36 protein-coding genes and 4 pseudogenes are annotated in these 40,580 nt (G+C 66.9%); 19 read left to right on the plus strand and 21 right to left on the minus strand.

Annotation, left to right across the window (positions count from 1 at the left end; genetic code table 11):
* Positions 1-533: 533 nt before the first annotated feature.
* Positions 534-1,412 (minus strand): LysR family transcriptional regulator, encoded by an 879-nt coding sequence (locus NGR01S_RS28960; RefSeq protein ID WP_063042469.1) that lies wholly within the window; start codon positions 1,410-1,412, stop codon positions 534-536.
* A gap of 131 nt (positions 1,413-1,543) precedes the next feature.
* Between NGR01S_RS28960 and NGR01S_RS28965 the strand changes: the two genes are divergently transcribed.
* The 3 genes and pseudogenes from NGR01S_RS28965 to NGR01S_RS33045 form a co-directional block, all read left to right on the plus strand.
* Positions 1,544-2,818, plus strand: coding sequence for an MFS transporter (locus NGR01S_RS28965; RefSeq protein ID WP_063042471.1), 1,275 nt, complete (start codon positions 1,544-1,546; stop codon positions 2,816-2,818).
* The gene (locus NGR01S_RS32060; RefSeq protein WP_218020845.1) at positions 2,815-3,387 is read left to right on the plus strand and encodes a hypothetical protein; all 573 of its coding nucleotides are present in this window, start codon (positions 2,815-2,817) and stop codon (positions 3,385-3,387) included. Before NGR01S_RS28965 ends, NGR01S_RS32060 begins: the two co-directional genes overlap by 4 nt.
* A 421-nt stretch (positions 3,388-3,808) precedes the next feature.
* Positions 3,809-5,038 (plus strand): annotated as a pseudogene (locus NGR01S_RS33045) (DUF4158 domain-containing protein); the annotation flags it as partial.
* A gap of 78 nt (positions 5,039-5,116) precedes the next feature.
* Here NGR01S_RS33045 and NGR01S_RS30650 read toward each other — a convergent pair.
* From NGR01S_RS30650 to NGR01S_RS29000, 6 genes and pseudogenes are all read right to left on the minus strand, one after another.
* Positions 5,117-6,118, minus strand: a pseudogene (locus NGR01S_RS30650) (tyrosine-type recombinase/integrase); the annotation flags it as partial.
* 209 nt (positions 6,119-6,327) lie between these two features.
* Positions 6,328-7,230, minus strand: a complete 903-nt coding sequence (locus NGR01S_RS28980; RefSeq protein WP_063042475.1) for a nucleotidyl transferase AbiEii/AbiGii toxin family protein — start codon at positions 7,228-7,230, stop codon at positions 6,328-6,330.
* Positions 7,227-8,291: a type IV toxin-antitoxin system AbiEi family antitoxin domain-containing protein gene (locus tag NGR01S_RS30655; protein ID WP_084481795.1), complete on the minus strand. Its 1,065-nt coding sequence runs from the start codon at positions 8,289-8,291 to the stop codon at positions 7,227-7,229. Before NGR01S_RS30655 ends, NGR01S_RS28980 begins: the two co-directional genes overlap by 4 nt.
* A gap of 336 nt (positions 8,292-8,627) precedes the next feature.
* Positions 8,628-9,122: a hypothetical protein gene (locus NGR01S_RS28990; RefSeq protein ID WP_157107492.1), complete on the minus strand. Its 495-nt coding sequence runs from the start codon at positions 9,120-9,122 to the stop codon at positions 8,628-8,630.
* Positions 9,123-9,160: 38 nt separating this feature from the next.
* A complete protein-coding gene (locus tag NGR01S_RS28995) occupies positions 9,161-10,033 on the minus strand; it encodes a hypothetical protein (RefSeq protein WP_063042484.1) in 873 nt (290 codons plus the stop codon).
* 281 nt (positions 10,034-10,314) lie between these two features.
* Positions 10,315-10,872, minus strand: a complete 558-nt coding sequence (locus NGR01S_RS29000) for a DUF7691 family protein (RefSeq protein ID WP_063042486.1) — start codon at positions 10,870-10,872, stop codon at positions 10,315-10,317.
* A 209-nt stretch (positions 10,873-11,081) separates the two neighbouring features.
* On the opposite strand from NGR01S_RS29000, the gene NGR01S_RS29005 reads away from it, so the two are divergent.
* Positions 11,082-11,519, plus strand: a complete 438-nt coding sequence (locus NGR01S_RS29005) for a hypothetical protein (protein ID WP_063042488.1) — start codon at positions 11,082-11,084, stop codon at positions 11,517-11,519.
* A 95-nt stretch (positions 11,520-11,614) separates the two neighbouring features.
* On the opposite strand, the gene NGR01S_RS29010 is transcribed toward NGR01S_RS29005, so the two are convergent.
* Entirely contained in the window at positions 11,615-12,841 is a 1,227-nt protein-coding gene (locus tag NGR01S_RS29010) for a nuclease-related domain-containing protein (protein ID WP_063042490.1), read from the minus strand.
* A 460-nt stretch (positions 12,842-13,301) separates the two neighbouring features.
* On the opposite strand from NGR01S_RS29010, the gene NGR01S_RS32745 reads away from it, so the two are divergent.
* Complete coding sequence (locus NGR01S_RS32745; protein ID WP_245664819.1) at positions 13,302-13,982, plus strand: hypothetical protein; 681 nt, start codon at positions 13,302-13,304, stop codon at positions 13,980-13,982.
* 266 nt (positions 13,983-14,248) lie between these two features.
* Here the strand turns inward: NGR01S_RS32745 and NGR01S_RS33300 are convergent.
* The 4 genes and pseudogenes from NGR01S_RS33300 to NGR01S_RS29030 form a co-directional block, all read right to left on the minus strand.
* Positions 14,249-14,425: pseudogene (locus tag NGR01S_RS33300) on the minus strand (recombinase family protein); the annotation flags it as partial.
* Positions 14,422-14,634, minus strand: coding sequence for a hypothetical protein (locus tag NGR01S_RS29020; protein WP_157107494.1), 213 nt, complete (start codon positions 14,632-14,634; stop codon positions 14,422-14,424). The gene NGR01S_RS29020 and the pseudogene NGR01S_RS33300, both read right to left, overlap by 4 nt.
* A 50-nt stretch (positions 14,635-14,684) precedes the next feature.
* On the minus strand, positions 14,685-15,374 hold the full coding sequence (locus tag NGR01S_RS29025; protein WP_157107495.1) for a hypothetical protein: 690 nt from the start codon (positions 15,372-15,374) through the stop codon (positions 14,685-14,687).
* Between the two features lie 145 nt (positions 15,375-15,519).
* Positions 15,520-16,353, minus strand: coding sequence for a site-specific integrase (locus NGR01S_RS29030; RefSeq protein WP_063042498.1), 834 nt, complete (start codon positions 16,351-16,353; stop codon positions 15,520-15,522).
* 275 nt (positions 16,354-16,628) lie between these two features.
* Between NGR01S_RS29030 and NGR01S_RS29035 the strand changes: the two genes are divergently transcribed.
* Both NGR01S_RS29035 and NGR01S_RS29040 read left to right on the plus strand, forming a co-directional pair.
* The gene (locus NGR01S_RS29035) at positions 16,629-17,042 is read left to right on the plus strand and encodes a hypothetical protein (protein WP_063042500.1); all 414 of its coding nucleotides are present in this window, start codon (positions 16,629-16,631) and stop codon (positions 17,040-17,042) included.
* Positions 17,043-17,079: 37 nt separating this feature from the next.
* Complete coding sequence (locus NGR01S_RS29040) at positions 17,080-17,820, plus strand: FadR/GntR family transcriptional regulator (RefSeq protein ID WP_063042502.1); 741 nt, start codon at positions 17,080-17,082, stop codon at positions 17,818-17,820.
* A 72-nt stretch (positions 17,821-17,892) separates the two neighbouring features.
* Here the strand turns inward: NGR01S_RS29040 and NGR01S_RS29045 are convergent, their stop codons facing one another.
* The 8 genes from NGR01S_RS29045 to NGR01S_RS29080 form a co-directional block, all read right to left on the minus strand.
* Complete coding sequence (locus tag NGR01S_RS29045) at positions 17,893-19,014, minus strand: CaiB/BaiF CoA transferase family protein (protein ID WP_063042504.1); 1,122 nt, start codon at positions 19,012-19,014, stop codon at positions 17,893-17,895.
* A gap of 40 nt (positions 19,015-19,054) precedes the next feature.
* Positions 19,055-19,756: a nitroreductase gene (locus NGR01S_RS29050; protein WP_063042506.1), complete on the minus strand. Its 702-nt coding sequence runs from the start codon at positions 19,754-19,756 to the stop codon at positions 19,055-19,057.
* A gap of 37 nt (positions 19,757-19,793) precedes the next feature.
* Positions 19,794-21,299 (minus strand): TRAP transporter large permease, encoded by a 1,506-nt coding sequence (locus tag NGR01S_RS29055; RefSeq protein ID WP_245664820.1) that lies wholly within the window; start codon positions 21,297-21,299, stop codon positions 19,794-19,796.
* Positions 21,292-21,789: a TRAP transporter small permease subunit gene (locus tag NGR01S_RS29060; RefSeq protein WP_245664821.1), complete on the minus strand. Its 498-nt coding sequence runs from the start codon at positions 21,787-21,789 to the stop codon at positions 21,292-21,294. The genes NGR01S_RS29055 and NGR01S_RS29060 overlap by 8 nt, the downstream gene beginning before the upstream one ends.
* A gap of 128 nt (positions 21,790-21,917) precedes the next feature.
* Positions 21,918-23,057 (minus strand): C4-dicarboxylate TRAP transporter substrate-binding protein, encoded by a 1,140-nt coding sequence (locus tag NGR01S_RS29065; RefSeq protein WP_063042510.1) that lies wholly within the window; start codon positions 23,055-23,057, stop codon positions 21,918-21,920.
* Positions 23,058-23,135: 78 nt separating this feature from the next.
* The gene (locus tag NGR01S_RS29070) at positions 23,136-24,317 is read right to left on the minus strand and encodes an acyl-CoA dehydrogenase family protein (RefSeq protein ID WP_063042512.1); all 1,182 of its coding nucleotides are present in this window, start codon (positions 24,315-24,317) and stop codon (positions 23,136-23,138) included.
* A gap of 4 nt (positions 24,318-24,321) precedes the next feature.
* The gene (locus tag NGR01S_RS29075; RefSeq protein ID WP_063042514.1) at positions 24,322-24,822 is read right to left on the minus strand and encodes a MaoC/PaaZ C-terminal domain-containing protein; all 501 of its coding nucleotides are present in this window, start codon (positions 24,820-24,822) and stop codon (positions 24,322-24,324) included.
* Between the two features lie 14 nt (positions 24,823-24,836).
* Positions 24,837-27,017, minus strand: coding sequence for an acetate--CoA ligase family protein (locus NGR01S_RS29080; RefSeq protein ID WP_169811989.1), 2,181 nt, complete (start codon positions 27,015-27,017; stop codon positions 24,837-24,839).
* Positions 27,018-27,158: 141 nt separating this feature from the next.
* Here NGR01S_RS29080 and NGR01S_RS29085 point away from each other — a divergent pair, with 141 nt between their 5' ends.
* The 8 genes from NGR01S_RS29085 (at position 27,159) to NGR01S_RS32955 (ending at position 35,626) form a co-directional block, all read left to right on the plus strand.
* The gene (locus NGR01S_RS29085; RefSeq protein WP_084481803.1) at positions 27,159-28,340 is read left to right on the plus strand and encodes a thiolase family protein; all 1,182 of its coding nucleotides are present in this window, start codon (positions 27,159-27,161) and stop codon (positions 28,338-28,340) included.
* A complete protein-coding gene (locus tag NGR01S_RS29090) occupies positions 28,340-28,783 on the plus strand; it encodes a Zn-ribbon domain-containing OB-fold protein (protein ID WP_063042520.1) in 444 nt (147 codons plus the stop codon). Before NGR01S_RS29085 ends, NGR01S_RS29090 begins: the two co-directional genes overlap by 1 nt.
* A gap of 114 nt (positions 28,784-28,897) precedes the next feature.
* Entirely contained in the window at positions 28,898-30,631 is a 1,734-nt protein-coding gene (gene chcC2, locus NGR01S_RS29095) for a 4-oxocyclohex-2-ene-1-carboxylate 5-dehydrogenase (RefSeq protein ID WP_063042522.1), read from the plus strand.
* Positions 30,624-30,941 (plus strand): YciI family protein, encoded by a 318-nt coding sequence (locus NGR01S_RS29100; RefSeq protein ID WP_245664822.1) that lies wholly within the window; start codon positions 30,624-30,626, stop codon positions 30,939-30,941. The genes chcC2 and NGR01S_RS29100 overlap by 8 nt, the downstream gene beginning before the upstream one ends.
* 135 nt (positions 30,942-31,076) lie before the next feature.
* Positions 31,077-32,378, plus strand: a complete 1,302-nt coding sequence (locus NGR01S_RS29105; RefSeq protein ID WP_063042526.1) for an MFS transporter — start codon at positions 31,077-31,079, stop codon at positions 32,376-32,378.
* A 1,094-nt stretch (positions 32,379-33,472) separates the two neighbouring features.
* Positions 33,473-33,970, plus strand: coding sequence for a hypothetical protein (locus NGR01S_RS31375; RefSeq protein ID WP_157107496.1), 498 nt, complete (start codon positions 33,473-33,475; stop codon positions 33,968-33,970).
* A gap of 1,068 nt (positions 33,971-35,038) precedes the next feature.
* Complete coding sequence (locus NGR01S_RS29115; protein ID WP_157107497.1) at positions 35,039-35,311, plus strand: hypothetical protein; 273 nt, start codon at positions 35,039-35,041, stop codon at positions 35,309-35,311.
* Between the two features lie 30 nt (positions 35,312-35,341).
* Positions 35,342-35,626 carry a tyrosine-type recombinase/integrase gene (locus tag NGR01S_RS32955; RefSeq protein ID WP_281179822.1) on the plus strand — a complete coding sequence of 95 codons (285 nt, stop codon included), beginning with the start codon at positions 35,342-35,344 and terminating at the stop codon, positions 35,624-35,626.
* A 177-nt stretch (positions 35,627-35,803) separates the two neighbouring features.
* Here NGR01S_RS32955 and NGR01S_RS31385 read toward each other — a convergent pair whose 3' ends face one another.
* The gene (locus NGR01S_RS31385) at positions 35,804-36,109 is read right to left on the minus strand and encodes a hypothetical protein (RefSeq protein ID WP_157107498.1); all 306 of its coding nucleotides are present in this window, start codon (positions 36,107-36,109) and stop codon (positions 35,804-35,806) included.
* 162 nt (positions 36,110-36,271) lie between these two features.
* On the opposite strand from NGR01S_RS31385, the gene NGR01S_RS29125 reads away from it, so the two are divergent.
* The 4 genes and pseudogenes from NGR01S_RS29125 to NGR01S_RS31705 form a co-directional block, all read left to right on the plus strand.
* Positions 36,272-36,601: an ArsR/SmtB family transcription factor gene (locus NGR01S_RS29125; protein WP_030519358.1), complete on the plus strand. Its 330-nt coding sequence runs from the start codon at positions 36,272-36,274 to the stop codon at positions 36,599-36,601.
* Between the two features lie 127 nt (positions 36,602-36,728).
* Positions 36,729-38,588 (plus strand): phosphoenolpyruvate carboxykinase (GTP), encoded by a 1,860-nt coding sequence (locus NGR01S_RS29130; RefSeq protein ID WP_063042534.1) that lies wholly within the window; start codon positions 36,729-36,731, stop codon positions 38,586-38,588.
* Between the two features lie 2 nt (positions 38,589-38,590).
* Positions 38,591-40,231 (plus strand): SulP family inorganic anion transporter, encoded by a 1,641-nt coding sequence (locus NGR01S_RS29135; protein WP_063042538.1) that lies wholly within the window; start codon positions 38,591-38,593, stop codon positions 40,229-40,231.
* Between the two features lie 46 nt (positions 40,232-40,277).
* Positions 40,278-40,500: pseudogene (locus NGR01S_RS31705) on the plus strand (DUF5313 family protein); the annotation flags it as partial.
* Between the last annotated feature and the right edge of the window lie 80 nt (positions 40,501-40,580).

Below are 40,580 nucleotides of genomic sequence, written 5' to 3' on the forward strand. Positions count from 1 at the left end.
GTGGCTTGCCGTCGGGGTTGCTGCAGGTCTCCCAGTAGATCTGGTTGCCGTCCCCGACATTCAGCATTCCGCTCGCGTATGGCTCGGTCATCTCGGCTGTCCTCTTCGGCGCGGTGGGCTGGTGGGACGGGTCTGCGCAGGTTCGCGCTGGATGCTTCGGCTAGGAGGCTTCCACAGGGCCGTGCTGGACGGCCTTTATGTGCCTTCCGTCCGCCGAGCAGATACCCACCGCAACACCGTGCGCCCGGCGTCCCCCACGGTCTCCGCCGTCAGCCGCACATGGTCACTGGACAGCACGCCCGCAGAATCGAGCCGGGCCAACCGATCTGCAGCAGCTTGCCCAGCACACGACTGCTCTCATTGACCACGCCTGCGGCCTCCCGACATCGTCGGCCCGCAGCGCAACCAGCAGGTCCCCGACCACTCACAGGAAGAGGAGACCACGTACCCAGCGGTAGGAAGACCGGAATCGCCGACATTCTGGTGTCGCCTACCCACTGATATTGCCTACCCACTGATATTCTCGTATCGCCTCACAACTGCCATGCTCTCCGAAGTTCGTCTGCGACGACGTCGAGAGCGGGGCTGTGATGGCGGCGGGGATGGGTCACCAGATGAATATCGCATTCGGGCAGGCCGGGACCGTCGAGAGTGCCCAGTTCACCGGACGCGATCTCGGATGCCGCGGTGATCGCCGGGAGGACCGTCCATCCGAGACCGACCGCGACGCACCGCTTGACGGCTTCGACGCTGCCGAAGCGGGTGCGCCGCCCGGGGCCGGCGCCGGTCGCCGCGAGCCGGGCGGTGACCTCGTCGGTATAGCCACAGCCCTCTTCGATCAGCAGTGCGTCACGTACAGCCAGTCCCGCCCAGCTCACCGCCGTTCCGGCCTGCTTTCCGTGGTCCAGTAGGGACAGCGGTTCGGTGCCGACCTTCTCCAGGGTGAGTTCGGTGGTCGGGGGCCGGGGTTCCATTGTGAGCGCTAGGTCGGCGCTCCCGCGGCGTACCGCGGCAAGACATGCGGCCAGTCCGCCCGGGCCGATCCATATCTGGATACCGGGCTCCCGCAGTCGCAGTGCCCGGATGACTGCGGGAAGCCGATAGGTGCACAGCGATTCCGGGGCGAGCAGGCGCACGGTCCCGGCGGGCCGGGTCGTCCGGTCGCGCGACGCTGCCTGTAGTCGTTCCTCGGCAGCGAGGAGTTCCTCGGCGTGGGGTATGAGCCGGGCGCCGATCTCGGTCACCACCACGCGCGAGGTCAGGCGGTCCAGGAGCCGGTTGCCGAGCCGGCGTTCGAGTTTCTGGATGTGCCCGGTGACCGTCGGCTGGGTGTAGCCGAGTTCGTGGGCCGCTTCGGTGAAACTCTCCAGTCGCGCCACGGTCAGAAAACTGCGGAGGAGCCTGGTGTCCATGCCGGCTTCCCTATCGCGAATCGTAATGCTCTGGATAAAAGGTCATTGTTGGACAGAATAGCGGCGCCGGCGTGATCGTGTAGTGGTCGACCAACAGGTACAGGCGCTACGGACCGGCGCCGGAGAGTGAGGTGACCGTGACGCCGCGGACCGGCACGACCGATCAGCCGAATGTTCCGTCCGGTTCGGCGTCGCGCCCGGCCGGTCGGGCCGCACCGGCGGGGGCCTTCTTCGTGTTGCTGGCGGTGACCTTTCTTGCCTTCGTCGACTACGCCGCGTTGTTGCCTGTCGTGCCGCTGTGGTCGGCCACTGCCGGTGCGAGCGGTATCGCGGTGGGGGCGACGACCGGCGCCATGATGGCGGCCACGGTGGCCACTCAGGCGGCGGCACCATGGCTTTTCCGGGTGCTGACGCTGCGGACCATGATCGTGACCGGCGCGGTACTGCTCGGCGCACCGACACCGATCTACCTGATATCCGCCGATATCACGCCGGTCCTGGCGACCACCGTCGTCCGCGGAATCGGCTTTGCCCTGGTGGTGACCGCGGGTGCTACCTTCGTCGCGGACCTTTCCGGCGCGCGGGGCCTGGCCTCCCGGGCTTCCCTGTTCGGTGTCGCAGCCGCGTTGCCGAACCTGGGTGCGCTCGCGGGCGGGGTGTGGGCTGCCCGAACCTGGGGGTTCCCGATCGTTTTCTGGGGGTCGGCAGTGGCATGCCTGGCCGGTGCGGTGCTGGCGTTGCTGCTACCGCGCGGGCACCGTGCGGTCTTCCGTCTCGTCTCGGCCGCGGACGCGGGCGGTATCGCGATACCGATCGCGTTCTTTGCCCTCACCGCCGGCGCCTTCGGCGCGGTCACCACCTTTCTCCCGGTCGCGTTGCCGGGTGCCGGCACCGCGTCGTGGGCGTTGCTCGCCGCGTCGATCGCGCTGATCACCGCTCGGCTGGGCGCCGGTGCGGCCGGTGCTCGGCTCGGCGCGGGCCGGCTGCTCCTGGCCTCGGTACTGTGCTGCGCGGCGGGCCTGGCACTGACCGCCTTCGCCCTCGCGACCGAGCATCCTTCTCTGTTGTGCTGTGGAACCGCCCTGCTGGGGGCGGGATTCGGAGCCTGCCAGAACGATTCGTTCGTGCTGACCGTGCAGCGGCTCGGGCCCGCGCGCAGTGGCACCGCGAGCACGATCTGGAATATCGCCTACGACGGCGGGCTGGGGCTGGGCGCCGTGGCCCTCGGCTGGTTCGTCGGCACGGCCGGGTACATCGGCGCCTTCCTGGGCATGGCAACGACGATCGGGGCCGTGTCGGTGCTCATCGGGTCGATCGGCCGTCTCCGGCGTCGCTGCTTCGCGCCGGTGCCCGACGATCAGGAGCGGAGCTCCACGGCCGAATCCGTGCCAACCTCATGCCCATGATTGCTACAGCACTCCGCCGGCGCCTGTCCCCACCTCTCGCGGTGACCGCCCTCGCACTGTTCTGTCTCGGACTGCTACTGGGATTGTTCACATATCTGGCTCGCTCACCCGAGCAGGAACCCCATGATGCGAATGCCAATGCCTGGCCCGTCCATTCGGTCCTGGCCATGCTCGCCGCAGCGTGGCTCGGCGTCGCCCATCGTCGGCGGGCCCGGTCTGCCGATCCCCAACGGCTGCTTCTCCTCGCCCCTATCGGCACCCGAGCCGAATCGAGAATCAGGACCACCGCAGACCGGGCCCGCCGCGATCCGGCCACCGCACTACGGCTGATGCTGGGAATCCCCTTCACAGCGATGATCGCCTACGGGAGCGTCCGCGCCGGCCAACAGGTACTTGCCGGGTTGGACCCAAATTTCGTCGTCAACGCCTGGGGCGGCCCGAGCTACGTGGGTGCGATGGCATGCCATTATCTCGATGGTGCGCTCATCATCGCCGTATGCGCCAACGTGGTCGACGCGTTGCTGTTGCCCGCCGGTGCAGCCGCACGGAGAGAAACTCCCCGACAATGATCCGGCCACTGCGATCGACCGCACCCCACCGCCAGACCGAGATCACCATCCGCGACAAGGGAGAAGCAACCGAGACCTGACTGCCGCGGTTGAGGTTCTCGACGCCGGCGGAGCTGCCGTTTTCTCGATGCGGGCCCCGGCAGAGCGCCTCGGCGTCCGGACGATGGCGGCGTACAGCTTCGGCAAGAAGGAAGACCTCTTGGCCCTGGCGGTCGACCGGACATACCGCGCGACACGGCCGACACGGTGGTCGTCATGGACGTGTCCTCGGCTACTGGGGGTTCCGGTAGTAATCGCGCGGAGAACAACGAGTATGGCCTAACGGCTTGTTAGTCACCGGTTTTCAGGTTCAGCATGCGGATCGAGCGCGATAGTGCTTGGCTGCCGATGATGTTGATCGGTGTGCTGGAGGGTGGAGTTCGTGGCGACGCGGGTGTTCGCGGATGAAGAGCTCGAACGTCTGCGGGGATTCCCGGAGATCAGCCGTGAGGAGCTGTTCCGGTACTTCACGCTCACCCCGGCGGATCGGTCGTTCGTCGATCCGGGCCGCGGACGCGGACCCGCGGAGCGGCTGGGACTGGCGATCACGCTGTGCACGCTGCCGTGGCTGGGGTTCGTGCCCGATCGCCTGGTCACCGCGCCGCCGGTCGCGGTGGCGCGGCTGGCCGAGCAACTGAACGTCGACGCCACCGCGATCGGTTCCTACGGCCGCCGCGCGCAGACTCGCACCGAGCATTTGCGGCTGGTCGCGCAGCACCTGGGCTGGCGGGCGGCTGGATCACTCGAGTACAAGGAACTCGACGAGTTCCTGCTCGCGCGGGCGCTGGAACACGATTCCCCGACCCTGCTGTTCGGTATGGGGTGTGAGTACCTGATCTCGGCGCGGGTGATCCGGCCCAGCCCTGACACCGTGGTGCGCCGGGTCGCCCATGCCCGCGAGCAGGCCCAGCGCGAGACCTACGACCGCCTGGCCCACGAGTTCACCCCAGCTCGCTGCGCTGAGTTGGACGCGCTGCTGGTCACCGATGCGTCGTTGGGGGTTTCGCGGTTGCGGTGGCTGTCGACGGGGCCGGTGGAAGCGTCGGCGGTGGCGGTGCGCGGCGAGGTCGACAAGCTGGCGTTCCTGCGTGGGCTGGGTGCGGATCGCCTGGATTTGTCGGTGCTGCCCGCCGAGCGGCGCCGGTTCCTGGCCTCGATGGGCCGCCGGTTGACCCCGCAGGCTCTCGAGCGGCGGGATCCGCAGCGCCGGTATCCGATCCTGCTCACCGTGCTCGCCCAGTCCGGCGCCGATGTGCTCGATGAAGTGGTCGCGTTGTTCGATCAGGCGATCTCGGCGAAATTCGGTGCCGCCGAACGCCGGATGCAGCAGGAGCTGGCCGAACGCGGCAAGTCCGGGGAGGACCGCCAGGCGCTGCTCGATGATCTCCTGGCGATCGTCACCGACCCGGCGGTGGCCGATGAGGAGATCGGCGCGCTGATCCGCGGGAACAAGATCGGGTGGGAGCGGCTACGCGCCGCCCTCGCCCAGGCCAAACCTCGGCTTCCCCGCGATCACGGGCACCTGGCGGCGCTGGATTCCTCCTACAACTACCTGCGTCAGTTCACCCCCGCGGTGCTTGAGACGGTCGGCTTCGCCGGCGGCACCGCCGCACATCGCGAACGTGGGCAGATGACCCAAGATCCACTGGACATCGGTCATCGGCATGTTCGGGTCATCGGCCATGCGGTACGCGGCAGTGTGCCGCAAGGCGTGAAGAGTCCAATGGGCACCGAGCCGGGCGTTCACGCGTTCGAACATCCTGTGCGCGCCGTGGTAGGTCAGACGCGAGTAGGGGGCGCGGCGTATTCGCCAAAGCGGCTGCCGTCGCCCTCGGGTGACAAACCCGTGCAGTTCGTCCTGGTAGAGCCGTAACCAGACGAATGCGTCCGGCGATGCAGGGATCTGCTGGCGGGCCTCAGTGCCCTTGCGAACGACCGAGATCAGCTGCTGACCGGCATCGATATCCTCCTCGTCTATGTTGATCAGTTCCGATGCCCGTGCGCCGGAGGAAACGTAGAAGGCCACCATCGCGCGGTCGCGGTTACTCGGCAGCCCGGCGAACAACTCGTTGAAGACTCCGTCCGGAATCGAACGTGGAACCCGTCTGGGCACGCGCGGCCGGTAGCGTCCTGCCCGCTCATGTCGAAACGGCTCCATCGGATTGTGGTGGGCGTTCGCCCGGCCGAAGCGACGCGGATGCGTCGGGAACGGATTCATGATCGGCCCGGTGCATGCTTCGCGGTGGAACTCGTAGAACAGCCGCAGGACCGTCTCGCTGTGAACGACGGTGCTCGCCGCGTATCGTCCAACCGCCGCGATGCCCGGCTCCCCCCGGCGGTAGGCGCTCCGACCTGGATCCTTGCTCTTGCTGCGTCCGAATGGCTTAAGGGTCATCTGAATCCAGACGCTGAAGTCCCGTGCCTCGACGCGAGTCGCGCGATTCCAGTCGACCTCTACCGCGTACAGGAAACGAAACCACCGCAGCAGATCCATGCCGTAGGAACGCACAGTGGTGCCGGCTCGGCCAGCAGCGACCAGGTCACGCAGGTACTCGTCAACCGGCGCGACCGGTTCGCCGCGGGCGTCCTCGATCCGCCACGGCAGAAACCCTTCACCGGTTTTCACCAGCTGGCCGACACTCGGTACAACGAGCGCCGCCAAATCTCTGTCGGTCACATCCACATCAGGCATTCGGGCAAGCTAACAACCCGGTCGCCACCACCCACTCGTAGCTGCCCAGACACCCCATTTTGTTCAGTCAACGAGATACATCTGGGGCTACCGCAAAACCATGAGGCCCCGGATGCGTGACCTGCTGGACGAGCACGGCTCGGCCACCCTCATCACGCTGGCCAGCCGCCGCGCCGCCACGCGCTTCCTGCGGAACGTGCAGACGGGGGTCATTGTGGATCCCAGGTGTGGGTGTGGGGGTTCCAGCGACCGTGGGTGCAGGTGCCGTCGAGCAGGGGGTTGAGAGCGGCGCCGATGAAGCCGAGGGCGGTGTCGAGGTCGTGGAGTTCTGGGGGCAGGCTGGTTTCTTTGGCCATGGCGGGGTAGGCGCGTTCCCATTCGGGGCCGGGCGCGCGCAGTGTGGTGGGTAGGTCCAGGGCGCGGCGGTGTTGCTGGATTTCGAGGGCGGTGCGGGTTTCGGTGGCGTCGAAGGCGAAGCTCGCGACGATGAAACAGAGGTCGGCGAGGTCGCGCCATCGGCTGGAGGGTTGGCGGGTGGCGCCGTAGCGGGCGACCATGGCACAGATTTTGTCGGCGACCTGGCTGGGTAGGGGGATCAGGCGCACCGGTGGCAGTGCGGCGAATCCGTCGAGGTCGAGGATAGGGGTAGGGGCCAGAGATTCGATAGTGCCGATGATGGTCTTATCGGTGGCCAGATCGATGCGAAAGTCCTCGATCATGGTGGCGCCGAGGTAGATCGAAACGGTCAGCTCGGCGCCGGCGGCGGCGTCGCCGGTGAGTTGTTTGGCCAGCTCGATCCGGAAGACGAAGGGGTCGGTGTCGGGGTGTGCGCCGCCGAGGCGGCGGAGTTCGTTGATGGCGTCGGTGATCTCGGTATCGGGCCGGATCAGGTCAAGATCCTGGCTCGAGCGAGCTCCCGGTAGGCGTACGAGTAGTCCACCGCCGCCGGTGACGACCCAGGGCGCGGCGGGGTCGGCGAACACGCGGGCGAGGAAGCGCTGCATGAAGAATTCGCGGCGTAATGCGCTGGCCGGACGGCGGGTCCGGCGGGCCTGGACCTGGATCCGGGACCGCAGCGACGCCTTGAACGAGGCGGGGCTGGGGATGGTCACTTCTCGGCCTCCGAGGACGATCCGGTGGGTGCTGCCGTGGTGTCGAGCAGTGCGTCGCTGATGCTGGTGCGCAGAAGCATATTCGTCGCTTCCTCGATGGCCGCGGGGCTGGTGAAGTGCTGCGGGTCCAGTGAGTGCGCGATACGGGTGCGCAGGCGTGCCATCATATCCCGCCATTCGCCGGACTCGACCAGTGGCGCGAGGGCTTGGCGGACCAGCAGGGTTATCTGCTCGCTCGGGACGGAGTGGGTGAGCTGGTTGCGGATCGCTGCCACCGCGGCGTCGGTGGGCATAGAGGTCAGAGAGGCGGTGAGGTGGGTGCTGCTGTGGCCGTGGAGTAGTTGTTCGAGTGCTTTGTTCGTGGCGAGGCTGGCAGCCACGACCGGTTCGAGCGCCGGCGCGGACAGCGCGAGGGAGGACTCCGGGACCCCTGCGAGGGTGATGAAGTGGTTGACCAGGGCGGAGCCGTTGTCGACGGGGGCACCGTAGCGGTGGGCATACGGGCGCAGCGCGGCGGCGATATCGTCGCCGGACGTGCCCTGGAGCAGGGCGTCGCGGACGACCGAGGCCAGGTGGCCGCCGTCGGTGCGGGTGGCGGCGAGGTCGGCGATGGTGCGTGCGGGGGTGGTGACCGGTAGTCCGTCGACCAGGGTCCAGTCGCCCGGGGTGAGGGCGGCGCGGTGGAAGCGGACGTCGGGGCTGCGGGTGCCGCGGCGGGCCGTGACGGTGAATTCGAGGTAGTCGGCGTCGAGGTCGCCGAGGCGGTGCAGGTCGGCGGCACTACGGTGAGAAACGATGCCGATGGGGACGTCGTCACCGATGCGGTCACCGACGGTGCGGGCGGGTTCGAGCGCGAGCCATTCCGCGCGCAGGGGCTCGACCGGCGAATCGGGCACCCCCGCCAGCCGGTAGACACCGTATCGGAGCCGGGCCAGCACACCGTGCTCGACGAGACGCTGGAGCTGTTTAGTGTTCGCGCCGACGGTGGCAGCTTGGGCGGTGGTGAGCAGCCCCCATTGCGACTCCGCCAAGGCGGCGAGCCGCGCACGAAGAACCACCATGCTCAACACACATCAAAACTACCACTGAATCCATCAAAAAAGTCATACTAGGTGACCTTCTTGACGCGATATTCGCCTTTTCTGACGCGTTATGCACGAGTAGCTGCGTGGTCCGGGGACCCCATCGGAATCACGGACACAACCCCGCGACGCGTCGACGATGCCGCCTGACCGGCGGGTGCAAATATCGACGTCGTGTGCCGCCCCGAGGAGTGCGGGGATCGGCCCGGGGGCCGGCACATCGATGTTGGGGACAGCAGTGGCCCGTCACGCTGGAAGGCGCCATCCCCGGATGATGGCCGTACCCGGAGGCAGCATGCGGGCGTATGCAGCGATTCAGCCGGGGAGGAGCGGGTCGAGTTCTGGGTAGTACTGCGCCGGAACAGGGTCGAGCCGAAGTTCACGGCGTACCGCGATGATGAAGTTCGCGAACGCCTTGTCGGTGGGTTTTCTGGTCTCGCGCCACTGTTCGCTCGTGAACTGCCGTTGCTGAACGGTGTCGAAGAGCTCGGTCATCGCGCCGTCCAACAGTGCTGCGGCCACCACAACCCGACGTGAGCCGACGAGCCGCACGGCGGCGTAGGCGTTGTCCCACCCCGCGGTCTCGATCCGCACACGCGTGACCAGCTCGCCGAACTCCGGGGTTGAACGGTCAGCGAGTGCCACCATGCGTACTCCTTCACACGTGGCCCGGAACTCCTCGGCGACGCGCTGGTAGCAGGCCGTCTTCTGATCCCGGCGCCAGCGCGTCGACTCCGATCGATGGTCCCAGGCACGCCCGAGAACAACACCGAGCACCCCGGCCACCGCCGCAATCAGCGCCACCGTCACTTCGCTCACCTCCGGCGCACGCTCCAGCTGTCCGGCGGTCAGGCGGCGGGCAGGAGCTCGTCGATGCGTGTCCTGACCCCTGGCGTGGTCTCGAATGTTCGGTTTCCGTCCGCGTCGACGTGGACGGGAGCCTGTCCTACGGCGTCGAGCAGGGCATGCAGGCGTGGGTACGGTGCCGTGCGGGCGCGTTCGACGATGCCGGGGCGGCGCCACCATTCCAGGGCGTTGGAGATGAGGTTGATCCCGGAGGACCGGAACAACGCGGCCCTCTCGGCGTCCGCGGTGAGGGGATCGGTGACGACGTTGGAGTCTTCGGTGAGGACCGTGTAGTCCAAGATGAGTTCTTCGCGGGGCACGGTCATGTGAGTGCCGGCCGCGAGCCGCCCTTCGGCCAGGGGCGCGCGGGAGGCCGGACTACCGCAGATCGAGCCGGCCATACGGCCGATGACCGGGAGCGGCATGGAGGCCCGGACCTCGGGGTACTGCATCACGGTCGCGTCGACCCAGCGGCCGGAGCCCGGGAGCCACAGCACGCAGTGCGCGTTGAACTGCTCGCCGTCCCACGAGGCTCCGCCGCTGCCGTAGCGGGTCAGCGTGCCGCGGGTCTGGTGCGCGATGACGAGTTCGACGGCGGTGGGCCGGGCCGTGATCCCGATCAGGTCGTAGGCGTGGTGCAGCGATATCGCTGCCGAGACGCACAGATCGGCCCGCAGGCCCGTGGAGTGGTGTAGCCACAGGAACGGCGGCAGCATCTCCACCAGCTGGTCGGGTGGAGCGGCGGCGACCATGTTCGCGATCAGCCGCGCGGGGATGCCCAGCTGGCCCGGATCGTATCCGTTCTGCCCTCGCGCACCGCGCCCCTGTGACCGGGTGGTGGCTCGTTTTAGCTTGCGCCCCTTGGATTTCGGCATTTGCAAATCGCCTCCTTCGGATCAATCGACCTCGTCTGCCAGTATGACCACGATTGCCGTCGAGCCGCTCCGATTCGAGACAATTCCGGCGCTCCGCGTCCCCACCACACCTATCGCTCGAGGCGTTACTGTGCAGGTCGTTGTTTCCCGGGCACGCGCCAGGCCATGCAATGTCTGTCCTGCCGTTCGTCCCCGACACCCGGTGTACACCGCGGTCAACGACGGCCTGGCCCGAAGCACATGAGCCGGGTGAACGCTGATCGGCGTCCCCGATGGTGTGCTCAGTGGAGGAAGCACACGAGGTCGGAGTTGATTCTCGTGCAGGTTTGAACCCAATCGCGCATTTCTGCAATGGATTCCGTGACCTGGGAGTCGGCGACGGCGGAGAGGTCAGCGGCCTCCAGCGCCTGTGCGATCGGCTTCACCTCGCTGCTGGTGAGGTGACCGATACCGGGGAAGTCGATGATCTCCGGCAGCGCCACAGGCGAGCCCGAGGAGATGAGGTCATGCGGATGGAACTGCACATCGATCTCGTCTAGGGCCTGGTGCACGGTGTCGAACCAGGACAAACCGACCGGGTACCAGTGCGCATTTGGCAGGGAATAGCCGAGCTGTTCGCACAGCCATTCCAGTGCGTAGCCGTACACCGATCCGTCGGTATCGGTGAAGGGCCGGGAGAAGAACAGCTCTTCCAGGGCCTGGTCGAAGCCGTCTGGGGTATCGGTGGGCCGACGCAGATTCATCAGCCGGGCGAAGTAGTCCCGCGGGTCGGGCAAGTATTTGGCTGGGGCCCGCACCAGTTCGATCTCCACCGCGTACGCCATTACCCCGTATCCCATTCCTGCTCCCCGTGCTCGTCGCGCCCTGGTCGACCGGCACCGGTGGTGCGCGGTCTGTCGATACGGTAACCGGGTGCGGTGACCGAAAACCCCGTCCGCTGTGGCCGATACGGTCTGCGGCCGCACCTCACGCGCCGCGGGTCGCCTCCCCGCAGCCGCGGTTCCCAATTTCGGCTGTCCGGCTGAAACCCGGGTTTCATACTGGAGGGATGTCGCCGCGTGCCCGGCCGAACCGCTACACCTCGAATCAGCTCGATGCGGACCTGCGGCGGATCATAAAGCGCCTGCGCGCCGATTCCGAAGAACGCGGCGAATACCTGCGGTACCCCGACGATGACGACCTGGCCGCACTTCACGCGCTGGACAGAATCATCAACGCCGCTGGCCACCTGATCGATCGGCACATCGTCGCCGCCCGCCGACGCGGACAACACCAGCGCGACGGCATCACCGCCCCCGGCACACCGGTGTCGTGGGCGAGGATCGGTGACGCGCTGAACATCAGCGGCCAAGCCGCCGGGAAGCGCGCCCGCGCCCACCGGCTCGCCGTAGAGCCGCCACCACCGATGACCCCCGAGCGGCTCGAGGAACTGGTGCCCGAGGGCCGGCGGCTTGTCGCTGAGCGTGACCGCCGGCCGAAACGCTAAGCGCGACTTTTCTCGTCACTGGACCCCTATGCCTTACCGCACCGGCGGCACCGCGCAAGATGTTTGAGGCTGCGGCGGACCGGACCTCGCCTGCGTCAGCAGCCAGCCTGGAACGGCATGCAGGCGTTGGGTGTAGACGGTGGCGGCCGTGGCGGTGCTGGTGAGGGTTGGACCTGGCCTGCCGGGGGTGTCATCGGGTCGCCGGTGCGGGTCGCTGAGCGTGCGTCGCCGCAGCAGGCCACCAGAATGAGCAGAGCTGCTGCCAGGATGATGATTGCCAGAATCGAGATCGCGGTATCCATTCCTGGCCATTGCGACCACCGGCGGGCGGTGGGTTCGGCAAATGCGGGCGGTGTTGCCGCCGGATAGAGCGGATAGCGCTCACTCAGCGGAACACGCGGCCTTCTTGACTGGTCGATGGTGGACGCGGAGATGAGCTGGCGACGGGGCGTGGGCTCGGGATCGTCGGCGTCCTGCCAGCGTGTGCCTCGGTCGCTGGCTGGCGGTCCCACAGGTCTGGACGGGCCCGGGTTCGCGCGTGTGCTGGGCAGGACCAGCGGGCGCCGCCGGCTCCGCGGAGCCGGCGGCAGCGAAGTGAGAGCTGGTTGCGGAGGCATCGGGGCCGGGCGGTAAGCGAACGGATCATCCTGGCCATCGGGGTGGGCCGAGGTCTCGGCCGGCAGTCGCGCGAACGAGAACCCCTCTTGCGCGAGTCGTTGCCGGCCAGGCAGGTACTGGGCGAGGCCGAGTACGCCGAAGGCGCGTTCGAGGTCTTCGCCGCTCCAGCGGCGTTTCGCCCCGGGGTCTGGTGTGAAGTAGTCGCGCAGGTCACGGTCGTTGTCCGATGAGGCGGCGACCACGAACATGCCATCATTGATCTCGGAGGATGTGATGGTCAGGCAAGCATCGTCCAGGGACGCCAGGACTACCAGCAGATGCACCCAGTCCGGCAGGCCCGCGGGTGTCAAGTTTTTCTTGACCGCGTACATGTAGCGTTCGGCCTGGGCGACCGGGTTGGCGGCCGAGCCCAGCGAGTACAGGTCGGCGACCGCACCGCCGACCCGCCAGGCGCCGTTGTCGCACGGGTCGAGCGTGCCGTGTTGAACGCTCCGGAAACCTTTGATCTCCATTACTGTGCACGTGTACGGGGTCCACACCAGCGCATCGAGGCTGTGGACGCGGCGCTTGTGGCGCACTTTGCACCCGAGCACAGCGACCCCACCGACCTGGCTGCTACCGGTCCGCCAGGACTCCAGCAACCGGCGGACCATTTCCTCGGCGTCTTCTACTTCCACCCCGTTGCTGACGATCACGATCACCACAGACCCCCGAACCTCGACACCGCGCAGCCTTCAAGCCTACTGCGACTGGACAATTCGCGTAGCTGAAACTCACTTGGGCACAACGGAATAAGCCGTTCCTGGATCGGCGTGCACCTTATCGACGACACGTCGGTCCGAGACCGGCCAGCGCCGGAAGCGCCTGCAGCACTGTGGCGTTAGCCGATCAGCTGGAACGGCGCGGAGGGGTGGGCTCCAGGTGTCGGGAGGGTGGGGTAGCCTGCTGTGCAGGCCGTAGCTGTGACGGCTCAGCTCCGCCGGTCGATGCCCCACGCGCGCCTGGCACGAGGGCCAAGATCCTGCGGGTCACCCAGCTGAAACCAGACAGACTTTGCCGTGATCGATTCTCACCACGGCAGGGGCGTGGGCCTTGCCGAGGAAGAGACCGTCATGGGATCCAATCATGGACCGAGCCGGCACACCGCGCGGAAGAATGATGCCCGTGCGCTCGCCGCGCGTACCGGGATGCCTTACCAGGCGGCGCTGCGCCAGGTCACTCAGAACAAGGAGCTGCGCGAGCCCCGGCACCGGCGGCATCAACTTCGACGGGATCTTCGGCCCCGAGCACGCCGAGCTGCGCGAACAGTTCGACCGATCGTTGAAGTTCGGGGCGTCGGGCCTGGTGGTTCTACCTCCGGAAGTCGTGGGCAAGGTGACCATCGCCGGGCCGGAATTCGTGGCCGGCGAGCACACCGGCATGGAGATTCACTTCGAGGCGTTGAGCAAGAATCCGAAGCTGGGCACACCGGCCGAGTCGCGGTTCTATGACGAGCACGGCGTCCAGGTCACCTCCCATGAGGGTCGAATCTCCCACCTCAACCAAGGACCGGGTGGCTTCGCGATCCGCATCGATTTCTACGACCATCTCCAGATCGAGCTGCTCAACCCGAACGACAACACTCAACCCGGTCATGCCCAGATCAACTACAACTTCCGACGAATCCGGCCGGCCGAGGCCCTCGGCGTCGAAGAGATGGCCTTGGCGGTGATGCTGATCATCACACTCAACGGCAGCGACAGTCCGAAGCCGACCAACTGCCGGAAATCCGCGGTCGATTCGCCGCGTAGGACCGCCGAGGCGCTGCCTATCGCTGGCGAGACGGACCGGCGCGGTAGCAAATAGGTTGGTTCATTGTGATTCACCAGCGCCTTGCCGGAGTCGGCATCCCGCCGTCTAGAAGGCACGCGTCGGACCGGGCGGCTGCGGCGACCACCATCGACGCTTTCCGCACGCGAGGCCGGTCGGCGGCGGCCGGAGGCTGGCCGTAGTTCCCAGGTTGCCCGGATCGTGGTCTCGGTCCGGGGCGCTGCGGGCTCGGCGGTGTTGACGTGGGCGGGATCGTCTCGATGCGCCGACTGGACGCGGGCTGCGGCGGCGGTGCGGACCAGGCGCCACACGTGAGCGCGCTGCCACCGGCTGCGACCGGCGGGCGTGGGGATGCCCCGGGCATCGAGGGCATCGCTGATGGCGGCGTAGGACATCCCGTCCATGTACATGATCACGACCGCGGTGAGCACGTGCGGCGGGCACAGCGACGGCCGTCCCGGGCCGCGCCCGGCGCTCATCGCCGGCCCCCGCGGCGCCAGGGGGCGAGAACGGCAAGAAGATCGCCCAGGATCGAGCGGGCCCGTTGGCCACGGTCGGCGCCGGCGGCGAGCGCGACCAGGGTCGTGATGGTGATGAGCACGAGCAGCACGATGGTGGGCGCGACCACCGCGATCAGCGCGATCGTGCCCAGCTGCGGTTGGGCCAGTAGTGCCAGAACGGTATGCAAAAACACGGAGTCTGTCTCCAAGGTGAGGACGAGACCGCGTGCGTCAGTATTTATGCGCGCACGAGTCCCGCTGTCCGACTGAGGAATGAAGTCGTCCAGCGGGTGTCGGGACCGCGCGCGGGGCGGCGGAGCGCGGTGATCAGTTGCCCGGGTGGCTCGGTGGAACGCCTGCGGCTGTGGTGCAGCAGCGCGCGAATGAAGTCGACGAAATGCGCCGTGCCGATGAGGTTACGGGCCCGGTCGGCAGGGAGATTGTCTTCGAGCCCGGACAGATAGGTCGGCCGGGACGGGTCGATATCGTCGGCGAGCCACCAGCCGGCGTCACCCAGCTTCTGAGCGATGACCTGGTCGAAAATCAATCGGATTGCCAGGAGCGCGCCCTTGGAACGCTCGATCGGGATGGGCGGCAGGTAACCCGCGATCGTTGTGAACAGCCCATCCCGGACTTCCCGCATCGTCGGGGTATCCCAGATGTGCATCGTCGCGTATTGGAGTACCGCGGCGGCCGCGTTGTGGTCGAACAACTCCTCCGGCGGGGGCACCACGGTGTACTCGGTGAGGCACTGCCGGGTGAGGTCGTCGAAGATCTCCGGGTTATCGGCGATCATCCCTCGGACCGCCGCCTGTTCGGTGCGGTGCACCTGCTCACGGAATGCGGGGTCGTTCTGGAGCCGGGTCGCGGCATCGTGGGCCTGGCGCGCCTGCGCCATTGCCCTCAACCGCTCCTCCGAACTCATCATGGGAATGACCGTACGCGACAGCGGTGAGTGTTCGTATATCGACGGCCGGGGCATCGTTCATCCGCCCGCGGTCGCCCGTTACCGGCGCTGCCCAGGGGCACGGGATACTGTCTGCGGCCGCGCGTATAGACCCCAGCGGCGGTGGTCAGCGCGGTGGGAAGTCGAGGACCGTTGGAACCGTCATCGCGTCGATGCGGTCGAAGAAGTCGTCGAGCTCATCGAGGATCGGCTGAGCACGGTGGCGGGCGGCGACGCCGCGCGCGTAGTAGCCCGGGTCGAGCACCCCGGCGGCGACGCGGGCCGGTTGCGGTAGCAGCGCGGTAAGGGTGATCCTCGCGATCGTCTCGGCCGGCAGGGGGTCGAGTTCGCCGATGTACCCGTCGGCGATGCCGCGGGTATCGAAGTCGGTGAGGTAGGGCTGGTCGGAGAACGCTTCGAGTAGCTCGGGTTCACGGTGTTCGGGATCGGTGAGGACGCGTTCGGCGATGAGATGTCCGCCGGGTTCGGCCGCGTGGGCCAGCACCGCGTGCCAGCGCCGGAATACCGTGACCGGGCAGGTCTCGGGGTCGCCGGTGGCGGGCAGTCCGACCAGGGGTTGGGCGCCGACGGTGACCTCGGTGTCGGTTACCGCGATATCGCGTTGGGTGAGGGCGGCGATCCGGGCCCAGCGCAGGCCGGAGGCGCCGAGCAGCAGGATGACCGCGTCGCGGCGCCCGCGCAGACCGTCCGGCCAGCCGTGTGTGAGCAGGTGCGGCAGGACTTGGTCGGCGCGGTCGCGCATGGCCGCGAGGCGGTCGGTTCGGTCGGGGTTCAGGGCGCGGCGTACCGCTTCGGCCTCTCCCGGGAGCGGCCAGCCCGGTCGGCGTCGACCGGCCTTGCCGGCGTGGGCGGCGTTGAGCGCGTGGGCGGCGTTGAGTGCGGTGACCCGGTTGCGTTGCATCCCGGGTTTGCCGGGGTGTGCATCGAGATAGGCCAGCACGACGGCCGCCGAGAATCCGCCGTCGGGCAGCTGCGGTTGGTCGTTTGCCCGAGCCCAGACCGCGAACTGCCGCCACTCACGGGCCTTTCGCCGGTGAGGCCGGGGATGGTGGTGGCGACTCGCCTGTCGTCATCAGGCACGTCGTTCAAGTCGTCATCAGGTTCGGTCATCGCTTCCCACCTCGGTCGGAATCGCTCCAGACGATAACCCGACGTCCCTGGCCGACGGGGCCCGTGGAAGTCGAGGTCACACGCTCGTGTACAGGCTGTCCGCTGATGTTCTGCACGGTCAATGGTGCGGGGCTGCCCGCGTACGCTCTATCTGCTGTGGAGATCGGGGATCGGATCGGCGATATCCCATTCGGTCAGCCGAGTGCCGGTCTGCTGGTAGGTGGCTTGTTTGGTGGCTTTGCGCGCTTCATAATCCTGGCGGCCGGGCAGCCCCTACACGTCGAGTTTTCCGACCATTTTAGTGGAATTTTAGCCACTGACCTGGACTTTCTCGTCGTGGACATGTTCGCGACGTTGATTCGGAGGCAGCGCGGTGTGCTGCAGTCCCCGCTGCCGCAGCTCGCCGCGCGCCGAGCGGTTCGGAGGCCGATACGCCGTAATAGACAGCACCACGCGCCGCGAATTGTGCACTTCGCCGGCGGAACCTCTAAACTGAGCGGCACTGGAGTCAATGGTTGAACCAGCTCACCACAATAGTCGCGACAGGGAGGATCTGATGGATGCGCGGCTGAAATTCGAGCCCGCGAAAACCCGGCGGGCCTTCGATGACATCATCGAGCAGGTCCGTGACCGTCTCCAGTCGGGAGACCTGAGGCCCGGTGAGAAGTTGCCCAGCGAACGTGAATTCGCGGAGCAGCTCGGGGTCAGCCGCAATACGGTACGCGAAGCGTTGCGAATGCTGGAGATCTCCGGGCTGGTGACCCTCAAGAAGGGGCATACGGGCGGTGCCTTCGTCGCGGATTCCACCTCGGGGGCCGTCGCCCGCGGGATTCTGGACGGGATGACCCTCACCCAATACTCCCTGTCCGATCTGACCGAGGCGAGGATCGGGGTCGAAAGCCTGATCATCGAGAAGGTCTGCGAACGGGCCACCGAAGCCGAAATCGATGCTCTCGAGGAGGTGGTGGAGCGCACCGCCGCCATCGATGCCACCACCCGCTGGCGCGAGAAGATGACGGTTCACCTGGAGTTCCACCAGAAGCTCACCGATGCGGCGCACAATCCCATCCTGTCGATACTGAACCGGCCGTTGATGGAACTCACCCATGATCTGACCCTGCGGGTGGGACCTGCCGCCGACGACTACATCATCGAGTCCCGGTACCGGCTGCTCGCGGCACTGCGCAAACGCGATTCGGGCGCGGCGACCGCCGAACTCGAATGGTATCTGTCGAAGCTGCAGAGCCGTTGGATCGAGGGCACGAACCGCACGAACTCCGCCGAGCACGAGAAATAAATGTAGTCGTGGCACCGGCCGGTGTTCGAGACAACCGGCCGGCAGCCGCCCGGTACCTCCGGGTGAATCGAGCTATCCCTGATTCGCCGAAGCCCAGATCTCCCGAACGGGGGTGACGGTCCGGGGTGGGCCCGCCACAGTTCTGCGGTCGGTACGGGAGAACCGGGGGGCCGGCGCGGGCTGGGTTACTCCCTGCAATTCGACAATCGTCCCCCGGGCCACCAGATGCGGATCGCGGGCCGCTTCTTCGTACGACAGCACGGGTGTGACGCACCCGTCGGTGCCGGCGAATATCTCGGTCCATTCCTGCCGCGTCCGTGTCTTGAAGACTCGGGTAAAGATCTCGCGCTGTTCACCGTACCGGTCGCTGTCATGCTGATCGGGCACCTCGTCGGGGCCGAGTCCGAGGCCGGCGACGAAGGACGAGAAGAATTGCGGTTCCAGCGCTCCCACCGCCATGTACCCGCCGTCCAGCGTTTCGTAGACATCGTAGAAGGGGCGACCGGTATCGAGGAGGTTCGTGCCGGGGATATCGGACCATCGGCCGCGGGGCCGCATCGCCCACATCCAGTGGCCGAGCATGCTCGCGCCGTCCACCATGGCCGCGTCGATGGTCTGACCGCGACCGGAGGTTTGCCTTTCGATCAGGGCGGCGGTGATGCCGAGGGTGACGAACATGGACCCGCCGCCGTAATCGCCGACGAGATTCAGCGGCGGCACGGGCGCCTGCCCGTATCGGGCCACGGCGTTTAGGTGCCCGGTCAGCGCGATGTAGTTGATATCGTGACCGGCCTGCTGCGCCCGCGGGCCGGTCTGCCCCCAGCCGGTCATTCGCGCGTAGATCAACCGCGGGTTTCGAGTACCGCAGTCGTGGGGGCCCATTCCCAGCCGTTCCAGCACACCGGGTCGGAATCCTTCGAGCAGTACATCGGCACGGTCGATCAGTGCCATTATCTCGTCGCGATCGTGGGGGTTTTTGAGGTTCGCTTCGACGAGGACGCGGCCGCGCCGGGTGTGGTCGGGGTCGGCGCCCTGCTGGGCGAGCCAGCCGGGCCGGGCCACGAGCACGACCTCCGCACCGAGATCGGCCAGCATGGTTCCGGCATGGGCACCGGGCCCCAGGGTGAGTAGTTCGACGACGCGGATACCGGCGAGCGGACCCGACGCACCGGCGGGTGGCGTAGGACTGGTCATGGGTGGATCCGGGCTCTTTCTACTCGAAGTCGGTGCCGGTTCACGTATCGATCCACTCGACGGCTTCGCGTAAGGACGCACGCGATGTACGGAAGCTGTTGGCGGGGTGCGCTTCGTCCGCGTACCCGAAGGAGACGGCGCAGACGATGCGGCGATTCGCCGGGATCGCGATCTGTTCGCGGACGGTCGCCGAAGTCATGGCGATCGCCGCCTGGGGGACCGCGGCGATGCCGAGGCTCTGGGCGGCGAGCAGCAGTGTCGTGACATAGCCGCCGCAATCCACGGCGCCGTAGGTGCCGAGTTGCTCATCGGTGGTGATCAGGGCGACGTGGGGAGCGCCGAAGAATCGAAAGTTCGCCAACCGCTGTTCTTCTCGGCGTCCCTGGTCCGCCCGCTGAATTCCGAGACCGTTGTACAACGCGTGACCGCATTCGCGTCGCCGGTCCCGATAGACGCCGGTGTACTCGCGCGGCGGCTCGAGTTCGGGCCGGCGTTCACCGCGACGGGCCGCGTCGTACAGCGCCGACGCCAACCGCCGGGTCGCCGCACCGCTGAGCACGTGCACCTGCCAGGGTTGGGCGTTACACCAGGAGGGGGCACGCTGGGCGAGCAGGAGTATCCGCTCGATATCCGCGCGCGGCACCGCGGCGGGAAGGAAAGCGCGGCAGCTGTGGCGGGTAGTGAGCAGGTCTTCCAGCGTGGTGTGCGGAGCCGGCGGCCGCTCGGTTGCGGGGTCGGTCATTCGGTGATCCTTCGAGACGAATCGTGGTGCGATATTCCTATGAGGCGTTCGAACGCCCGGGCAGCCACAATGCGAGATCGGGCCAGAAGATGAGCGCCGTGAGGACGACGAGCGCGGCGACGATGAACCAGGCGGTTCCCTTGAAGACATCGGTGAGATGAACTGTGCGGCCGAGGTTTACCTCGGGATGCTGGGTCAGCCGGTGCACGATATAGCTCAGCATGCCGATGGGCGGCGTGACCAGCCCGATCTCCACCAGGATCACCATGAAGACGCCGTACCAGATCATATCGATATCCAGTGCCGACAGCACCGGCAGGAGGACCGGGACGGTCAGCAGGATCATCGCCAGGCTGTCCATGAACATGCCCAGGATCAGGAATACGACGATCAGGACGAACAGAAAACCGACCCGCGAAAGGCCCATCCCGGTCACGGTGTCGGCCATGATGTCGGCGAGGCCCGAGAGCGCGACCACCCGGGTCAGGACGTGCACACCGATCAGCAGCAGGAAGATGGAGGCCACCCCGGCGACGGTCTCCCGCAGGCAGGCGGCCAGGGTGACGCCGAGCCTGCGGACGCTGCGGTCGCCGCCGAACAACCAGCCCAGCAGTACGGCCAGTAGCGCCCCGAAGGCGCCGGCCTCGGTCGGGGTGAAGAAACCCGTGTACATGCCGCCGATGATCGCGGCGATGATGACCGCCATCGGGGCGACGCCGCGCAGCGAACCGATCCGCGATCGCCAGGTGACCTCGGCCGACTCCACGCGGGGCGCCAGGCCGGGATCGAGTACCGAACGGATCAGGATGAGTGCCGCGAACGCCACTGCCAGGATGAGCCCCGGCACCAGCGCGGCGAGGAGTTGCGGCCCGATCGCGGTACCGGCCGCCCCGGCATAGATGACGAGGACGACGCTGGGCGGGATGAGCATTCCGAGCGTGCCGGCCATAGCGACCACGCCCACGGCGAGCGAGGGCTTGTAGTTCGCGCGCAACATCTCGGGGATGGTGATCCGGCCGAGGGCGTAGGAGATCGCGATGGAACTGCCACTGGCGGCCGCGAGTCCGGCACCGGCGAAGTTCGTCGCGATGGCAAGTCCCCCGGGCAACTTGCCCATCCACTGCTGGGCCGCGTCGAACAGTCTGGTGGTGAGGTTGAACTTCCCCAGCGCGATGCCCATGAATATGAACAGGGGAATGACGCTCAGGCTCCAGCTGGCGGCTGTCGCGAACGGCACATCCTCGAAAGTAACTGCCATTGCCTCGAATCCGGCCAGCCGCCACAGCCCCACCCCACCCGCCGCGAGGATCGCGATCCCGACCGGTACCCCGGCCAGCATGAGAAGAACCGTCATAGCGAGTACAACGAGACCCACCACCGAGTCGGCCATCGGGATCAGCCCGAGGGCCACCAGCGCTGCCACGGTGGTCACGGCGACGACGAGGATCACGTGGTCGGCGCGTGAACCCCGGTTCGCGGCATCCGCTGCTTCCTCGGGCGTGGTTTTCGCAGCGCGGGTTTCGGTTGTGAGGCTGTCAGCCATGATCGTTCCTCGTCGTCGAGCGGATGAACTGAGTGGCGGTCGAGACGGTCAGTTGCAGCGCGAACAGTGCCCATCCGACGGCCGTGAGGATCTTCACCGGCCATACCGGCAAAGTGACGGCGCCGAGCGCCTCGAGCCGGATCTCGGTGGCATAGATCGCACCGATCACGGCGTAGTAGGTCAGCGCCAGTACCACCACCAGCGTGACGATCCGGCCGGCGAGTTCGGTGGCCTGCGCGATCCGCCCGCTCAACCGGGCGACGACGATCGTCGCCCGGATGTGTTCATCGGCGTACTCGGCATAGGCCAGGGACAGGAAGACGATCAACGGCATGAACAGGTACGCGGTCAGCTCGAGCGTGCCAGGGATCGGCTCGTTGAACAGGTTGCGGGATACGACGTCGGCGGTGATCTGGACGGTCAGCAGCAATACGATGGCTCCCGCCACGACCCCCGCGAATCGAGCCAGGCTGCGCGATAAGGCGCTCAAGGGGGACAAACTCGTGGCAGGGGCTTCCATTGCAGGCTCACTTTCCGCATCGATGCGGTTCGGGCGGTGAAGATTTCGGGGGCCGGCCGGGGCAGACCGGCCACCCGGTGGTTCGGAGAACGGGAATTCTATGGACGGTGGCGGTCGAAAACTTCCCGACGTACTTCGGCGGCGTACTCCGTGAGATCGATATGTCCGTTGTCGCCGGCGGCACCCAGATCCATCGTGGCCAGCCGATCGTGCCAGACACGCATGGTGTTCGCGTAGTCGCGGACGATCGTTTCCGGCGATTCGATCCGGTCGGGAGCGACGGCGGGCAATTCAGCCCGCACCGCTGCCTGCTGATCTTTCAGAACTGTCGACAGTTCGTCGGCCGGATCGTGGAAATTCAGCCCGTGTTTCGAGATGCCGGTATCGACGAGAACCTTTTCCAGGCCCAGCCCTTCGTATTCGAGATAGCCTTGGAACCACAGGTACGCGGCATCCCAGATCACCCGCTGATCGTCGACCGGCAGCGCATCCCAAACCTCTCGATTCATCACGACGTACTGGGCGTTGATACCGGTCAGCGGCAGGCGGGTGTAATGTTTGGCGACCTCCCAGAATCCGTAGGAGGTCACCGTTTTGGGAGAAGCGAGCGCACAGTCGATGACCCCGCGTTCGAGTCCCTCGTAGGTTTCGCCGATGGACAGGCTGACCGGGGTCATCCCCAGCGCCCGGACCTCGTCGTCCCACATTCCGCCACCGGACCGGACACGTTTGCCGGCCGCATCCGCGAGGGTGGTGACCGGCGTCTTGCAGAGGATGTCGTAGTTGGTGATGGGATGCGCCGAGAAAATCAGCTTCATTCCGCGATTCTCGAATTGCCGATTCACATCCTCGCTGGACATCGCGAAATCGGACTGGGCAGCATTCGCTTGCATGACACCTCGGGGATAGTCGGTATCGGCCGAGTTGCCGAGACGTGAAAGCCAGTCGGTGACCGGAAATTCACTCGCGTAGTAGGTGGCGGTGAACATACCCAGATCCGCGACCCCGCCGCGCACCCCCGAGGCCATATCCGTACCTGACAGCAGGCTCCCGCCCCAATACGCGTCGAAGGTGATGCGGCCGCCGGTGCGTTCGGTGACCTCGGCGGCGAAGGCACGGAAACCCTCACCCGACTGCGCACTGGTGTAATCCGCGTAACGCAGCACCAGCGCCTCGCCGGACCGCTGCCCGACCGCGGCGCCGCAGGCCGAGGCGAGCAGCAGTATCGCCGCTGCCACGGCACCGCGGCGCAGACACCTCCCGAATCGGGCAGCGGGTATTCTTCGCCCCATTGTGGTACCTCTCGTCACGGGGGCTCAGAGTCCCATTCGTTTGGCTATGACATTGCGCTGGATCTCGTTCGTGCCGCCACCGATGGGACCGACCCGGGAGTCGCGGAAGAACATCTGCATATCGTATTCCATGGAATAACCGGCGCCGCCGAGAATCTGTAGTCCCATATCGGCACATTTGAAGTTGTTCTCGGTGCAGACGATTTTCGCGATCGATGTCTCCTCGATCGCATCGTGGCCCGCATCGAGGAGTTCGGCGACCCGGTAGACCGACTGCCGTGCGGTTTCGGCCATGATCCGCATATCGACCAGCTTGTGCTGGATCACTTGGAAATTGGAAATCGGCCGGTCGAACTGGATACGGTTCTTCGCGTATTCCTGGGCGTACTCGGTGATCCGGAAGCAGTGCCCGGCCGAGATCGACGCCAGCGCCAGCCGCTCGACGGCCAGGCATTTCATGAGATTCTTCCAGGTCTTGTTCTCCTCGCCGATCAGGTTCGCCGCAGGCACGAAGACCTCGTCGAGTATCACCTCGTTCGCGTGGGTGGTGCGCCGGCCGAGCATCGAGAGCGGGTTGATCGTCACGCCCGCGGCCCGGGCGTCGACGAGGAACGTACTCAGCCCCTGGTGGCGGGGCGCGGACGGATCGGTCTTCGCGATGACGACGAGGTAGTCGGCCACATGGCCGCAGGTGATCCACACCTTCGTCCCGGACAGCACATATCCGTCGTCGCGGCGGACCGCTTTCGTCTTCAGACCCGCCACATCGGAGCCGGTCCCCGGTTCCGACATGGCCAGCGCGAGCTTGACCTTCCCCTCGATGATCTGCGGGATGATGCGGCTCTTCAGTTCGTCGGAGCCGAACTTGGCGACATGGCCACCCGCGTAGATCGAGGTGGTCATCACACCCTGGCCGATACCGGTGTAGTGGTATCCGAGGGTTTCCATGAGAACCGTCAGATCCTTGAACGACCCGTCGGCCCCGCCGTATTTCTCCTCGAACGGAATACCGAGGAATCCGGATGCGGCGAGCGCCTGGTACGCCTCTTCCGGGAACTGCCGCTTCTCGTCGAGGTCACGAATACTGTCGAGGGGCAGGGTGCGGTGCAGAATATCCAGCACACTGTCACGGATCATGAGTTGTTCGTCGGACAGCCCGGCGGTATTGACGAGATCGCCGCTCCGGCGGATGGCTGCGGTGGTCATACGGTTACTCCTTGTGGTCTGTTCGGTTCAGCGGGGGCTGTCGCCGGGCGGCCGCGAGACCGGCCTTGCTGTACACCATGGTTTTCATCAGCCCGCGCTGGACTACTTGTGCGTTCTGATCGAGTAGCTCCATCCGCCGGACCACCACCCCGCGATCGGGTTTGGTCGAGCTCACCCGGCTCGATACGACGGTGGTGCGCAGGTGGACCGTGTCGCCGATGAAAACGGGGGCGAGGAATTGCCATTCGTCCACGCCGAGGGCGGCGATGGAGGTGCCGTCGAACTGCCCCATCCGGGCGCTGAGTCCCGTGCAGATGGACATGCCCAGGGTGCCGTGCGCGATGCGCCGGCCGAGCGGCGAGCGAGCGGCGTATTCGGCGTCGGTGTGCATGGGGTTCGTATCGCCGGAAACCCAGGAATACTGGACCACGTCGGTTTCGGTGACAGTGCGCCCCGGGCTGACCGATACTTCACCGACAACGAATTCTTCGACACATTTGCCCATGTTCTGTTGTCCTCCTAGACGGTCGCTGCTTCGGTATCGCCTACGGCGACGAGGGCGTCGGCGGCGGTGGCGCCGGAACGGCCGACGATCAACGGGTTCACATCCACCTCGGTGAGGATGTCCGCGAGATCGCCGACCATCTCCGAGAATCTGGCGACGGCGTCGACCAGGGCCTCCATGTCGTAGCCGGGGTCGCCCCGCACACCGGTCAGGATCTGGTACAGCCGCAGTGATTCGATCATCCGGCGGGCATCGTCCACCGATACCGGCGCCAGCCGGGTCGAGACATCACGATGCAACTCCACCAGGATGCCGCCGGAACCGACGGTGATCAGCGGACCGAACTGTCGATCGATCCGGGCGCCGAGCAGGACTTCCGCCCCGCTGTCGAGCATTGTCTGCACGCTGAGACCCTCGACCCGCGCGCCGGGCGCGAGCAGGGCGACGTTGTCGAGGATTTCCGCCGCTGCCCGCCGCACTTCCGCTGCGGAGGTGAGGCCCAGCCGGACCGCACCGATTTCGGTTTTGTGCTGGATATCGGGCGAGGCGACCTTGAGCACCACCGGATAGCCGATCCGGTCGGCTGCCTGCGCCGCCTCGTCCGGGGTGCGAGCGGCAACGTCCTGGGGAACGGCGATCCCATAGGCGGACAGGATGGCCTTCGCGTGCTGTTCGGTCAGCGCCGTCGCGCCGATAGCACCGACGGCGAGAATCTCACGGGCGGTTACCGCGGCGGCGGGGTCCGAGACCCGCTCCGCGCGGCGGGTGCCGGCCAGGCGCCGGCGGCGCGCGTGCCAGTCCTGCCACAGCCGGATCGCGCGCATACACCGTGCCGGGGAACGGAACAGCGTGACGTTCGGATCGCCGTCGAGGACGCGGCTGCCCGGACCCTCCAGCCAATCGTTCATCCACACCGCGGCGAGGGCGGTATCAGTGCGGGCCCCGGCCGCGCTGAGCAGCGGCGCGCGCACACCGGTCGTCGACTCGTGCACGAATACCAGTGGCACCACGACCGCGCCGAGGCCCGGGTCGGCGGCGAACGCGTCCAGACAGCGGGAGAAGGTGGCCGCGTCCTTGAGCACTTCGGCGGTCAGATCGGCCGGGTTACCGATCGACCCGAATACCGGTACGACTTCGGTGAGGACATCGCGGGTGCTCTCGTGCAGATCGGGCAGCTCGAGCTCGTTGTCATCCGCTTTATCGGCGTTGATCACGCCGGCGCCCCCGGAGGTGGACATGATGCCGACCCCGGCCGTATCCGGGCCCTTCGGATTCTTGGCGAAGAACGCGGCGGTTTCGGTCAGCGCTTCGAGGTCGTCCAGCCAGATCGCACCGACTTGTTCGCAGGCCGCTCGGTACGCCGCGGTCGAACCGGTCAGGGTGCCGGTGTGCGACAGCGCGGCCTGTCCGCTCTTCTCACTGTTACCCGCCTTGTAGACGATGAGCGGTTTGCCGGCGGCCTCGGCGAGTCGGGCGGCCCGCAGGAAGCGCTCGCCGCTCCCGACCCCTTCCAGCAGGCAGATGATCACTTCGGCCGTGGGTTCTTCGGCCAGATAGGCGATGTAGTCGCAGACATCGACATCGGCGGAATTCCCCGCGGCGAGGTAGTGGCTGATACCGACGCCGCGCGCGACAGCCTGCAGGACGGTGTAGCCGAGTGCGCCGCTCTGGGACACGATCGCGATTCCCCCGCCCGCGCCCGCGGTGATCGCCCCCGAGTCGGTCATGAAGTTCATGGCGCCGCCGGTGGAGACATTGACCAGACCCACACAGTTGGGTCCCGCGACCCGCAGGCCGGTGCGCCGGGACAGTTCGGCGATGGCGTGCTGTGCGGCGATGTCCTCGTCGCGGCCGGTTTCACTGAAGCCCGAGGCGTAGACGACGGCGCCGCGGGCGCCGATCCGAGCGGCTTCCTCGAGTGTCTCCAACACCAGCTGCCGTGCCACACAGACGATTACGCAGTCGGGCACTTCGGGAAGATCACCCAGTGTCGGTACGCAGACCCGGCCTTCCACACTGTCGTAGCGGGGGTTCACTCCGTAGACGCGGCCGGTGAAGCCGCGCAGGTTCTCCATCGTGCGATGACCGAAACCACCCGGGGTCGTCGAGGCCCCGACCACCGCGATCACCGCGGGATCGATGAGTTTTTCCAGGTCATCGTGGAGAAATAGACTTCTCCCGTTCGGCTGGGTCACAAAATCCTCCTTCTGACCAAGTGGCGCATTGGTCCTTCCATTGATATGTTGTGAGTCACAGACCGATCTGTCAAGAGGCCGCATCACACCGACGGTGCTTTCAGGCCGTTGAGAAGTAGGGACTCGCCCGTGGAAAGAACCGTGACCATCATCGGGGCCGCCGCCCTGCCCGTCGGCAAGTGGCAGAGCCCGCCCGACTCGGCTGTCCAGGTACTCGAACACGAGGTCCTGGCCCGGCTGGTACTGCAGGCCACCGCGGCAGCCGGGATCGACAAAAGCGATGTGCAGGGCATGGCTTTCGCACAGCCCCGGCCCTATACGGCACAGAAGTACTTCGCCACCTTCATGGCGCACTACCTGCAACTACCCTGCGCGGGGAACGTCTGCGAAGTACTGGGCAACGGGATGACCGGCGGCTTCGCCTTCGAGCACGCCGCCAACGACATCCTGCTCGGGCGCTCGAAAGTCTCGCTGGCACTGGGAGTGAACTTCGAAACGGCGATCCCCGCACGCGAACACATGATGAGTTCGATGCGCGCCGTGGGCGATGTCGACTTCCAGGCCCCGTTCGGGATCACGCCGATCGCCTGGTACGCGATGGATGCCACGCGCTACATCCACGACCACGGATCGTCGCGCGCGGAGCTGGCCACCGTCGCGGTGAAGAATCGCCGCCATGCCGAACTGAACCCGTTGGCGCAGTTCCGCACTCCGATCACCCTCGACGAGGTACTGGCCCAACCCATGATCGTCGAACCGCTCGGACTCTACGAGGTACCGCCGCGCAGTGACGGCGCCGTCTGCCTCGTCCTCGCCGAAGAGGAGGTCGCCCGATCTACGGGCCGACCTTATGTACGCGTTCGCTCCCGCGGCTTCTACCACGAGGGAGCACACCAGATCAGCGAAACACCCAACGATATGACCGCGCTCGAGGCGGCCCGGGTCGCCGGCCGGCAGGCCTACCACGACGCCGGGGTCACTGCGTCCGATATCGACCTGGCCGAAATCTACGCGCCGTGCACCATAGTCGAGGTGCTGGCGGCGGAGGCCCTCGGCCTGACACCCCGTGGGATGGGCGCGAAATACGCGGCCGAGGGTCGCACCGGCCTCGGCGGCGATATCCCGATCTGCACCTCGGGCGGTCTCACCTCACGCGGGCACCCCGCCTACATCACCCCGCTCTACAGCTTCGTCGAAGCGTTCGAGCAACTGTGCGGAGCGGCCGGCGCACGCCAGGTCCGCGACGCGGAACTCGCGCTCACCAGCGCCGAACTCGGCAATTACAACGCCGCACTGGTTCACATCCTGGAAGGCGTGCACTGATGATCCCGATCGTCGATATCCCCGCTCGGCATCCCTATCCCCCGCGCATCACCGAGGCCACCGAGCCGTTCTGGACCGCGCTCGGCGAAGGACGGTTGATCACGACCGCGAGTACGGCCACCGGCCGGCTCACCTTTCCGCCGAAACCGATCGACCCATACACCTGGGATCCACAGGTCAGCTGGATCGAACTGTCCGGCCTGGGCATCCTCTACTCGTTCACCACGATCCACGCCGCGCCCACCGCGTTCGTCGACGAGGTGCCCTACCGCGTATGCGTCGTCGACCTCGACGAAAAGCTGCGGCTGGCGACTCGCCTGTGGGGTGACACCGAGGTCCGGCCCGACGATCGAGTCGAGATCGTCGCCCTCCGCTACACCGACCGGATGTCCTTCGCCGCACGTCCCGTCGGCACCGGCGACCGGCCCGAACCAGCCCGGTGACCCCAGGCCCGCACGGGCCCGGTAACCCCATCCACTCCGAGTACTCCCTCATCCGGCAACGCCGCGCGAACCACGGCCGCGCCCGGACAACGCTCAGCGGAAAGGAAACGAAGTATGAGCCCGAAAACCGTCAAATGCGATCTGTTGATCGCCGGGTCCGGCGCGGCCGGGATGGCCGCGGCGCTCAAGGCGGCGAGCGAAGGTCACAGCGTGATCGTCGCCGAGAAATCGCAGTGGCTCGGCGGCACCACCGCGATCTCCGGTGGCTGGGCTTGGGTTCCCGGCAACAAACAGGGTGTTGCCGAAGGAGACACCCGAGAAGAGATCGAGACCTACATCAGGGCGCTTGCCCAGGACTGCTTCAAGGCCGAAATGGTGGGGACCTTCCTCGACGAAGTACCGGAGGCCATCGACTGGCTGGAGCGGGAAACCGATGTCGAATTCGTCTACCCCGAAATGGCACCCGACTATCAGATGGATATCCCCGGCGCCAAAGCCTCCGGCCGGGCGATCTCCGGCAAGATGGCGGACGCGCGCATGCTCGGCGCGAACCGGCTGCGCCTGCGCCCCTACCTCGACACCTACACGGTGTTCGGCTACATGCCCGAGGTCGGGCCCGATATCGCGGAATTCCTGCACGCGAACCAATCATGGAAGTCGTTCGTCTATGTCACGAAGAAACTGCTGAAGACCTGGGCCGAGACCGCGGTATTCCGCCGCTCCTTCGATCGCACCAACGGCAACTCGCTCATGGTGCGGATGGTCTCGTCGGCCGCGAAGCTCGGCATTCGGATGTGGACCGGGACCCCCGTGACGAAGATCGTCCGCAACGAGCACGGCATCGTCACCGGCGCCGTACTCGGCGGCGCGCAGGCATGCACCGTGGAGGCGCGGCTCGGCGTGGTGATCGCTGCGGGCGGATACTCGGCGGACGCCGCACTGCGCGGCGAGTACTGGCAGCACGACCCGCACAGCCACAACCACTTCACGCCGACGGTGGGTCACGACGGCGACAATGTCCGGCTCACCGCGCCGCTCGGTGGACACGTCGATACCGCAGTGCACGAACCCGCCGCCTGGGCACCGGTCACCGTGTTCACGGGGCTGCGCGGGCAGCAGCGTATCTTCCCGCACCTGCGCGCTTTCGGGCTGCCGGGTCTGATAGCGGTGAACCGCCGCGGCGAGCGTTTCGCCAACGAATCGAGCTCGTACCACGATTTCGGGGTGGCGATGATCCGGGACAATGTCGGCGCCGACGATACGGTCGGCTACATCATCGCCGACTCGAAAGCGATGCGGAAGTACGGCATCGGCTATGCCAAGCCGTGGCCGATCCCGCAGGGCTATTTCAAGAAGACCGGGTTCCTCCATCGCGCGAACACGGTCGAGGAACTCGCGAACAAGATCGGCGTCGATGCCCGGGGCCTGCAGCAGACGCTCGCGGAGTTCAACAGCGGTGCCGCGCGGGGCGAGGACCCGAAATTCAACCGGGGATCCAACTGGTTCCATCACTTCAAGGGCGATATGGCCCATACCCCGAACCCCAACCTCGAACCGATCGACAAGGGCCCCTATTACGCGGCGCGGATCCAGATGGGCGACCTCGGCGCCTACTCGGGTCTCGCCGTCGACAAACACAGCCGCGTACTCGATCAGAACGACCGGCCCATCCCCGGACTGTTCGCGGCCGGTTCGGCGGCGGTGAGCATATTCGGTGGCGGCTACCCGGGATACGGCGCGAACATCGGCCCCGCCCTCGTCTTCGGCTACACCATCGGCCGCGACGCCGCCGGCCTCGCCCGGCAGTCCCACGGTGCCGCGACCACCGAGACGTCGAGGGGTGCGTGACGTGCCGTTCTTCCTGGTCCGGTATCGCTATACCGACGACCACGCAGGCCGCGACGCGCGGCGTCCCGAGCACAAGGATCACCTCGCCGCGGCGGCGGACCGGGGGCTGATCCTCGGATCCGGGCCCTTCGCCGCCGGTGAGAAGGCCGGCGCGGCGATGATCTATTCGGCCCGCCGGAAGGACGACATCGTCACGGTCGTCGAGGACGATCCGTTCTACCGGCACGGGCATATCGCCTCGTACGAGATCACGGAGTGGATCCCGATGATCGGTCCGTGGGCGGCCGACGCCCGGACACGCCACCCGTAACGGAATCGGGCGAATTCCACCTCGTCCGGGTCCGGGCGGCATCGTCCACGTGCTCGGGCACATCGCTGCGGTGTATCCGACGGTTTGCCGACAGACGCCTTCCACCGGGCGGTGCCGATCGATGGAAGGAAAGGTATGGCTACCGAATCGGTTTCCGGCGAAGTGGAAGTCGCGGATGTACAGGCCGGTGCCGTCCGGACTCCGTGGGGCAGACACGCGCTGGCGAGTGTGCTGTTCTTCCTGCTGGGTTCGGAAATGTTCGTTCTGTCCCCGCTGATCCCCGTGCTGGCGAATGAGTTCGGCATTTCCACTGCCCGCGCGGCCATGTCGGTCTCCGCCTTCGCGCTGACCTACGCCACCGTCAGTCCGCTGGTAGCGGCCCTGGCCGACAGGTGGACCCGCAGGACGACGATCGTGGCCGGAGCCTGCGTATTTGTCGCCGGCGAAATATTCAGCGCGCTGGCACCGTCGTACGAGTTCCTCATCGCGGGACGAGTACTCGCCGGTGCCGGCGCCGCGCTGATGGGTCCCGCGGTGTGGTCCTATGTCACGGAGACCGCCGCCGCGGCAGAACGCGGTCGTGCGGTATCACGCGTCTCCGCGTTCTTCGCGGCGGGCCAGATCCTCGGTGTCCCCGCCGGTGCGGTCGTCGCCGATACGGTGAGCTGGCGGTGGGTATTCGCGGCCATCGCGATCGCCGCGGCCCTCGCCACTGTACTGGTGGGCCTCAACCTCACCGGCGAGACCCGCGTTCCGCCACGAAACCGCAGTCCACGGCGGATGCTGGCGGCATCGGTCGGGCTGTGGCGCAACCACGACTTCACCCTGGTGGTGTCCGCGAACTTCTTCGCCCAGGCCGCCCGGTACGCGACCTACACCTTTGCCGGTGCCCTGCTCCTGCACCGGTTCGGTTTCGACACCCCCCGGCTCGGCCTCGTCGGCGCGGCGGTCGGATTCGGATCGATGGTCGGCGCGCTGGTCGCCGGGTACCTCGTCGATCTCTTCCACCGACGCGGTCGCGATCAGTTCATCCTGAACATCGGCTACGGGTCGCTGATGATCGTGGGGCTGTACGCCGCGACGAGCTCGGATATCGCCTGGGTCTGCGTCGCGGGGTGGGTCGTCACCTTCGCGGCCGGCGCGGCGTATGTCGGTACCGGCCAGGAATACCTCACGGCGACAATGGGCGATCTCCGCGCCCCCGCGGTCTCCTGGAACAACTCCGCGCTCTACGCCGGTACTGCGGCCGGCACCGCGGTACTCGGAACCACGGCGCTGGGCTCCACCCCGTTCACCGTCCTCGCCGTCTCGTTCGCCGCCGCCGCTGTGCTCCTGAGCGGATCGGTCGCGCTCCACCACCGAGCCGGACGCCGTTCGGATGCACCTCGCCGACGAACTGTGGCAGTGGTGCGGCGGAAGGGAACCCAGCGCCGATAGGGCCTGCGGATACTCGCAAGCCGGGACATGGCATTCTCCGCTGCCCGCGATATTCGTACGGCCGGCGAGACCGGGTACCACCGGCCCGGCCGGGCGCCCGGATCACGTCGAGCACAGTCGTGAACTGCGGGCAGTCCGCCTACCGGCCGGGCCTGCGGACCGGCACTGGCGGCGGTCGAGGCCGGCCGCCGACAGCCGGCTTGCCGAGGCCTTCGAGACCGCACTCGACGGCACCTCGGGCCGGGTCACCACCGCGCCCCGGCGAGCCACCACGACCTGCGAGGCCCCCAGGCCTGCTGGTGCACACGCTCGATCGAGGCCAACCCCGGACGATCATCCCTGCTGACCGGCATCCCGGTTGGCCGATGTGCCGTTTCTACCAATTCGACGATCATCGGTTCGTCGGCGGTCAGCGACGACGACCCCGGCGGGATCGAGGGGTTCTCACCGAGAGTGGTCGCGCAACGGAGAACGTGCTGGCACCGACGAAGCCCCCGGTCGGCCGACGCGCCGGCCGGGGCTCGGGAAATCGAGGGCCGGCCTCCGCGCTGTCGGTAGATCGGTAGACGGGTTGCCGTCGGTGGAAGCGACTGTCACGCAGCACTCGATCGGCGAGGTCCGGTCGCAGACGACGACCGCGTCCCCGGGACCGATCCGTATTCGTACGAGCGCACTGCCGGCACTCGCCAGGGACGACAGGAATGTCAGCGGGTCGCGCAGCAGCGGCACGATATGACCGGACAGCCGGGCCGCGCCGGGTCCGATCGATGGGACCCCGAGAAACCGCCGATCCCCCGGAAGGCGTTCGTGGCATTCGGTGCCGGTCCCGGCGCTGCGCCGGCGACGCCTTCGCCGTCACAGAACTCGCACTGGCACTGGCTACGATCGCCGGCCGCTGGCCGATCCGCCACCGGGTCGGTACCCGCGGCCGTCCGGCGGTGGCGATGGCACTGCGTCCCCGCGAACTGCGAGTATGTCTGCGTTCCGCCGGTTGCGGCGACGCTCGGCCGACGACGGCCGGGGGCAGGGGCGACCAGTGTCGATATCGACTCGACATCCCGGCACCCCGCAGACCGGCACAACGAGGCCAACGCATGCTCGAACTGTTTGTCATCCATCGCGTGGAACGGCAGCACCGCCCGCAGACGATCCTGGTCCCGTTCCAGCCGGCGCCGCCGCAGCCAATGGCGGGCATAGAACGCAGCGACCACCCCGGCAACCAACACGATCACCACGGCGACGATGACCGCGATGTTGTCGCGAGCGAACTGCACCGCCGGCACCCCAACGACGAACACAGCGATCCCAGCCATACCCAGCACACCGACATCCGACGAGCGACGACGACGTCTACCCACCTGCACACCCCTTCGTTCCACGACCCCCTGCCGGAACCGGCCAAGCAGACTGTAGATCGAAGCCCCGACAAGGGAGCGCGAAACCAGCGCTCGCCCCGCGACTTCCAACCCGAATACGCAAGCGGCGTACTCGTTTTCGGCCTGACCGCCGCAGGGTGCCAATCGTCGCACCATGTAGCCGACGCACCGCACAGCAAACCCAAGAGGCCCAGCACAATCGTGGCGGATCGGTAAGGCCCAGGCAGAGAACGGCCTGGAACAGGGAAGGCCGACGCCCACCCCGCCTACCGCGGTTCTCGTTGCCGTACTCGTCATTGATGGCAAGGCGCCGGAGTCGGCCGTCCGGCATTCGCCCTGACACGCCTCTCGATTAGGCGGCGTCGACGGAATCAGGACCCCTGCTGTGTGCGAGACGATAGACTGGGCTGTGGAGTGCAGGACGCGCACGCGCTCCATCGTTTCCGCCGGAGTCGCCCCGCCCACGCCGGGTGGCGACCATGACGGCCAAGGTCCTACCCGGGGCCCGCGAAAGCTTCGATCCCCCCTCTTATTCGTATGTCTGCTCTTGTCGTAGGCGGCGCTGGCGTGGGCATCGCCGCCGGAAACGGACAAGGGATATGCCCAAGGACAGCAGCGCGCGCCGTCGGCGCCGGCCCCGCCGCATCATGGCCGAGGAAGGCGTGAAGAAACACACCACCGCGTTGCGCCGCGGAGACGAACGCACCGAACATGCACGCGCCGTCGAAGCGGCCGAACGGGATTCGTTCCTGCGGCCGCGCAAATTCGAGATCGACGGCGTCCAACGCTATATCCGGCGCGAAGACGCCGCACAACTGCCCCAGGACGGCATGGCCGACCCCACCGGGAAAGGCGTTGTCGCTGCTGCGGACGTGTTGTTGCCGCAGCTGCGTGCGCTGCTGTCGACCCGGCTGCGGCCGATCACGGTGACCGGGACCGACGGGAACCCCATCGGGTGGTGCCCTGCGAGCCCGAGCATCGCGAGCAGTTCCGCGACACCGCTTACACCGTGCTGCGCGAGGCGAAACGAGTGCGGGAGGACGCCGATATCGCCTGGGTCGAATGGAGCACCGTCGCGGTGGCCTTCCACCAAATCCACTACCCGCTACGTGGATTGCTGCGGATCACCGACGGGCCTCTGTGTGATCGGATCGAGGCAGCAGTCGACGCCGCGGAGGTCTTGTCCACGACCGCAGAAGCCGTGCACAGTCGAGGCTGCCTGCTCGGCGCCGGCGAAACCGATCCCGCCGGATGTATGGCTACTCACCGTGCGAAGGCAGCGACGTGCGGGTCTGGGTACGGATCTACGACGACGACATCATCGTCACCGACCCGGGATGCCTGCGGCACGCCGCCGAGGAGATCGTGCACTGGGACTACGACGTCGAAATGGGCGAATCCGCAGTCGAGATCATGGGCGGAACCGACCGAGAACTGGACACGATCTACAACCTCGCCACCGACATCCGGCGTGTACATCAGCAGATCAGGCAGGATCAGGAAGCACAGCGGGCCGGGTCCTACTCACCGCCCTGGATGAGCCGCCAAGACCAATGATCTCGACGCCTGGACGGGCCGCCTCGCACGGTGGATCACGGTGGGCGGCCCGGCCAGCTGCGGCCACGGACAGGTCCGAAATACCCCCTGAACAGTAATGAAGACACCCCCGATCGGTGTCGGCGCCGTCTGTTGCATCAGCTACGCCACTCCAGGTTCACCCACGCCGCGGAGGACGGCGCGTCGACGCCGGTGTTGATGAAGCTGTCCGGGCACACCTCGATCCGTAGCCTCGTCAGGTACGCGCGGATCTCCGACGACGGGTTACGGCGTTATCAGGCCGACAGCGACCCGGTTGCTCGCCGTCGTCGGTAGGAGCTTGATGCTACGGATGTCTCCGGTCGCGGCGCGGTCGGGTGTCGTGGAGGCGGGGTGCGGCTGTTTCCTGGTGGGCGACTTCTCGGGTGTACCAGTCGGCGGCGTCGTGGTCGGTCATCTGCAGTGCGGCGCCGATGGCGATCCAGTCGTCACCGGCTTCGCGGGCCTCTCGTATCACCGGCCACTGGCGGGTGGTGAGAAGTTCGATGAGGCGGCGGTTGGCTTCCAGGGCCTGCGCTGGGGTGACCTCAGCCAGTGCGGCGTGTTCGGTGAGGTGGCGCGGAGGTGGTCGGCGGCGGGCCGGGGATCGGTGTCGGAGGTTGCGAGTCCGGTGAGAGCAGCGCGGAGCAGGCGGCGGCGTTGGTAGGTGCCCCACACTGCGTGCAGGGCTTGTTCGTCACCATCGTGCAGGGCCGCTGCCACGTCGGCTCCGGCGGGGAGGTAGTGGTGGGCACTGGTGCCGAACCGCTGCTCGCTCATGCGTGCAATCCACAGGACATCGCCGGGTGTCTTGGAGCGCACTGTGGGGCATCGAGACGGTGCCCACGATGTGAGATACGACTCGATGCGGGTTGTGGCGGATCCGGCAGGTTATCTGCTTGCTAATCTATGCAAATAGTAGGTTGGCCGAAAGGCGGGAAGATGCCGGGATCGAGCAGGCCCTTGTATCAGATGAAGGCGGAGTTCTTCAAGACGTTGGGGCATCCGGTGCGGATTCGGGTGCTGGAGTTGCTCAGTCAGCGGGAGCATGCGGTGTCGGAGATGTTGGCCGATATCGATGTCGAGGCGGCGAATTTGTCGCAGCAGCTGGCCGTTTTGCGGCGGGCGGGGTTGATCACCAGTCGCCGGGAGGGTTTGTCGGTGACCTATGAGCTGACCTCGCCGCAGGTGGCGCAGCTGCTGACCGCGGCGCGGGCCATCCTGACCGGGGTGGTGGCGGGTCAGGCGGAGGTTCTGGAACAGCCCGCCTGACGGTTCGGGCTCTCGGCGATCCTCGCGGCGCGTATCGGGTGGGGGGAGTCGCGGGTTTCCTGTTTGCATATTTTCCTACATAGTCATCTAGTTGTTCACGGAGGAGATAGTGGTGGATACCGATCACATGCCCGCGCCGGCGATGGCGCCGGTGGCCGCGCCCACTGATCATGCGCAGGTCTTGGCGTGGGTGGCCGAGGTTGCCGATCTGACCGCGCCCGAGGATGTGGTGTGGTGCGATGGGTCGCGCCAGGAGTGGGATCGGTTGACCGCTCGCTTGGTGGACAAGGGCACCTTTGTGGCGTTGTCGGGGAAGCCGAACTCGTTCTGGTGTGTCTCTGATCCCGAGGATGTGGCGCGGGTGGAGGACCGCACCTTCATCTGCTCACGAGACAAGCGGGATGCGGGGCCGACGAACAACTGGGTCGATCCGGTCGATATGTGCACGGTGATGACCGAGCACTATCGCGGCGCGATGGCCGGGCGCACCATGTATGTGATCGCGTTCTGCATGGGTCCACTCGATGCCGAGGACCCGAAATATGGTGTGCAGATCACTGATTCGGAGTATGTGGCGGTGTCGATGCAGATCATGACTCGCTCGGGAGCCCCGGTGTGGAACCAGCTCGGCGACGACGCGGAGTTCGTCCGGTGTCTGCACTCGGTCGGTGCGCCGCTGAGTCCTGGGCAGGCGGATGTGGCGTGGCCGTGTGACCACACGAAATATATTGCGCATTTCCCCGAAGACCGGACCATCTGGAGTTACGGCTCCGGCTACGGCGGCAACGCCCTGCTGGGCAAGAAGTGCTTCGCGCTGCGGATCGCCTCGGTTCTGGCCCGCGACGAGGGGTGGCTGGCCGAACACATGCTGATTCTCAAACTCACTTCCCCGCAGGGCCGTACCCATTATGTGGCGGCGGCATTCCCGTCCTCCTGCGGCAAAACCAACCTCGCCATGCTCGAACCCGCCCTGGCGGGCTGGAAGGCCGAAACGGTCGGCGACGATATCGCCTGGTTGCGGTTCGGTCCCGACGGCCGGTTGTATGCGGTGAACCCGGAGGCCGGGTTCTTCGGTGTCGCCCCGGGCACCGGCGCGAAGACCAACCCGAACGCGATCGCCACCATCGAGCAGGGCAACTCGATCTTCACCAACACCGCCCTCACCGACACCGGTGATGTGTGGTGGGAAGGACTCACCGACACCCCACCGCAGCATCTCACCGATTGGCATGGCAACGACTGGACCCCAGAGACCGCGACCGGGCCGGCCGCGCACCCGAACTCGCGGTACTGCACCCCGATCGAGCAGTGCCCGTCGGTGGCCCCGGAATGGGACGACCCGACCGGGGTGCCGCTGTCGGCGATCTTCTTCGGCGGCCGCCGCGCCACCACGATCCCGTTGATCGCCGAATCCTTCGACTGGACCCACGGGGTGTTCACCGCCTCGGTGCTGTCCTCGGAAACCACTGCCGCCGCTGCGGGGCAGGTCGGTGTGGTGCGTCGGGACCCGATGGCGATGCTGCCATTCCTCGGATATCACGTCGGTGACTACTTCGCGCACTGGCTGCGCCTCGGCGAAACAGCGGACCCGGGCAAGCTGCCGAAGATCTTCCAGGTCAACTGGTTCCGCCGCGACGCCGACGGGCGGTTCCTGTGGCCGGGATTCGGCGACAACGTGCGCGTGCTGAAATGGGCGCTGGAACGGATCGAGGGCACCGCGGCAGCCGACGCCACCGCGATCGGCTATGTCCCGGTGCCGAGCTCGCTGGACCTGTCCGGATTCTCCGAAGCCGGCAAACGCTCGGCACGGGCCGCCCTCGAAGTCCACCACGCCGAATGGGCCGACGAGGTCGCCTCCATCGAAGACTGGTATGCCGGTATCGGCGCCGACACGCTACCCAATCCGCTGTGTGATCAACTCGCCACGCTGAAGAACCGCTTGGCCCACACCCCGGCCCGACCCGCCGACACCACCGGGGCGTCGTGAGCCTGCGCGCGCTGCTGCCCACCCGGGCGGACTGGACACCGGCGCTGCGCCGCCCGGGCCCGGATCTGCTCGCCGGTGTCATCGTCGCGCTGGTCGCGCTACCGTTGGCACTCGGTTTCGGGATCAGTTCCGGCCTCGGCGCCGCTGCGGGCCTGGCCACCGCGATCATCGCCGGTGTAGTGGCCGCGGTGTTCGGTGGCTCCCGGTTCCAGGTGTCCGGTCCCACCGGAGCTATGACCGTGGTGTTGCTGCCGATCGTGGCCGAACACGGCGGTCCCGGCGTCCTCGCCGTCGGATTGATGGCCGGTGTGGTGCTGATTGTTCTCGCTGCGGCCGGGGTCGGTCGCGCGGTCCGCTATATGCCGGCGCCGGTGATCGAGGGATTCACCGCCGGTATCGCGGTGGTGATCGCGTTGCAGCAGTTCCCGTCTGCCCTCGGTGTCGGCGAGGCCGAGGGCGAGAAGATGTGGCAGCTGGCTTCCGACGCGGTCGGCGGCTACCTCGACCATCCCGACCCTGCCCCGCCGATCACCGCTCTGCTGGTCGCTGCCGCCGTGCTGATCGGTGGCCGCTACCTGCCCAAACTGCCTTTCGCGCTCCTCGCGGTCGCGGTCGCCACCGCTGTGGCCGGATTCGCCGGGCTCGACCTCACCCGTATCGGGGCCCTGCCCGCGGGGCTGCCCACGCCCTCCCTCGGGTTCCTCGATCCCGGCCAGCTCGCCTCGCTGATTGCGCCCGCGCTGGCTGTGGCCGCGCTCGCCGCCTTGGAATCACTGCTGTCGGCCACCGCCGCGGATTCGATGTCGGTGGGCACCCGCCACAATCCCGATCGCGAACTGTTCGGCCAGGGCCTGGCCAATATAGCCGCACCACTGTTCGGTGGCGTCCCCGCCACCGGCGCGATCGCCCGCACCGCCGTCAGCGTCCGCTCCGGCGCCCGCACCCGCCTCGCCGCCCTCACCCACGCAGTCGTTCTGGCCGCCTTGCTCTACCTCGCCGCACCACTGGTCGCCCAGATACCGCTGGCCGCCCTCGCCGGTGTGCTGCTGGCCACCACAGTGCGGATGGTCGAAACCGCGTCCCTGGCCGCGATTGCCCGCGCCTCCCGCGGTGACACCGCGATCATGGTGATCACCTTCGCCGCCACTGTCGCCTTCGACCTGGTCACTGCTGTCGCTATTGGTGTCGGGATCGCGATCCTGCTGGCCCTGCGCTCGGTGGCCCGCGAAGCGCGCCTGGACCAGGTCCCCCTCGACGAGGGAGATCACCTCACCGAAGAACACGACCTGCTGTGCGACCACGTCGTCGCCTACCGGATCGAGGGCCCGCTGTTCTTCGCTGCCGCGCACCGGTTCCTGCTCGAACTGGCTGACGTCTCCGACGTGAAAGTCGTCATCCTGCGCATGTCTCGCATCACCGCCCTCGACACCACCGGCGCCCTCGTCCTCAAAGACGCCATCCGCAAGCTCGAACACCACCACATCACCGTGCTCATGTCCGGGCTGCGCGCCGATCACCTCCGCCGCCTCGCCGCGATCGGTGCGCTGCCCGCCGCGGGCGAGGAAGCGGTCTTCAAGAACACTGTCGACGCGATTGCCCACGCCCGGGGCGAGCTTCCCGAACCGGTCGGAGGAATTCGATGAGTGGTGAACTGGCCACGCCGACCTTAACCAAGCGTGTGCGCTACATCTATGCGTGTTCCTGCTCATTCCGGGACCGCTGTGGATGGGGCTGGCGATGATGGCGCTGCTGTACCTGCCGTTGATCTACTTCACCACCGCGCTCATGTACCTCTACCGCCGCCACCGCCTCGCCAAGCACGGGCTTGACCCGGCACTGGCCGATGCGCGAGAGCGCCAGCCAGAAACACGCCGCAGAACGCGAGGCCTACGAACGACGCCACGGGCGGTGAAGCGCTGTCGGCGCCTTCCGGTACAACCCCGAATCCCCACGTCTCCGAATGCGCCGTCCGGCATGGTCGATTGTCATTGT

Source organism: Nocardia grenadensis NBRC 108939, from assembly GCF_001613445.1.
GTDB lineage: Bacteria > Actinomycetota > Actinomycetes > Mycobacteriales > Mycobacteriaceae > Nocardia > Nocardia grenadensis.

What these genes read in the sequence shown, in the direction of transcription:
- NGR01S_RS28960 (WP_063042469.1), bottom strand. Translation starts at nt 1,412, where the DNA reads ATGGACACCAGGCTCCTCCGCAGTTTTCTGACCGTGGCGCGACTGGAG.
- NGR01S_RS32060 (WP_218020845.1), top strand. Translation starts at nt 2,815, where the DNA reads ATGATTGCTACAGCACTCCGCCGGCGCCTGTCCCCACCTCTCGCGGTG.
- NGR01S_RS30655 (WP_084481795.1), bottom strand. Translation starts at nt 8,291, where the DNA reads ATGGTGGTTCTTCGTGCGCGGCTCGCCGCCTTGGCGGAGTCGCAATGG.
- NGR01S_RS28995 (WP_063042484.1), bottom strand. Translation starts at nt 10,033, where the DNA reads ATGCCGAAATCCAAGGGGCGCAAGCTAAAACGAGCCACCACCCGGTCA.
- NGR01S_RS29000 (WP_063042486.1), bottom strand. Translation starts at nt 10,872, where the DNA reads ATGGGATACGGGGTAATGGCGTACGCGGTGGAGATCGAACTGGTGCGG.
- NGR01S_RS29005 (WP_063042488.1), top strand. Translation starts at nt 11,082, where the DNA reads ATGTCGCCGCGTGCCCGGCCGAACCGCTACACCTCGAATCAGCTCGAT.
- NGR01S_RS29025 (WP_157107495.1), bottom strand. Translation starts at nt 15,374, where the DNA reads ATGATGAGTTCGGAGGAGCGGTTGAGGGCAATGGCGCAGGCGCGCCAG.
- NGR01S_RS29035 (WP_063042500.1), top strand. Translation starts at nt 16,629, where the DNA reads ATGTTCTGCACGGTCAATGGTGCGGGGCTGCCCGCGTACGCTCTATCT.
- NGR01S_RS29040 (WP_063042502.1), top strand. Translation starts at nt 17,080, where the DNA reads ATGGATGCGCGGCTGAAATTCGAGCCCGCGAAAACCCGGCGGGCCTTC.
- NGR01S_RS29045 (WP_063042504.1), bottom strand. Translation starts at nt 19,014, where the DNA reads ATGACCAGTCCTACGCCACCCGCCGGTGCGTCGGGTCCGCTCGCCGGT.
- NGR01S_RS29050 (WP_063042506.1), bottom strand. Translation starts at nt 19,756, where the DNA reads ATGACCGACCCCGCAACCGAGCGGCCGCCGGCTCCGCACACCACGCTG.
- NGR01S_RS29055 (WP_245664820.1), bottom strand. Translation starts at nt 21,299, where the DNA reads ATGGCTGACAGCCTCACAACCGAAACCCGCGCTGCGAAAACCACGCCC.
- NGR01S_RS29070 (WP_063042512.1), bottom strand. Translation starts at nt 24,317, where the DNA reads ATGACCACCGCAGCCATCCGCCGGAGCGGCGATCTCGTCAATACCGCC.
- NGR01S_RS29075 (WP_063042514.1), bottom strand. Translation starts at nt 24,822, where the DNA reads ATGGGCAAATGTGTCGAAGAATTCGTTGTCGGTGAAGTATCGGTCAGC.
- NGR01S_RS29090 (WP_063042520.1), top strand. Translation starts at nt 28,340, where the DNA reads ATGATCCCGATCGTCGATATCCCCGCTCGGCATCCCTATCCCCCGCGC.
- chcC2 (WP_063042522.1), top strand. Translation starts at nt 28,898, where the DNA reads ATGAGCCCGAAAACCGTCAAATGCGATCTGTTGATCGCCGGGTCCGGC.
- NGR01S_RS29105 (WP_063042526.1), top strand. Translation starts at nt 31,077, where the DNA reads ATGGCTACCGAATCGGTTTCCGGCGAAGTGGAAGTCGCGGATGTACAG.
- NGR01S_RS31375 (WP_157107496.1), top strand. Translation starts at nt 33,473, where the DNA reads ATGCTCGAACTGTTTGTCATCCATCGCGTGGAACGGCAGCACCGCCCG.
- NGR01S_RS31385 (WP_157107498.1), bottom strand. Translation starts at nt 36,109, where the DNA reads ATGAGCGAGCAGCGGTTCGGCACCAGTGCCCACCACTACCTCCCCGCC.
- NGR01S_RS29125 (WP_030519358.1), top strand. Translation starts at nt 36,272, where the DNA reads ATGCCGGGATCGAGCAGGCCCTTGTATCAGATGAAGGCGGAGTTCTTC.
- NGR01S_RS29130 (WP_063042534.1), top strand. Translation starts at nt 36,729, where the DNA reads ATGCCCGCGCCGGCGATGGCGCCGGTGGCCGCGCCCACTGATCATGCG.